We start from the raw sequence: 56,574 nt of genomic DNA on the forward strand, positions 1-56,574 counted from the left end.
TCGAACCCGTGATCGGCCATCTCAAAGCCGAGCATCGAATGGGCCGAAACTATCTCTGGTACCGCCAAGGCGACGCTGCCAACGCCATCCTCGCAGCTGCCGGCTACAACTTCCGCCGCCTGATCCGCTGGCTCAGGCTTTTGTTGTGCCAGATACTCCTCGCCCTTATGGCAACGATTCAACCCGCTCCGGCTTAAAACCGGCGTTCTTCACGGACGACTAGGCGGCGCGGCTGCCGTACATGCTGGAGATGAGCTTCCAGCAGGTCGAGTTGAAGCTGAGCAAGGCGCGGCTGGCGGTGAACGGTGCCGCTGCGAGCTCGGCGAGCTCGGCTTCAGGCGTCTTGGCTAAATCGATCGTGCCGGTCGATTCACCGTGCCGGAACTGCAAATGCGCCCCGAACTTCCTAGCCAGCGCGCGCATGGCGTGATTTTCCGCGCCGGTGGTGATGCGCAGGCGCTTGTGGCCCTTCCAGCGCGCTTCCGCGATCAGCCGGCCGAACAGTACGGTGCCGACGTTCTGGCGGCGCGCCAAGGCTTCCACGCTGAAGGCAACCTCGGGCAGCGAATCGTGCTCCGGCGGATGCAGCTCGGCCGCACCGCGGACCACGCCGTCGACGATATAGGCGACGATCACGGTACCGTCCTCGGCGCAGCGGGCGGCGTATCGCTCGATAAAACTGTCGTCGAGAAAGCCGTTGAAACGGTCGTGCCGGCTCTCGGCATCGAGCCTTAGCAGGTGATCGCGCAAAAGCGGCAATTCTTCCTGCTGGCTCAGGGTCCGCACATAGCCCGGAACGGGAGGCGTGCGGACGGTGTCTTCAAGTGCCAAATCTGCTTTGAGTGACAAGTCAAAACTCCTCTTGGTGTCCCTCGAGGAGGCGTTCGAATCCCTAGGCCTCCTATATTGTGCATCGCAGCAAATTTTTCAAGACGGGAACCTGATGAAGTTTCGGGCACCGGAAGCGACCAATTCGTTAACGAAATCAAGGTCCCGTATTCATACGAGGACGAGCTGCGTCTGGGTCACCACGGCGACCAGCTTGCCGTCCTCGGTCTCCAACCGGGTGGTCCAGACTTGGGTCCGCCGTCCCCGATGGACCGGTGTCGCGGTGGCGATGACCGTAGTTCCCTCCTTCGCCCCGCCGATGAAGTTGGTCTTGCTCTCCAGCGTCGTGGTGCCCTTGGCGTCCTCCGGCAGGTTGATCACGGTCGCCGCCGCGCCAACGGAATCCGCGAGCGCCATCACCGCGCCGCCGTGGATGGTGTGGTGGAGCGTGCAGAGATCGGGCCTGACCGTCATCCGCGCCACCACGCGGTCCTTCCCGGCCTCGACGAACTCGACACCCTTGAGTTCGGCAAACGGCATCTTCATCGCTTTGAGTTTCTCCAGCGGCGTCATCGGATCTCCTCTCAATTCATTGTTGTCTCAGCGTGAATTGCTTCGCGCGGCAAAGCAATGACGTCCGAGGTAATGGCCTGCTGACATCGGTCATCCGGCCGTACGCGATGGCCGCATCGTCGAGATCAAGTCGCCGGTGTTTCGTCGCAAGGGCTCCTCGCAATGACGCCTGGAGAGACGCCCCTCCTCACGTCACCGCATTCACGACTTGGTACTCCGGCCGTCGCCACACCTCCCCTACGATCACCTCCTCGATGATCCCGGCCGCCTTCAGCACTTCGCTCTCCCCAATATACAGCGGCGTAATCCCGAACCTCATGATGTCGGGTGCGCGGAAATCGCCGATGACGCCTCCAGCAATCAGCGCCTGCATGGCGGCGTAGCCGCCGTCGAAGGCGAAGGAGACTTGTGAACCGCGACGCTCGTGCGCGCGCGGGGTGACGAGCTTGAGCTCCGGGCAGCGGCGTTCGACCTCGGCGATCAGGAGATCGCCGATCGCCAGCGAGCGCGCGCGGACCTCCGCGATGTCGACCCTGTCCCAGATGTCGAGCGAGGCCTCCAGCGCCGCCATTGCCAGCACCGGCGGGGTGCCGACGCGCATGCGCTCGACGCCGCCTGCAGCCGCATAGGCGAGTTCGAACGCAAACGGTTTTGCGTGGCCCATCCAGCCGGACAGAGCAGCGCGCGCGCTGTCGGCATGGCGCGGCGCGACATAGAGGAAGGCCGGCGCGCCGGGGCCGGCGTTGAGGTATTTGTAGGTGCAGCCGGCGGCGAAATCGGCACCGCAGCCAGCCAGATCGACCGGCAGCGCGCCGGCCGAATGCGCGAGGTCCCAGACAGTGACGATGCCGAGCGCATGCGCCTTCGCCGTCAGCTTCGCCATGTCGTGGCGCCGTCCGGTGCGGTAGTCGACCTCGGTGATGTAGAGGACAGCGACCTCCTCCGACAGCGCGGCCTCGATCGCCTCCGGCGCTACCAGGCGCAATTGATGGCCGCGGCCGAGCGTCGCGATCAGGCCCTCGGCCATGTAGAGATCGGTCGGAAAGTTTCCGGTGTCGGACAGAACGACCTTGCGCGACGCGTTCATGTCGAGCGCGGCGGCAAGTGCCTGATAGACTTTGAGCGACAGCGTATCTCCGACCATCACGGAGCCGGCTTCCGCGCCGATCAGGCGCGCGATGCGATCGCCGACACGGCGCGGCTGGACATACCAGTCCGCACTGTTCCAGGCGCGGATCAGCTCGTTGCCCCATTCGGCGGTGATGACGCGGTTGACGCGCTCGACAACGCCAAGCGGCAGCGCGCCGAGCGAATTGCCGTCAAGATAGATCACGCCATCGGGCAAATGAAACAAGGCCCTGGTGTCGTCATAGACACGAAGCTTGGTCATAGGCATCTCTACAGAACCGTGCGCACGCGCCAGAGTTCGGGGAACAGCTCGACCTCCAGCATGCGCTTGAGATAGCTGACGCCGCCGGTGCCGCCGGTGCCACGCTTGAAGCCGATGACGCGCTCGACCGTCGTGACATGGTTGAAGCGCCAGCGGCGGAAGTAGTCCTCGAAATCGACCAGCTTCTCGGCAAGCTCGTAGAGCATCCAGTGCGTCGCCGGCGCCTCGTAGACAATACGCCAGGCCTGCAGCACGCCCTCGTTGAAGCTGTGGGTCTCGCGAACGTCGCGCGCCAGCACGGCCGCAGGCATCTTGAGCCCGCTGCGGTCGGCCAGCCGCAGCACCTCGTCGTACAGGCTTGGCGTCGCAAGCTCGGCTTCGAGCAGCGTGGTCGTTTCCACATCGTGCGCGTGCGGCTTGAGCATGGCATGGTTGCGGTTGCCGAGCAGAAATTCGATCAGCCTGTACTGACGCGACTGGAAGCCCGAGGACTGGCCAAGCTGCGAGCGGAAGCGCGTGTACTCGCTGGGCGTCATCGTGCGCAGCACATCCCAGGCGCCGTTGAGCTGCTCGAAAATGCGCGACATCCGCGCCAGCATCTTCATCGCAGGCTGCACCTCGTCCCGCGAGATTGCGCGGCGCGCGGCGCTGAGCTCGTGGATGGCAAGCCGCATCCACAACTCGGTGGTCTGATGCTGGATGATGAACAGCATCTCGTCATGCGCTTTCGACAGCGGATGCTGCGCGCCGAGGATCGCATCCAGCGCCAGATAGTTGCCGTAGGACATGCGCCGGGCGAAATCGGTCTCGGCGCCTTCGCTTGCAGGATCGTAATCGCTGGACGTCATGACAGGCCCTCTCGATCGATCATCCTTTTGGCCACGGTTCAGTCGAGACCGACCAGGCGCGCCGTGATCGGCGACGACGGATCCTTCAGCCCGTCGATCACGGTGAAATGGTTCAGCCCGGGATCGACGACGAGGCGCGTCGGCACGTCGAAACCGGTCCAGACATTGGCCATCAGGTCGGACTGGCGGATGAATTCCGGCCGCTCGCCGCCGCCCACCCATGCGGTCAGAGGCGAATACCCGCGCGGCAGATGCAGCGCCGCGCTTTCGAGCGTCGCCTCCTCCATGGTCATGCGCAGCGTCTCATTCATCTTTGTCTTCAAGAGCGGGCGCAGATCGTGGAGGCCGCTGATCGAGAGCGTTCCGGCGATGCGATTGTAGACGGCGGGCTCGAGCCCGCTGTCGTCACAGAGCATGCGCATGACGAGATGGCCGCCGGCGGAGTGGCCGGCGAGCCGGATCGGGCCTGTGACGAGCGAGGCCGCCTTGGCGATGGCGGCAGTGATCTCAGCGGTGATGTCCGAAATGCGCGCCGCGGGCGTCAGCGTGTAGCTCGGCAGCGCCACGGTCCAGCCGTGATGCCGCGCGCCTTCGGCAAGATCAGTCCATATCGACTTGTCGAAGCGCATCCAGTAGCCGCCGTGCACGAAGACGACGAGGCCCTTGCTGTCGCCATCGGGCAGGATGAGATCGAGGCGCTGGCGCCCACCCGAGCCATAAGCGATGTCTGGACGGAAATCCTTCAGCCCGGCGCGGTAAGCCGCCGCCCGCTCCGCCCATTGCGCCGGCATCTTGTCCGAGCCCGGGATATGGGCCGAATTGGCATAAGCATCATCCCAATCGCGCATCGCAACTCCCAAGGACTCAGCCCCCACGAACCGGCCGCCAGTCTGCCACCGGCGCGGCCGGCATCCTAGTCTTTATTTTAAGCTTAAAGTATTTGGATGCGCCTGTTTCGGGGCACCGAGTTGCCCTGACCGAAACGCCGTAGGGTAGGCAAAGCAAAGCATGCCCACCATGCAGAGCGCGAACTGCGAAAGATGGTGGGCATGGCGCAATAGCGCCTTTGCCCACCCTACGGATTGCGGCCTACGCCTTCTCCACCCCGCACCAATCCGCGATGAACAGCGCCATCGCCTTGGTCGACTTCTTCAGCGAGTCCAGATCGACATATTCGTTGAAGCCGTGCATCTCGCCGCCGCTCGCGCCGAAGCAGAGGCTCGGGATACCGTGGTTGAGGCCGTAGAAGCGGGTGTCGGTGAGCGCAGTGAAGACGAGGTCTTCGACTGCGCCCCCATAGACCTTATCGAACGCCTTGCCGAACGCGGCCTCCGGCGCGGCGGCATCCGTCAGTTCATAGCCTTCCGACAAAAAGCCCGACCATTCGATCTCTGGTGGATTGTTGGCGAGAAAGCGGTGGTTGCGCGCGGCAGCCGCAACGCAGGCCATGATTTCCTTCTGGTGGTCGGCGATCGACCAGCCCGGCAACACTGCGATCCGGCAATCGACGTCGCACCAGGCCGGCACGCTCGAGGCCCAGTCGCCGCCCTTGATAATGCCGGGGTTGAAGTTGATGGGATGGTTCAGCGTCTTGAAGTGCCGATCAGTTTTCGCGCGCTCGTTCCACTCGATCTCGAGTTTTTGCAGCGCCTGGATCAGATGATAGGCCGCCATGATTGCGTTCGCGCCGGAGCCGGCGAAGGCAACGTGGGTAGGATGGCCCTTCACGCGCAGGCGAAACCAGATCACGCCGACCTGCGAGCGCACCATCTTGCCGCCGGTCGGCTCCGGGATGAAGCAGGCGTCCGCACGATAGCCGCGCTGCAATGTCGAGAGCGCGCCGACGCCGGTGCTCTCCTCCTCGATCACCGACTGGACGTGGATCCGCGCCGTCGGCTTGAGGCCCGCGGCCTTGATCGCATCGAGCGCATAGAGCGCGCCGATCGTGCCGGACTTCATGTCGCAGGCCCCGCGGCCGAACATCTTGCCGTCCTTGATGACGGGCGAAAATGGCGGGGTGTCCCACAGTTCCAGCGGCCCCGCGGGCACGACGTCGCAGTGTCCCTGAAGGATCAGCGATTTGCCGCCGTTCGTCTGCGGACGGTAGGTACCCACCACCGAGCGCGCCTTCGAAAAGTCGTGCTCGATCGGGCCGAAGCCGCGCAGATCCTTGAGATCGTCGACGTTGATGTGCCAGTCGTCGACCTCATAGCCGCGCGCGCGCAGGAGGTCGCCGATCATGTCCTGGCACGGCCCTTCCGCCCCGCGGGTCGAAGGGATCGCGACGAAATCGCGTGTGGTCGCAAGCTGGGCCTCGAAGCCGGCGTCGACGGCGTCAAGAATCCTCTGCTGTGTTTCGGTATTCATCAGGCAACTCCAGGCATTCGAATAGTCCAGGGAGCGCGCAAGCTAGCCGATTTCAGCCGTTCGGGTACTCCACAAAATAAGCATCCCGCAATGCATCTTCGAGCAGCCGGCCTTCCGAATAGCCGTCCAGCGTCGCAGGCCGGCTCACGCCGTCGAGCAGGCGCGGGCAAGGCTCGGGCGCGCCGAGCACGGTACGGACCGGAATGCGCTCGGCATAGATCGGCAACGCGTAGTCTTCGTCGTCATCGGCGACACCCTTGGCGCGGACTTTGGCCGAGGCCTCCTCGATCTCCATCGCGATGAAGGAGGTCGCCTTGATCTCCTGCGTGTTGCTCTGACGCAGGCTCGCGGTGCGGTCCGGGAAGAAGCGATCGACCATCGCGATCACTGCCCGCTCCTTCTCCTCGGGATCGGTGACGAGATAGGCGGAACCGAACGCCATCACGGCGCGGTAATCGGCGGAATGGTTGAAGCCGCAGCGCGCCAGCACCAGGCTGTCGAGATGGGCGACCGTCAGACAGACGCGCTCGCCCTTGGTCTGGTTGCGCAGCATGCGACTGGCGCTGCTCCCATGCCAATACAGCTTTGTCCCCTCGCGCCAGAAAAAGGTCGGCGTGCAATAGGGCTGGCCATCGATGACGTAGGACACGTGGCAGAGCATCGAGGAATCCAGGATGCGATGAACGGTGTCGTGATCGTAGAAGCCGCGGTCGTGACGGCGCTTGACCTGGTTGCGCGTTGACGTCGGATAGGAATGTTGGCTCTCAGTCTGGCTCACGACCGCTCCTGTCGGGATTGGAACAATTCCAGAGCAGTTGTAGCGGCCGATTTGGTCTGCGATAGTGCCAATTCCATGCAAAAAATTCCAACCAATTCTCCCTCGCCCGCCAAGGCCGAGCTGGCGCTCGACCTCACCGGTCCGCACATCACGGCCGGCGCCTCCGTTGCGCACCGATTGTATCAGGCGCTATGCGAGATGATCGTCTCCGGTCTCGTCAAGCCCGGCGAGCCGCTGCCGCCATCGCGGACCCTCGCGAAGCAAGCGGGCTTCCGCCGCAACGCCGTCGTCACCGCCTATGAACGGCTGATCGCCGACGGTTTTGCCGACGCGACCGTTGGCTCCGGAACGTTCGTTGCCGCGCGCATCCCCGCGCGCGCCGCCGAGCCGAAGAAGCCGAAGGCCGTCGTCGAAGCACCGCGGCAGGGCGCGTTCTCGCTCGGCTGCACCCATATCGACGAGCGCGCGGTGCAGCGCTTCCGCGCCTTTGTCGGGCGGCGCATGCGCGCGTTCGGGCCTGAGCATCTGCACTATGGCGATCCGCGCGGCAGCCGCGAGTTGCGTGCCGCAATCGCCGATCATCTGTTGTCGGCGCGCGGCCTGCGCTGCGATCCCGATCAGATCATGCTGACATCGGGCACGCTGCATGCGCTACGCATCGTGCTGAGTGCGATCCTGAGGCCCAACGACCAGGTCTGGTGCGAGGACCCGGGTTACCCCGCCGCACGCAAGACCATCGCGCATTGCGGCTATCGCGCCGTGCCCGTTCCAGTCGACGCGCATGGGATGCGTATCGCCAAAGGCCGCACTGCGGCACCCACTGCGCGCGCGGCCTATGTGACGCCGTCGCATCAGTTTCCGCTGGGCGTGCAGATGTCGATGCCGCGGCGGCTCGAGTTGCTCGACTGGGCCAGGCAGGCCGGCGCCTTCGTGCTGGAGGACGATTACGACAGCGAATTCCGCTATGACGGCGCGCCGCTGATGTCGCTTGCCGGCATCGATCATCTCCAGCGCGTGATCTATATGGGCACCTTCGCCAAGACGCTGTTTCCGGGCCTGCGCATCGGCTATTGCGCCCTGCCCGAGCGCCTGATTGCGGACGTGACGGCCGCGCGCGCTGCGCTCGACCGGTTTCCCGGCACGCTGATGGAAGGCGCGGTGGCCGACATGCTCAATTCCGGCGCGTTCGCCGCGAACCTGAAGCGCGTGCGAAAACGCTATCGCGAGGCGCGGGATGCGCTGGCCGAGACGCTGGAAGCAGCATCCGACGGCGCGCTGTCGGTGCCGGTGCCGTCGCAAGGGCTGCACCTCGTCGCCCGGTTCGATCCGTCGGTCGATCTTGCGGTCGCAGCACAGGCGAAGCAGGCCGCCGGCGCGGAAGGCTGGCTGCTCGCGGACACCTATTCGCGCGCAAGCCCCCTGCCTGGTTTCGTGCTGGGATTTTCGGGGCACCCGGTTCCCGGGCTTATCGCGTCCGCCAAACAGCTCGCCCGGGAATCGCGTGCCGCCATGCGCGCCGCGAGCAAATCGGCCCGGCGGGCGTGACGAAGTTCACTATCAGAATCGCCAGGTGATCCCTACATTGCGGCATCGATCCCGGGACCTTTCGCCATGCGTCTACGCCGTGCTGCCCGCCTCTCGCTCCTGATCTCCATCGCGCTCACCACGACGGCGCACGCCGTCACTATCGGCCGTGAACAGGACATCGTCGATCTCAAGCTCGGCCAGCGCGTGCAAGTAGATGACGGAACCTGCCCCGCCGGACAGGTCAAGGAAGTGCGCGGTGCGAAAATGACCGAAAAGGGCGTGGCGCGGACCAGTGCCTGCGTGCCGCGCTACGGTCCGAAATCGAAGTGATGGTTACGACTTCGCCGGGTCGAACATACACTGCAAGGTCGGCTTGGCAATCTTGGTGAAGGTGGGGCCGATCTCGCCGTGCTTGGACGCCGGCACCCAATCAGTCTCGATCGTTGGCACACCGGTCTCGCTGATGCCCCGCAACAGCGCCTCGCGCAGATCGCGGTCGTCGACGGCCGCGGCGGCGTGATCATGCAGGCAGCCGCAGACCTCCTCGGGATGCTCCCAGCGCCCGTGCATCCGCGGCGCACACTGACGCACGAACTCGCTGCGGGGATCCGGTAGTCTGGAGGGAGCGCGCACCTGCGCCTGAGCGGCACTGATCGTCAGAAGGGATACGAGCGCTGCGGCGCAGAACCGAACAATCATGATGGCCTTTATCGGCTGATTTTTCTTGGCAGCGATCAGAAGCGCGCGGCAACCACGATCGGCTGCGGCGCCGTGATGGTCACCGATGAGCCGCTGTACAGGAAGGTGCCGACACCCGGCAGATTGCCGTCCGGCGCCCCCGCGAACGACGAGCCGGCGAGCACAAAACCGAAGCCAAGGACGAAGCTGAGCGCGCGCATGGTCTTGTCTCCGAATTCCGTGGCCGGCGGTGCGCCGTCGTCGTTGTGAAGCTGATAACCATGGGCGGTTTCGCGCGTGATGCGCCAAGAGCGGAAAATGGTTTCGTCTACGCGAGAATTGTTTCGTCGCGCCCTGGGCAACGAAACATTCGGCAAAAAATCCCAATCATTTCAGAAGGGGCGCCCGTGGCTCAAAGCGTTTGGCAAGCTTCGTTCAGGGACGAAAACGGGCTGGGCAAGGGCGCGGCCATATCAGCGCCTTCCAGGCTTCACATGCATTTTACGTTTTTCTGCTGAAGAGAACCCAAATGAAGGCAGACCCCGTCGAACCGGGGGCGCGTCGGCTGCGACCCACGCCATCGAAACCAGAAGCCCGGACCAGTACCGGGCGCGTTCATTTGAGGGATGGCCATCATGATGGCGCAAGATCGCGCAACGGCGCGCGGCGCGGACCAAGGGACGGACCAAGGGACGGACCGCGGGGATCAACGATCTGTTCGCAGCAGCGCCACGTCGCCTGGCGAAATGGCGCTGCAATCGAGCCGCTGCTTCGAGGCCGCGCCGCAGACATTCGTGCGGCTGACCGGCTCGCATCTTGCCAAACCGCGCGTCAGCCGCGCCATCGTCACTGAGTGAAGAACTCGCCGCACTTCTGGACGTTTGCGTCAGCCGGTCCCCACGGCATGATCGGCACAGTTGAAGTCGAGTTCTTCGGCGAGCCCTCGATCAGCTTGTCCGAATAGACCATGTAGACCAGCACATTGCGCTTGGCGTCACAGCCGCGCACGATTTGCATCTTTTTGAAGAACAGCGAGCGGCGTTGGCGGAACATGTCGTCGCCCTGCTCCATTTTGTTCTTGAACTTGATCGGACCAACCTGCCGGCAGGCGAGCGAAACATCGGAGACCTCCTCGGCAAGCCCGAGCCAGCCCTTGAAGCCGCCCTTCTCGGGCACCGTGAAATGACAGGCCACGCCCTCGACCTCGGGATCGTCGACGCCATAGGTCGCGAGCTTGTCATTCGGGCTGACCCACTTGAACACGGTCGAGCGGCGGAAAATCAGATCCGGCTCGTCGGCAGCCAGGGCGGACGCCACCGGCACGGTCAAGGCCAGGAGGAATAAAGCGAGGCCTTTCAAGCGGATGCCGGAAAGACCGGGGAAACGAGATGACATGAAGTTCTCCGGTAATAAGTCCCAGCAATGTAGGCATGCAACAGCCGGTCAGGAAGACGACGGGCAAGCCGACACGGCCGCCGTTTACCGCTCCGTGAGGCTTTTTTGCTACGTCTTGGACAAAAGCAGCTGACGGCAGAACCGCCGTGCTGGTGAACGCGTATTCCCTTTGAGAGACTAACATCTGATTTGGATTGTGGATTCGAGGAATGAACAGCGTGAACTGGTCCCGTTTTACCGCCACGCCGGCCCGGCTGTGGCAGGTCGCCATTTTGACGGCGGCGGGTGCGATAGGCTCGACCAGCCCGGCAGACGCGGCGTTCTACTACTGGAGCGATTACTCGGACGGGTCCTACGCCTCGCGGCAGGAGCGGCATCCCGACATTCCCCGACAGAAGCCACAGAAGCGCAGTGCGGCCGGCAAGAACGCCGCTGAGAAGGAAGCCGGCACCAAGCCGCAAGGTCCGCTCGTGATCGTCGTGTCAATCGGCCGGCAGAAGGTGACGGTCTACGATACCAGCGGCGTGTTTGCGGAATCCCCGGTGTCGACAGGCATGAAGGGCCATTCGACGCCGATGGGCGTGTTCAGCGTGATCCAGAAGCACAAATTCCATCACTCCAACATCTATAGCGGCGCGCCGATGCCGTACATGCAGCGGATCACCTGGTCCGGCATCGCCATGCATGCGGGCGTGCTGCCGGGTTATCCGGCCTCGCACGGCTGCATCCGCATGCCAATGGCGTTCGCGGTGAAGATGTGGAACTGGACCAGGATGGGCGCGCGCGTGATTGTCTCGCCCGGCCAGATGACGCCGCAAAATTTCTCGCATCCCCTGCTCGCCTCGGTGCGCGTGCCGCCGCAGCCCGCCGCCAGCCTGGCGCCGCAGACCAATGTCGGCGACAAGGCCGACAAGGGCGCCCCGCAAACCAAAATCAGCGAAGCAATACCTGACGAGACGAAGACCGCCAGCGCCGGCGGCGTGCTCCAGCTCCGCGCGTCGGTCGGCCACATCGTGATGTCGGATGTGACCACCGGCAATGCGTCGGACCGCGAGCAAACAGCCGCACCATCGGACAAGGAAGCGACGCCTGTTGAGACCGCGGAGGCGTCCAAGGCGTCGATCGCCGCCGACGACAAGCCTGCCGGCAAGGTCGAGGCCGCCAAGTCCGAACCGGCGGATGCGCCGAAGCCCGAAACCGCAAAGTCCGAGCCGGCAGCAGCAGAGCCGGCCAAGATTGAAGCAGCCGAGATCGCGAAGAAGCCGGACGCGGCCGTAACGGCTACAGCGCCTGCGCCTGATGCCAAGAAAGACGAGATCCGCGTTGCCGATCCCGCGCCAGCGGCAAAGCCGGAGGCGCCCAGGCGGGCGGGCCAGATTGCCGTCTTCATCAGCCGCAAGGATTCCAAGCTCTACGTGCGGCAGAACTTTGCGCCGTTGTTCGAGGTGCCCATCACGATCGCCGCGAGCGACCGGCCACTCGGCACGCACGTCTTCACCGCCGAGGTCGACAAGACCGACACCAATGCGCTGCATTGGTCGGTGGTGTCGATGCCGGTCTCCGCCCGCGCCGCCGCGCGCGAGGATGACAGCCGGGTGACACGCCGCGAGCGTGGTGCCGCCGTGATCCCCGTCGCCGCCAAGCCCGTGGCTACGCCGGACAGCCCGGCCGAGGCACTCGACCGCGTTTCGATCCCCGCCGACACCATGGCGAAGATCAACGAGATGCTGACATCGGGCGCCTCGATCATCATCTCCGACCAAGGCATTAACCAGGGCGAGACCGGCGAAGGCACCGACTTCATCGTCCGCCTGTACTGACGCGCCTCGCCGCGTCCGATAACGCGGTGTTGAGCAGGCCCGTCGCGCCGACGGAGTAAGGTGCATCACGTCGGGGTACGTTGCCATGCTGAACCGCAGGACCATGCTCGCCGCTCTTGTGGCGACGACCGCGTCTGCTACACGCGCGCTCGCCGATGGCGGCATGAGCCGGATCTCGGCCTACGCCTTCTCCTTCCCTGCATTGTCCGGCGACGACCTCCGCCTTGCGGCTTTCACGGGCAAGCCGCTGCTGGTCGTCAACACCGCTTCGCTCTGCGGCTACACTCCGCAATATGCCGGCCTGCAAGAGCTCTGGAATGAGTTTCGCGCGCGCGGGCTCACCGTGATCGGGGTGCCCTCCAACGATTTCGGTGCCCAGGAGCCAGGCGGCACGAGCGAAACCATGCAGACCGCGCACCACCAATATGGCGTTACCTTCCCGATCACCGCCAAGTCTGTCGTGGTCGGCGCGAAGGCGCATCCGTTCTACAAATGGGCTGCAGAGGTGCGCCCGCGCGAGGTTCCGCGCTGGAACTTCCACAAATACCTGATCGGCCGGGACGGCTATATCACCGAGGTCTTTTCGTCGGCGATCGAACCGGCTGACACGCGGATCAAGACGGCCATCGCAAGGGCGCTGGCCGATAGCTGACGATCCTCGCTCCAATCCGGCTGGGCACAATTGTGGCGGAGCGTGAAACAGCCGTTGCAATGGCGAGGGCCCACCATCTAGGCTAGGGTCATGAGGGACAGGATGGTTTTGCCGGAGGCGAAAAGCCACGGCGGAACAACGGGATCAATCTCGAGGACATCACCATGCGTGTGGCGGCAGGACTGATTTTAGCAAGCGCGATGTCGGTTGCGTTGACGAGCGCGGCGTGGTCGCAGACCCCGGCAGCAAAGCCCGCAGCCGCCACGCAAGCAGCCCCCGCGGCGACACCGGCCGCTTCCGCGCCCGCGGCGGCTCCGGCAGCCGCTCCCGCAGTGGCCGCCGCCCCGGCGGGCTTCGTCAATCCGCCCCCGCCGCGACAGGCGCCGCAGCCGGCGCGCGCAGCCTGCAACACGCCGGGCGCACTCGGGGTCGCCCGCACGGTCGAGATCGACACGACCGGCGGTCCCGGCTTCGGCTTCGAGCATTTCAAGGAGCTCGACTTCCTGCGCGAGCATGAGGTGGTGCTGACCTTCGACGATGGTCCCTGGCCGAAGAACACGCCCGCGGTGCTGAAGGCGCTGGCCGACGAATGCACCACTGGCATTTTCTTCTCCATCGGCAAGCATGCGACCTATGAGCCGGAGATCCTGAAGCAGGTCTACGCAGCTGGCCACACGGTGGGCGCACACACCTGGTCGCACGCCAACCTCAACAACAAGAAGCTTACCGAGCAGCAGCGCAAGGAAGAGATCGAGAAGGGATTCTCGGCAGTGAAGTGGGCACTCGGCGGCATCTCGCCCTCGCCGTTCTTCCGCTTCCCGGCGCTCCAGCATCCGCCGGAGATGGTCACTTATCTCGGCAACCGCAACGTCGCGATCTTCTCGTGCGACATCGACTCCTTCGATTTCAAGGCGTCCAAGCCCGAGAAGGTCGTCGAAACCGTGATGAAGAAGCTCGACACCAGGGGCAAGGGCATCATCCTGATGCACGACTTCCAGAAGCATACCGCGGAAGCCCTGCCGGAGCTGCTCAAGCGCCTGAAGGCCGGCGGCTACAAGGTGGTGGCGATGCGCGCCAAGTTCCCGGCGTCGACGCTGCCGGAATACGACCAGGAGCTGCTCAAGGACGTCAAGCTGCCGACGGTGAGTCAGCGCCCGGTCAATTCCGTGGTGACGACCGTTTCCGAATAGCCGGCCATTGTCTTTCCGGTTCGAAGGCTACGTCATCGTCTCAGCGGAGGGCATGCTTGCCGACGCGAGCCATGTCATGCCCGACAGCCTGAAGTTCGAAGGCGACAAGCTGTTCTTCGAGCAGGCGCTCGATCGCGCCGCGCTGATCGTGCACGGCCGGCACTCGCACGAGCAGCAGCCGAATTCGCCGAAGCGCAAGCGGCTGATCCTGACCCGCAAGATCAAGGCGCTGACCGTCGATCCCGAGATGCCGAAGGCGACATTGTGGAACCCGGATCACGCGAGCTTCGAGGAAGCATGCGCTTTTGCTGATATGGCTGGCGGCACCGTGGCGATCATCGGCGGCCCTGTCGTGTTCGACATGTTCATGGACCGCTACGACACCTTCTGGCTCTCGGAAGCCCCGCATGTGCGGCTGCCCGAGGGCGAAGGCTGCTTTGTCGGTGTGCCGGAGCAGACGCCGCACGAGGTGCTGACGTCACACGGGATGAAGCCTGGCGCGCCGTTCATCCTGGATGCGGCGCATGACGTCGCGGTAACGCCGTGGCGCAGGACCGGTTAGCGCTCGGCGGCCTACCCGCCCCACAAAACATCGAAAACAACCCCATGCACAGTAGAATGGCCCTGCCGGCCAGGATGCTTTGAGCGCGTCTACGGAACTCTAGACGTCGCCATAGGCCGCCTCGGCCGGCCGCGTGGCGCGGCCGTAGCCCATGATCATGAACAGCGCGCCGATGATCGACAGGTTCTTGAGCGCGTCGACCAGCATCTTGGCGTTGTCGGGCGGCGCCTGATTCCAGAAGTCGTTGAACAGCACGGTCGCGACCGCGAGATAGATGATCAGCAGCATCGCGAAGAATCTTGCGCCGAAGTTCAGCGCGATCATCAGCCCTGCGATGATCTCGAGCACCCCGACCGCGATCGCCAAAAGCTGCGGCGTGGTCATGGCGGTCGCGGTCTCGATCTGCTTGGCGTAAGGCGCGATGATGTCGGGCACCACGACCTTGGTGGCGATGAAATCAGCCGTCGCCTGAATGGCAAAGAGCTTGGTCGCGCCCGTGTAGATGAACAGCACGGCGAACAGGATCCGCCCGAAAGTCACGAAGGCTGGCATGATCGGCCTCTTTGCTCAGGCTTTCTGAAACTGGAATTTTGACGAGAGCACCGAGCGATTATGAAGTGTCATTCGTCGGTTTACAAACGGGGAAATCGGGACACCGTTTTGAAAAGATCGAACCGCTGACGCGCCGGAAGTGCGCTCCCTCTCCCCGTTGTTACGGCAGGGCTATCGCATATGAAAAAAACGGGCGGGAAGCTCGCCTGCGGCCATCCTTTGAGACGCCCGCCTACGGCGGGCCCTCAGGATGAGGTCGCGTTTCGCGGCCAGATATCAGACCCTCGTGGTGAGGAGCCCGCCAAAGCGGGCGTCTCGAACCATGCAGGCCGAGCACGTCCGGCAAGCTCACAGCTGCCAAATGCGATTGCCTTGCCTGCGGAGCGAGGTGAAGACCGCCGCCTCAGCTAAACAACGTCGGCTGCTGCCGGGCCGCGCGCTCCTGCGCTTCGACCACGGCCACCGCGGTCATGTTGAGGATACCGCGCGCCGTCACCGACGGGGTGAGGATGTGGGCGGGGCGCGCCGGGCCGATCAGGATCGGGCCGACGGGGAGCGCATCCGCCAGCGACTTGATCATTTGATAGGCGACGTTGGCGGTGTCGAGGCTCGGCATGATCATGATGTTGGCCTCGCCCTCGAGCTTGGAGTGCGGCAGCACCATTTTCCGCGCGGCGGCGGAGAGCGAGGTGTCGCCCTGCATCTCGCCGTCGGCCTCGATCTCCGGATGCTTCTCCTTCAACAGCTGGGTCGCCCGGCGCATCTTGCGCGAGGATTCCGTGTCGTAGCTGCCGAAATCCGAATGCGAGACGAAGGCGATCTTCGGCTTGATGTTGAAGCGCTGGACGTGGACTGCCGCTAGCGAAGCGATCTCGGCGAGCTCCTCGGCGCTCGGATTGGGCCGCACCTGGGTATCGGCGATGAAGAAGGCGCCCTTGCTCGTGATCAGCAGCGCCAGCGCCGCATAGTCGCTGATCCCCGGGCAGAACCCGACGATCTCGCGGACATGGCGCAGATGGCTCATGTAGCGGCCCTCGACGCCGCAGAGCATGGCGTCCGCCTCTCCGCGCACCACCGCGAGTGCGGCGATGACCGTGTTGTTGGTGCGCACCACCGTGCGCGCCGCATCCGGCGTGACGCCGCAGCGGCCGGCGACCTCGACATAGGACTGCACGTAGGAGCGGTAGCGCGGATCGTCCTCGGGATTGACGAGGTCGAAATCCTTGCCTGCCTTGATCGACAGGCCGAAGCGCTTGATGCGCGCCTCGACGACCGACGGACGCCCGACCAGGATCGGCGTCGCCAGCTTCTCCTCCAGCACGACTTGCGTGGCGCGCAGCACGCGCTCGTCCTCGCCTTCGGCGTAGATCACGCGCACCGGCTGGGTCTTGGCCTTGGCGAACATCGGCTTCATGACGAGGCCGGAGCGGAAGGCGAAGCGCTCGAGCAGCGCGGTGTATTCGTCGAAATTGGTGATGGGGCGCGTCGCGACGCCCGACTCCATCGCCGCCTTGGCGACGGCGGGGGCGATGCGTAAAATCAACCGTGGATCAAAGGGACTCGGGATCAGCGAGCCCGGACCAAAGCCCTGCGCTTCGCCGGTGTCAAAGCCTTGCGCCACCGCATCCGACGGCGCCTCGCGCGCGAGCTGCGCGATGGCCTCGACGGCGGCGTGCTTCATCTCCTCGTTGATCGCGGTGGCGCCGACGTCGAGCGCGCCGCGGAAGATGAAGGGAAAACAGAGGACGTTGTTGACCTGGTTCGGATAATCGGAACGCCCGGTGCAGATCATGGCGTCGGGACGGGCCTTGCGCGCCTCCTCCGGCATGATCTCCGGCGTTGGGTTGGCGAGCGCCATGATCAAGGGCTTGTCGCTCATTGTCTTGGCCATTTCGGGTTTGAGCACGCCCGGCGCAGAGAGCCCGATGAAGATGTCGGCGCCGCCGATCACGTCGGCGAGCGTGCGCTTGTCGGTCTTCTGCGCGTAGACCGCCTTCCAGCGATCCATCGTGGTGTTGCGGCCCTCATGCACGAGACCGTCGATGTCGCAGACCCAGATATTCTTGCGCTGCGCGCCCATCGACACCAGCAGGTTCAGCGTCGCGATCGCTGCGGCCCCCGCCCCCGACGCCACGATCTTGACGTCGGACAGTTTCTTGCCGTTCAGCCGGAGGCCATTGGTGATGGCGGCGGCGACGATGATCGCGGTACCGTGCTGGTCGTCATGGAAGACCGGGATCTTCATGCGCGCCTTCAGCTGCGCCTCGATCTCGAAGCACTCCGGTCCGCGGATATCCTCGAGATTGATGCCGCCGAAGGTCGGCTCGAGCGCCGCCACGGTCTCGACCACGCGGTCGATGGTGTCGGCGGCGATCTCGATGTCGAACACGTCGATGCCGGCGAACTTCTTGAACAGAACCGCCTTGCCCTCCATCACCGGCTTCGAAGCCAGAGGCCCGATGTTGCCGAGGCCGAGCACCGCGGTGCCGTTCGAGACCACGGCGACCAGATTGGCGCGAGTGGTCAGGGTCGCAGCTTCCGCCGGGTTCTTGGCGATCTCGGTGCAGGCGGCAGCCACGCCCGGAGAATAGGCAAGCGCGAGGTCGCGCTGGTTGGCAAGCGGCTTGCTCGCCTGGATCTCGAGCTTTCCGGGGCGCGGCAGACGGTGATAGGCCAGCGCCGCCTGGTGGAGATCATCGGAATAGGACGACATGCGGTCTCTCGCCTCGCGTTACCGGCCTCAAACTACGTTGTCCCGACCGGCCTGTCGCGGATCGCGGTATTCCGGGTCATGGAAACGGGATGAAGCACGCCCGGCGCCCCGGTGGCAACATCCGATTGCAACGCCATCAACAGGCCGCGCAGTCAAACATTTGAAAACCATAGCTTTCCTGGACCGCACACGACTTTGCGAATATGGCAGGTTGCGCGGCGTACAACCGGCAACTGGGGCTGAGGAATGAAACGAATCCTGATCGGCCCGGTCGCGGTGATCGCACTCGCCGCGGGCGGATGGTTCGGCTTCAATCTCTGCATCCAGCATCGCGCCACTGCAGAGGTCGAGGCGGCCTTCGAGCAGATTCGCAGCAGTGGCGGCAAGGCCAGCCACGGCAAGATCGGGTTCGATCTGTCGACACGCACTCTCACGATCGAGGAGGTCAATGTCGAGCCGGGACGGGCCCCTCTGGCCGGCATCAAGGCTGCGAGCTTCAAGGCTGTCGGCGTTCGTCAAGTCGACGAGGCGCACATTGCGGCCGACAATGTCGAGATCGATGGCGTGGAGTTGGCGATCGACGGCCCCGCAGGTGCGGTGAGCACGAAGGTGACTTACAAGCGCGAGATAGCAGTTGGGCTGGTGAAAATCCCTCCCCGTCATTGCGAGCACAGCGAAGCATCCAGAGTCCCTCCGCGGGAAGATTCTGGATTGCTTCGCTGCGCTCGCAAGGACGATGTGGAGACACTGCCCCCGCGTCCGCCCTTCGCTGAAGCTTCGGCGGGACGAGGGCGGGGAGAGGCGAAGAGCTCAGCTCTTCTGCGGCAGGTTGACCCGCACATGCAGCTCGCGGAGCTGCTTGGTGCTGGCTTCCGATGGTGCGCCCATGAGCAAGTCCATGGCCTGCTGGTTCATCGGGAACAGCGAGATCTCGCGCAAATTGTTGGTGCCGCACAAAAGCATCACGATGCGGTCTACGCCTGCAGCCATGCCGCCATGCGGCGGGGCGCCGTATTGGAAGGCGCGGTACATGCCGCCGAAACGCTCGACGACTTCCTGTTCGCCATAGCCTGCGATCTCGAACGCCTTCACCATCGCTTCCGGCACGTGGTTGCGGATACCGCCCGAGGCGATCTCGTAGCCGTTGCAGGTGATGTCGTACTGGAACGCCTTGATGGTCAGCGGGTCCTGACCCTTCAGCGCATCGAGGCCGCCTTGCGGCATCGAGAACGGGTTGTGCGAGAAGTCGACCTTCTTGTCGTCCTCGTTGTACTCGTACATCGGGAAGTCGACGATCCAGGCGAGCTCGAACCGCTCCTTGTCGGTGAGGTTCAATTCCTCGCCGACCTTGTTGCGGGCGAGGCCTGAAAACTTCCAGAACTTGTCGGGATCGCCGGCGACGAAGAAGGCGGCATCGCCTTCCTTGACGCCGATCTGCGCGCGGATCGCGGCGGTGCGCTCCGGCCCGATGTTGTTCGCAAGCGGACCCGCGCCCTCGCCGCCCTCACGCCACATGATGTAGCCGAGGCCGGGCTGCCCCTCTCCTTGCGCCCAGGAGTTCATGCGGTCGCAGAAGGCGCGGCTGCCGCCGCCCGGTGCCGGGATCGCCCAGACCTGGTTCTTGGGGTCCTCGAGCATACGCGCGAACACCTTGAAGCCGGAGCCGCGGAAATGCTCGGAGACGTCCTGCATCTCGATGGGGTTGCGCAGGTCCGGCTTGTCGCTGCCGTATTTGCGCAGAGCTTCGGCAAAGGGGATCCGCCGCCAGCCTTTCGTCACCGGCTTGCCCTTGGCGAACTCCTCGAACACGCCGGTGATGACGGGCTCCATCGCCGCAAAGACGTCCTCCTGCGTGACAAAACTCATCTCGACGTCGAGCTGGTAAAACTCGCCCGGCAGACGGTCGGCGCGCGGGTCCTCGTCGCGGAAACACGGCGCGATCTGGAAGTAGCGGTCGAAGCCCGACATCATCAGGAGCTGCTTGTATTGCTGCGGCGCCTGCGGCAGCGCGTAGAACTTGCCGGGATGGATGCGCGAGGGCACCAGGAAGTCGCGCGCGCCCTCCGGCGAGGACGCGGTCAGGATCGGCGTGTTGAACTCGAAGAAGCCCTGCCCCTTCATGCGGCTGCGCATGGAATCGATGATCGCGACGCGCGTCATGATGTTCTGGTGCAGCTTCTCGCGGCGCAGGTCGAGGAAACGGTATTTGAGCCGGATGTCCTCGGGATATTCCTGGTCGCCGAACACCGGCAGCGGCAGGTCGCCGGCCGGGCCCAGGACCTCGATCTCGCTGACATAGATCTCGATCTTGCCGGTCGGCAGATCGTCATTGTCGGTGCCTTCGGGGCGCCGGCGGGCCTTGCCGTCCATCCGCACCACGAATTCCGAGCGCAGCTTCTCGGCCTGCGAGAATGCCGGCGAGTCCGGGTCGACCACGCACTGGGTCAGGCCGTAATGGTCGCGCAGGTCGATGAACAGCACGCCGCCATGGTCGCGAACTCGATGGACCCAGCCCGAGAGGCGGATCGTCTCGCCAATGTTGCTCTCGCGGAGCGCGCCGCATGTATGTGACCGGTAGCGATGCATGGTCGTCCCAAAATCAATGTCGGAGGAAGCGAATCGGACGGCCTGTCACGGCCGATCCGAGTTGCGGCAGGGTTTACCTCGGGAGGACGGGGGCGGCAACCAAGGGAACGGCCTGTTTTCGACCCGAAATGCCCATTTTTGGCGGCATGGGTCCCAAGCCTTTGCCATCAGGCGTTCCAGCCCTATCTTGAGGTCATGACGGTTCATTTCCCCTTCCAGAACTCCTATTCGGCGCTGCCGGATAGCTTCTTCGCACGCGTCGCGCCGACCCCGGTCGCAGCCCCCCGGCTGATCAAGCTGAACCGGTCGCTGGCGGTCCAGCTCGGGCTCGATCCTGATATGCTGGAGACCCCTGAGGGCGCCGAGATCCTCGCGGGCAAGACGGTTCCCACCGGCGCGGACCCCATCGCCATGGCCTATGCCGGCCACCAGTTCGGGCAATTCGTGCCCCAGCTCGGCGACGGGCGGGCGATCCTGCTCGGCGAGGTCATCGACAAGGACGGCGTCCGCCGCGACATCCAGCTCAAGGGCTCGGGCCCCACCCCGTTCTCCCGCCGCGGCGACGGCCGCGCCGCGCTCGGTCCGGTGCTGCGCGAATATATCGTCAGCGAAGCCATGTTCGCGCTGGGCATTCCGACCACGCGCTCGCTCGCCGCCGTCGTCACCGGCGAGCACGTCATCCGCGAGACCGCGCTGCCCGGCGCCGTGCTGACGCGCGTCGCTTCCAGCCACATCCGCGTCGGCACGTTCCAGTTCTTCGCCGTCCGGCGCGACACCGACGCAATCCGCAGGCTCGCCGATCATGTCATCGCCCGCCATGATCCGGAGCTATCTGGTGCCGAGCGGCCCTATCACGCGCTGCTCGCCGGTGTCGTCGCCCGCCAGGCCGATCTCGTCGCGCGCTGGCTGCTGGTCGGCTTCATCCACGGCGTCATGAATACCGACAACTCTTCGATCTCCGGCGAGACCATCGATTACGGCCCCTGCGCCTTCATGGATGCCTACAATCCCGCGCAGGTCTTCTCGTCGATCGACGAGACGGGCCGCTACGCCTATGCCAACCAGCCCCGCATCGCGCTGTGGAATCTGACACGGCTCGCAGAGTGCCTGCTGCCGCTGTTCGGCGAGGAGCAGGAGAAGACGATCGAGCAGGCGCAGGAAATTCTCGGTGCGTTTCCCGATATCTTCAGCAAGGCGTATCAGGCGGGCCTGCGCAAGAAGGTCGGCCTGTTCACGGAGCGCGACGGTGATGACGCGCTGATCCAGGATTTACTGGATGCGATGGCTAAGAACACCGCCGACTTCACTCTCACCTTCCGCAAGCTGGGCGACGCTGCAGGCGACGAGACTGCCGACGAGGCGCGCGCGCAGTTCATGGATCCCGCAGCCTTCGATGAGTGGGCCAAGCGCTGGCGCGAGCGTCTCGCGGCCGAGCCGCAAACCGCAGCCGAGCGGCAGGCCGTCATGCACGCGGTCAATCCGATGTTCATCCCGCGCAATCACCGCGTCGAGGCCGTGATCCAGGCTGCGGTCAACAACGACGACTACGCACCGTTCGAGGAGCTGCTGAAGGTCTTGGCCAAGCCGTACGAGGATCAGCCGGAGGACGCCGCCTATGCCGATCCGCCGCTACCGGATCAGCGCGTGTTGCAGACGTTCTGCGGGACGTGAGGCGGACTTATCTTCGTAGGGTGGATTAGTCTTACTGCGTCATAAGTTTCTTCGCGTTCGTGACGCGGCAATGGCGCCGCAGCAAGGACATCGCGGCAAGATTTTAGTGAGATCGCGGATCAGCCGCATGCGCATGGTTGCGATCGAGTTCACCGCATGGAGCGACGTCATGGCGCTCGGCGCGCCCCGCAGTCTCAGCTTCATCGGCATCGCAGCCGGTGCAGCCGCGACAATCGTATCTCTACGTCTGTTCGGCGGCGCGCACACCGATGCCTCGATTGCGGCCTACGGCGTTCTCAGCCGCATGATGACATTTGCTTACTTCCCGCTGCTCGGCATGAGCCTCGCCCTCCAGGCAATGGTCAGCAACAATTATGGTGCGGGCCTGTGGTCGCGTTCCAATTCCACGCTGAAACTGGCCCTGGTCTGGAGCCTGGCCTACGCAGGCCTCGCCGAGATTGGTCTGATCCTGTTCCGGCACCAATTGGGGGACTGTTTGTGTCGGATGCGGTCGTGATCCAGCAGGTGGCCGAGATCACGCCAACCTTCGTCACCGTGATGATGATCGCGAATTATTTCCAAAGCATCGGAGATGTCAGTCGTTCGGCGCTGCTGTCGCTCTCGCGCACCTACCTGTTTGCCGTACCGCTCATCTTCCTGCTGCCGCTTGCGGTCGGCGAAATAGGCATCTGGCTGGCGTTACCGGTGGCGGACGCGTCTCTGGTGGCCGTGACGTTGATGGTGTTGAAGGCGAGATCAGCGCAAGCCGAATGGGGATTGTTTCAAGTGGTCAGACAGCATCCACGGCTACTTCCATCGCGGGGCGGCGCGGTGCATTAACGAACCGTCCACCATCCAATCCACCCCGCAGCCGGTAACCACGACAATTAACAGACCCTCAACGCGACCCCGACAAGTCTAGCGGTCTTTCGGGGGACTTTGCCGTGGATCTGTTGGTGTTCGAATTCCTGGGACTGGCGCTGGTCGCCATGTGCGTGCTCGTGGTGGCGCTGCCGTGCGCCCGGAAATCCTCGCAGCGGATCCGTTACGAATAGGAATTTTGGCCGCCTCAAGCGATTTCGGCCCAAATGCAAGGCTCGAATTCGCTCCAACCCCCTTGACATCACAGCGCTTTCGGCAGAACGGCTGATGATCTCGTCATGGGCCGTTCATGGATTTGATTACCACCACCGCTGACCTTGCGGCTGCCTGCAGCCGGTTGGCCAAGCACCCCGTCATTACCGTCGATACCGAGTTCCTGCGCGAAACCACCTATTACCCGCTGCTGTGCGTGGTGCAGATGGCAAGCGCCGAGGAAGCCATCGTCATCGACACCCTGGCCGAGGGCATCGACCTCAAGCCGTTCTTCGAGCTGATGGGCAACGAGGGCGTGCTGAAGGTATTCCACGCCGCCCGCCAGGACATCGAGATCATTTGGCACCAGGCCAACATCATCCCGCACCCGGTGTTCGACACCCAGGTCGCGGCCATGGTGCTCGGCTATGGCGACAGCATCGCCTACGACCAGCTGGTCGAGAAGGTTACCGGCCACCGGCCGGACAAGACCCACCGCTTCACCGACTGGTCGCGCCGGCCGCTGACCAAGGAGCAGATGCACTACGCGGTGTCTGACGTCACTCACTTGCGCGACGTGTTCGCAGCGCTCGACGCCGACCTCAAGAAGCGGCGCCGCAGCGAGTGGGTCTCCATCGAGATGGAGGTCCTGACCTCGCCCAAGACCTACGACTTCCATCCCGAGCGCGCCTGGGAACGGCTGAAGACGCGGGTCCGCAAGCCCAAGGACCTCGCGGTCCTGATGGAGGTCGCCGCCTGGCGCGAGCAGGAAGCGCAGAGCCGCGACGTGCCGCGCGGCCGCGTGCTACGGGATGAAGCCGTCAGCGACATTGCGAGCCACGCGCCGAACACGCTGGAAAAACTCGCCCATCTCCGCTCGGTGCCGAAGGGATTTGAGAAATCCAAATGGGGCGCGGACATCGTCGCCGCAGTCGAGCGCGGGCTGGCGCGGGATTTTTCGACGCTGCCGAAGCTGGAGAAGCCGCGCAACAATAACAACGGCGCGGCAATCGTCGAGCTGTTGAAGGTCTTGCTGCGCATGACCGCCGAGCGCCACGCGGTCGCCAGCAAGGTGATCGCCACCGTCGACGATCTTGAAGAGATCGCGGCCGACGACGAGGCCGACGTGCCGGCCTTGCGCGGCTGGCGCCGCGAGCTGTTCGGCGATGCCGCGCTGAAGCTGAAGCGCGGCGAGCTCGCCCTGGCGATCGAGAAAGGCCGCGTGATCGGGGTTCAGAGGGCGGAATAGGCCCTGCCAATTATCAACGCGCGACAATGATCACCCCGTCATCCTGAGGTGCGAGGCGTGCGGTGCGAAGCATCGCACGAGGAGCCTCGAAGGATGCACGGCCCCGCTGCCGCAGTCGGGCCGTCGCCCTTCGAGGGCCGCCGAAGAGGCGGCCACTTCAGGGTGACGGCGATAGAGTAGGACCCGCTTTACGCCGGCGTCAGCTTCGCCACTTCGTCCTTCATGTCATCCAGCACGCCTGAAATCGCCGCGACCAGCTCGTCGACCTGGGCCTTGGTGACAATCAGCGGCGGGCAGATGGCGATGGCATCCAGCATGTTGCGCGAGATCACGCCGCGCTCCTGGAGCATGCGGCTCGCCATGCCGCCGACGGCGCCGGGTGTCGCCGCCGCCGTCTTGCGTTGCTTGTCGAGCACGAGCTCGATCGCCGCGATCATGCCGACACCGCGGACCTCACCAACCAGCGGATGGCTGGTGAGCTCGCGCAGCTTGCCCTGCATGTAGCCGCCGAGCTCGGCGGCATGTGCGACCAGGCCGCGCTCCTCGATGATCTTGAGGTTCTCCAGCGCGATGGCCGAGCCGACGGGATGGCCGCCCGCGGTAAAACCGTGGCCGAGCACGCCGATCTTGTTGCTCTCGTCCGCGATCGGCTCGAACATGCGATCGTTCATGATGATCGCCGACAGCGGGAAATAGCTCGAGGTGATCTGCTTGGAGACGACGATCGCATCGGGTTTGATGCCATAGGTCTCGCAGCCGAACATCTTGCCGGTGCGGCCGAAGCCGCAGATCACCTCGTCGGCGACCAGCAGGATGTCGTACGTCTTCAGGACGTTCTGGATCTTGTCCCAATAGGTCGCCGGCGGCACGATGACGCCGCCCGCCCCCATCACCGGCTCGCCGAAAAAGGCGGCGATCGTATCAGGCCCTTCCTTCTGGATCAGCGCATCGAGCTCCTCGGCCCGCCGCGTCGCGAACGCTTCCTCGCTCTCGCCGGGCGCGCCGTCCTTGTAGAAATGCGGCGAGCCCGTGTGCAGGATGTTGGGCAGCGGCAGGTCAAACGAACGGTGGTTGTTCGGCAGGCCGGTGAGGCTTGCCGACGCGATCGTGACGCCGTGATAGGCGCGCATGCGGCTGATCACCTTCTTGCGCTGCGACTGGCCCAGCGCATTGGAGCGATAGGCGATCAGCTTCAGGACGGTATCGTTCGCCTCCGAGCCGGAATTGGTGAAGAACACCTTGCTCATCGGCACCGGCGCGAGCGCCACCAGCTTCTCGGCGAGGTCGATCGAGGGCCCGTGCGATTTGGCGGAGAACGTATGGTAGAATGGCAGCGCCTGCATCTGCCTGTGCGCCGCTTCGACCAGCCGCTTCTCGTTGAATCCGAGCCCGACGCTCCACAGGCCAGCCATCGCCTCGAAATAACGCTTGCCCGACGCGTCGAACACGTAAGGGCCCTCGCCGCGCTCGATCACCAGCGGACCGGCCTGCTGATGCGCGCGCGCATTGGTATAGGCATGGAGCTGGTAGGCCACATCCCGGGCCTCTTGCGAATTGGGCAGCATGGACATTTGCGGGGATCCCATAAGTGGTCACGTCGCCGGCGGCGGCCAGCGTCATCACTCGATGATTACGTCACTTGGCTATTGCGACGGGACCAAACTTGCAACGCCAATTCGTCGGCAGCAAGCGCTCAGCAGCGTTGCACAAAGCCGCACACGGCGGGGCTCTCAAGCCGCCCCGTCGTCATCTCCATCGTCAGCGGCGGCAACGGCTTCCCTCACCTCGACCAGCGCCACCGAAAGCAGATAAACGGTCGTGGGCAAGCCGAGGCGTCGCGCCGTCTCGGCGGTACGCGACAAATCGCTCGCCAGCTCTTTGAGCCGCTCTCCCCGTGACAATGTCCCACCCCATCCATCCGCCGATCGCGGCCGCCTACACCGCGGTGGCGCCGCTGGTTCTGACCAGTTCGGCGCTGGCGTGGATCGTAGCAAAATTCCCGAGAACATTCACTATCGCATGCTTGTAGGCGGCGGCATCGCCCGTGCCGGGCTGCCGGCAGGCCACGGCGTCTCCGACCACCTGGTAGCGATGGCAGCGGTGAAACCCGTCGACGGCGGTGGCCAGGATGGTTTCGTCGAGGGAAAAGCCGATCAGAATGCAGCGCACATTGCGGATATTGGACATGTAATCCACGAACCGCGAGGAACTGTAGGCTGACGGCAGCGGGTGCTCGAACGTCAATTCACCGGGCCGCGGCTTCGCCTCCGCGATCCAATCGGTCAGCCTGGATGCCGGATTGAACCAGGCCGCCTGGGCGATGCGCTTCAGATGCATCACCGGCCAGAAATTGGTGCGCCACAGCGTCAGGAGTTCCAGGCAGCGCACGGTGGCGGCCTCGCCGTCGAGGATGACGTGGCGACGCCCGGGGGTCAGATATTCGACCTGGAGATCCGCACAGACCAGGATCGGCGGATCATCGGGGATGGATGCCAGCATGATCTTGCGCGGAGCTGCACCGGTTTCAATGGTTGGCGAGTGCGACGTCCCGCAACGGCGAGGTCACCGCCCGCCCCGCCGATGCGTCGAGCACGCCGGGCCGGTCCCAATCGCCCTCGGGACGGATGATCACATAGGGATCGCTGTCCAGCGTGATGGCGTCCGGCCCCGGCTCGATCTCCAGCAGCATTTCCGTGTAGGAGAAATCCGAAAAAGTGATCTTGCGGTTGTGACCGAGCGGCTTGGCGCCGAAATGAGCCCAGAAATCGACCAGCCGGTCCTGGGCCTGGCCGTAGATCTTGCGGAAGCCCTTGCGCTTCACATAGTCGACGCTCGCCTGCACCAGCTTGAACGAGAGGCGCGAGCGCCGATATTGGTGGCGTACCGCGAGCCGCTCCACCTTGGCGAAATCGCCGAAGAAGCGCACCCGCAGGCAGCCCGCAGGCTCGTTGCCGACATAGCCGATGAAGTGCGCTGCGACCATGTCGTTGCCGTCGAATTCCTCCTCGAACGGACAATCCTGCTCGGCCAGATAGACCGCGGCGCGAATGGCGGTGACCAGCATGAGATCGCCGGGATCGCGCGCGAGGCGGATGGTGATGGCGCGGGAATCGGGCTTCGCCAGAGGAATCTTAGTGCCGTGCATCTGCAAAACTCCTTGCTTGGATGATCGCGCCCGGCATCCGCATCGGCTGCCGATGCCAAGGCCGCTCGTAACACCAGAGATCGGGCTGGAAGCTCGGGACGGGTTCGAACCCCGTCGCCTTCATGATATCGCGTCCGGCCACGGTTGCCGGCTGCGCATAGCAATCCGCGCCGCGAAATCTTATCTGACGCAGATGAGCCGCGGCCTTGCCGAGACCGGCGATGCTGCGGCCCGTCGCCGCGATCGCCCAGATGTAGATGGCAGCAACGTCCTCCTTCGCGGAAGCGAGGTAGTGCGTCTCGGGCGCGGTGAGGCAGATCTCGTCGAGCAGCAGCGCGTCATGCCCACGGTCGTTCAGAAACAGAAAGGCCATGCCGCCGAGCAGATTGCCCTTGCGGCTGAACGTCAGGATGCTCTGCGGATCGAACGTGAAATATCTCGCAAGCTCCGCCGTTCCGATCTGCACGCCTGGCACCAGCCGGTGCGCCATTTCGGAAAGCGCGACAATTTCGGAAGATTGCGCACAACGGACATCGACGTCCGGACTCAGCGGCAAGGCATCGAAATCATGCCTTGCGGCAAACGAGCCCCTTTCCATACTCATGTCACGCCTCTATCGTTCGAGGCTATAGTGCCCCGCTATGACGACGAGCTTAGCGGCTGGGGATCAGGAGTATGCAGCAGTTATTGCACCGGGGTGCTGCGTTGATGCAGCACCGTGAAGAAGCCTCGGATACGTCCTGGGACGATTTGAAACTGTTTTTAGCGTGCGCAAAATATAAAAGTTTCCGCAACGCCGCCGAAGAACTCGGACTCACCTCCACCACGCTGATGCGCAGGATCGACCGGCTCGAAGAGAGCATCGACTGCAAGCTGTTCCTGCGCGACCAGAGCGGACTGACGCTCAGCGATGAAGGCGCCGCGATGATCGCCGACGTCGCGCATATGGAGCGTCATGCCTTCAATGTCTTCCGGCGCGCTTCGCGATCGTCGAACGAAACCGCGGGCACCGTACGTGTCGCGGTGACGGAAGGCCCCGGCAATTTCTGGATCCTGCCGCGGCTGATCGATTTCCAGAAGACCTATCGCAAGATCACCGTCGATCTGCGTTGCGCGATGGAGCAGGCCGACGTCGCACGGCTTGAATCCGACATCGCGATCCAACTCGAGCCGCCGACCAATCCCGACCTGATCGTCGCCAAGCTCGGCCGCCTGCACATCTATCCCTTCGTCTCCAAGGAGTACGAGACCCTCTACGGCGTGCCGGCGACGCTCGCCGAATTGAACAACCACCGCATCATCAAGCAGAGCGCGCCTCAGGTCGACGACAGCGCCTATGCCCGCGTCCTCGGATTGAAGTCGCTCGCGGGCATCGTCGGGATCAAGACCAACTCCTCGGTCGGCATACTCTATGCGGTGGAGCGCGGCGCCGGCATCGGTTTCCTGCCGACGGTCTCGATCGCGCTCGGCGCCCCTCTCGTAGCCGTCGATCTCGGCGTCAGCCACCACGCCGATCTCTGGCTCACCTATCACAAGGAGTTCCGCGCCTCCGAGCGCCACAAGATCGTGGTCGATTGGCTGAAGAAAATCTTCGATCCCAAGACCCATCCCTGTTTCCGCGACGAGTTCATCCACCCGAACGCGCTGGTACCGATGATGACAGCCGCGCGCGAGGGCTTTGGATTGACGGGATATATCGCGGCAACGCCGACTTAGGCGGACGCGGGAGGCTTCGCCTCACCACCGATATTCGAAGCCGACCGTGCCCTGGTGCGACGTCAGCTCGTTACGGAATTTGCCGTCGTAATTGACGTAGAGCCGCGCGGCGTTGGTCAGGCTAAGCGAGGCCGAGGCGCCGGCATCCATGCCGTAGCGGCTCTCGCCGATGCCGGGCACGACGATGCTCTGGGTCCCGAGGCTGACCTGCACCGATCCCAGGTTCTGGTAGAAATTGTCGACGAACTTGCCGTAGGCGGACAGGTCCAGAATCCTCTGGTCGAAGATGAAGTAGCGCCCGATCTCCGCGCCGATCATCACGCGTGCGCGTGAGAGTGCAGCGGAGCCAACGTTCAATGGATCGAGCCCTCCGGCCTCCTGGAACGCAGCGCTGGTGGCGCGGACATATTCGAGCGCCCCCTTGGGCACGATGCGCATCTGATCTTTGGTCCAGTAATAGCTGATCTCGGTCAGCGCGCCGTCGACGGCGGCGCGATAGCCTGCGGTCGCACGACCAACACCGGTGTCCCTGCTGGAATGGACCTTGCCGAAACCGTGCACCACCGCGAACGCCCAGGTCCAGGGCCCCTTGTCGACCGAGCCGTTGAAGCCGATTTGCGTCAGGTCGAGCGTCGCCGACTGGAGCGCCAGCGGCACATCGATGTCGGTACGGCTCTGGTCGATGGAGAAGCCGAGATTGACGCCCGGCGCGAGCCGCGCACCGAATCCGGCGACGCCGCCAAAGGTCTTGCGCTTGTCGCCGACGAAGTCGCCTTGCGCATCGGTCCGGACCGAGATGCCGTAGCCTTCGAACCAGGTGCGGTAGCTCGGATCTTCCGTGCTCGCCGAGGCGCCGCCGCCGCCGGGATTGGTGCGGAATGCGCGGTTGACGCCGCCCGATGCCTGGTTGCCCAGCCGCTCCAGAAAATTCGAGCCGAGATTGAGCGCGCTGTTGCCGGCCGCTTGGTCGTAATTGGTCGACGTCGATGACAGAGTGGGAGGCGGCGGCAGCGGCGGCGCAACCTGCGTGAAGCCGGGAGCAGCCGTCATCAGGCCTAACACCATGGCACTCGCGCCCGTGGTCATTATCCGACGGATCTGGCCCACCCCAATTGCCTGCCGTGTCCCTGAAAGCTGCAACGTGCAGCGCATGACGATTAATCCCGAAGCAAAGTCGCGGCGCGCAAAAATGCAACATGAGGTGCGGCACCTGCGACGATTTGTGCCGAACTGCCACGGAGGGTCAACCAGTTGGCGCATTATGGTCGAGGCTATTGCCTCGATTGTGGTTCTGCTGCCACAGGTCGCAAGTTGCGCTCGGAGACACTTGGTCAGATCTTGAAATCCCGCGCGGCTTGCTAACGCGCGATTTTCATGTTGCAATGTCGGACACAATCGGAATTGGCCGCTCAGCTGTGCGTTTCGCGACTTTGAGACTCGAACAGACTTCCGGAAGCCCGTTTGTGGCGTGGCACGCGAAAAAGCGGCCGCGTCTTTTTTGTATCTAGTGGAGGAGACGAGCGATGCCGCAAAAGGGCACCGTCAAATGGTTCAACCCGACCAAGGGCTATGGGTTCATCAAGCCGAACGGCAGCGATAAGGACGTGTTCGTCCATATCTCGGCCGTCGAGCGTGCCGGACTCTCCACCCTCAACGAAAACCAGGTGGTTGAATACGACCTCGTGGAGAACCGCGGCAAAGCATCCGCGGAAAACCTCAAGGTCTCCTGATTTCTCTCAAGCCTAGGCGCGAGAGATCATGACGTTGCCCCCGGCTCTGCCGGGGGTTTTTGTTTTGGATGGTACAAGCGAAAGGAGCCGTTGCTTTGGAGCAAACCATCACCACCAGGCCACCACCGATGACGACCGATGAGCACCAGCACTCGGCTTCGGCGCGCTACCGCAGGCACTGGATGCGGGGTGAATACTGCTTCCGACGTTTTCGGCTCGGACCTTCCGGATGAGGCGTTCGCAGGTGTGTTCGATCAGCCCCAAGCAATCGTCAAACCGGCCGATTGATCAGTTCGCGGCTCGTAATCCCGCGACAGCTCTCTAGCGTACCACCGGCGAAAGCAGAAAATTCTCCGACGGTCCGCTTCCGTTCGTCCTGCATACATCGCCCTCGATCCGGACCTTGCCGGTCGCGAGCAGCCGCAGCGCTTCGGGATAGATGCGGTGCTCGACTTCGAGGATGCGCTCTGACAGCGTGTCCGCGGTGTCGTGGTCGCTGACGGGAACCGCGCCCTGCATCACAATCGGGCCGGCATCGGTCTCGGGGATGACGAAGTGCACCGTCGCGCCAGACAGTTTAACCCCTGCGCGCAGGGCCTGGCCGTGCGGGTCGAGGCCGGGGAAGGACGGCAACAGCGAGGGATGGATGTTGAGCATCCGCCCGTACCAGCCCTTGGTGAACTCAGCGGTGAACAGGCGCATGAAGCCGCCGAGACAAATCAGCTCGATGCCGTGCTGATCGAGCGCTGCTTGCAGCACTGCCTCGAATCCGGCGCGGTCCTTGCCGAACGGCTTGCTCTCGATCACCAGCGTGTTCACGCCGCCCGCCCTGGCCCGTTCGAGCCCGAGCGCATCGGCCTTGTTCGCGATGACGAGCGAGATCTCCGCCGGGAAATCCGCCGCGGCCGCGGCCTTGATCAGCGCCGCCATATTGGAGCCGCGGCCGGAGATCAGGATGGCGACGCGGCGCTTCATCACAGCGCCAGATCGAGATGGCCGTTGTAGACGACGCGGTGCTCGCCCTCGGCCGGGATCACGGTGCCGAGCTGCGCCACCGTCTCACCGGCATCGCTGAAGACCTGCACGACCTGATCGACCTTGTCAGGCTCGACGATCGCGATCATGCCGATGCCGCAGTTGAAGGTGCGCAGCATTTCGAGCTCGGCGATACCGGCCTGCGCGGCCAGCCATTTGAACACCGGCAGCACCGGCAGGCGCGCCAGATCGATGCCGACGCCGAGGTGCTTTGGCAGCACGCGCGGAATGTTGTCGGTGAAACCGCCGCCGGTGATGTGGGCGAGCCCCTTCACCGCACCGGTCTCGCGGATCGCGCGCAGGCAGGATTTGACGTAGAGCCGCGTCGGCGTCAGCAGCGCGCCTCCGAGCGTCATGACCGGCGCGAACGGCGCCGGCGCCTCGAAGCCGAGGCCGGACTGCTCGACGATCTTGCGCACCAGCGAGAAACCGTTGGAATGCACGCCCGACGAGGCGAGCCCGATCACGGCATCGCCCGCGGCAATGTCCTTGCGTGGCAACAGCGTACCGCGCTCCGCGGCGCCGACGGCAAAGCCGCCGAGATCATAATCGCCGTCCTTGTAGAGGCCGGGCATCTCGGCGGTCTCGCCCCCGATCAGGGCGCAGCCGGATTCGCGGCAGCCTTCGGCAACACCGGCGACGATCGACGCGGTGGCCTCCGGATCGAGCTTGCCGCAGGCGAAATAGTCCAGAAAGAACAGCGGCTCGGCGCCCTGCACCACGAGGTCGTTGACGCTCATGGCGACGAGGTCGATGCCGATGCCGCTGTGGAGGCCGGTCTCGATCGCGATCTTGACCTTGGTTCCGACCCCGTCGGTGGCGGCGACCAGGACGGGATCCTTGAAGCCAGCCGCCTTGAGGTCGAACAGGCCGCCAAAACCGCCGATCTCGGCGTCGGCGCCGGGGCGCGCGGTAGCGCGCACCATCGGCTTGAGCAGGTCGACCAGGCGGTTGCCCGCGTCGATATCGACGCCTGAATCGGCGTAAGTGAGGCCGTTTTTGCGGTCGGTCATGCCCGATTTCCAGTGGGTTGGCGGCTGGTTACGTCGAATTCCGGGGACGCGCAATGGCTCGCATGGCGCAGCTGCGTATACTATGTAGAGATATCAACCGGTTCAGCCTCGAAGGGGGCCGGATTCGAAGTCAGACCGGGTGCCAGGAAGCGCCGTGTGAGTATTCCGAATATCATTACCCTGGGCCGCATCATGCTGGTCCCAATCATCGTCTGGGCCATCGTGTCGAGCCAAATGGAGGTGGCGTTCGCCGTCTTCCTCATTGCCGGCGTCAGCGATGCGGTCGACGGCTTCCTCGCCAAACGCTTCAACATGACGAGCGAGCTCGGCGCCCTGCTCGATCCGCTCGCGGACAAGGCGCTGCTGGTTTCGATCTATCTGGCGCTGGGCATCTGGGGCGACATCCCGCGGTGGATCGTGATCCTGGTGGTGTCGCGCGACATCATGATCGTCGCCGCCGTGATCGTGTCCTGGCTGTTCGACAAGCCGGTCGAGATGAAGCCGTCGAAGGTATCGAAGTTCAACACCGTAGCCCAGGTGTCGTATGCGGCGCTGGTGCTGGCCTCCCTCGCCTTCGGCTTCAAACCGGCGCCCTATGATATAATCCTGATGGGCCTCGTCACGGTCTTCACGCTCTCCTCCGTGTCGCTCTATCTGGTCGAGTGGCTGCGGCACATGAGCACGATCGAGGCCAAATGAGCCGGTATGCGGCCCCGCAAAAGGCCAACTCCCGCTCGATAGGTCGAATCTCTTCAAACGAAGCCGGTGTGCCGGCACGGAGCAAAGCAAGCGTGGCAGGCCGCGTTCATCCCCGACAATTGGCGTTCTCGCTTCCGCACACGGAGAGCCTCAGCCGGGACAATTTCCTCGAAGGCCCCGCCAACGAAGCTGGTCTTGCCCTCATCGATGCGTGGCCGGAATGGCCGAACCGGACGATGTGGCTGGCCGGCCCGGAAGGAAGCGGCAAGAGCCATCTCGCCGCGATCTGGGCCGAGGCTTCAGGCGCCCGCTCGACTGCGGCCAATGGGCTGACCGCCGACGCCGTCCCGGGCGCGCTCGCCACGGGTGCGCTGGTGGTCGAGGATCTCAGGGCCAGGGCGTTCGATGAGCGCGCCCTGTTCCACCTGATGAACCTCGCCCGCGAGGATGGCGCCTACGTGCTCTTCACCGGCCGTGAGATACCGGCATCGATCGAGATCGATCTGCGCGACCTGCACTCGCGGCTGCGCGCCGTGCCGGTCATCTCGCTGATGCCGCCCGACGACCAGCTCTTCCGCGGCCTGATCGTCAAATTCTGCGCCGACCGCCAGCTCGGCGTGGACGAGAGCGTGGTCAGCTACCTCGTAACCCGCCTGGAGCGGTCTTCGGCCGCCGCCCGGCAGGCCGTGGAGCTGCTCGACAGCGAGGCCCTCCGGCTCGGCCGCCCCGTCACCCGGGCGCTGGCCGCCGAGCTGCTTCGGGATGCCTGACCCGTCCACTCCAAGGTCGCTTGACGCGGCGCGGCGGCGGAACGTCAATGTCATCGAAACGTCATCGCTCTAACACATGCTCCCGCCGGTTTTGCGCATAAGTCGCAAATCGGGGCGAACTGGATGGACCGACTTCTGATGGACTCTGCACAAGCTGTTGAAACTAAAGAAAAAGCCCCAGAGACCGAGGGCCTGCCAGCGATCGCCTCAAGCCCCGAGCGATTCATCAATCGCGAGCTCTCCTGGCTGCATTTCAACCGCCGCGTTCTGGAGGAAGCGGTCAATCCCAGCCACCCCATGCTGGAGCGGGTGCGATTTCTGTCCATTTCAGCGAATAACCTCGACGAGTTCTTCATGGTCCGCGTCGCCGGCATCAAGGCCCAGGTGCGCGAGGGCATTGCCGAGCGCAGCCCTGACGGCCTGACGCCATCCGAGCAGCTCGCGCTGATCAACCGCACCGTCTCGCAGCTCGCCTCCGACCAGCAGGCGATCTGGCGCGACCTGCGCGGAACGTTGGCCGACGTCGGCATCGTGCTGGTGGCGGCGGGCAAGGACGTCACCAAGGCGGAACGGACCTGGGTCGAGGACTACTTCCTCAACAACGTGTTCCCGCTGTTGACTCCGCTCGCGATCGACCCGGCTCACCCCTTCCCGTTCATTCCGAGCCTCGGCTTCACCATCGCGCTCCAGCTAACGCGCGCGGCTGACGGCAAGCAGATGAACGCGCTGATCCGCATGCCCGGCAAGATCGACCGCTTCATCCGGTTGCCGGCCGAGGGCAAGGTCGTCCGGCTGATCTCGCTGGAACAGGCCACCGGGCTGTTCATCAATCGCCTGTTCCCCGGCTACAATCTCCACGGCCAGGGCGCCTTCCGCATCATCCGCGACTCCGAGCTCGAAATCGAGGAAGAGGCCGAAGACCTCGTCCGCCTGTTCGAGACCGCGCTGAAGCGCCGCCGCCGCGGGTCGGTGATCCGGCTCGAGATCGACGCCAAGATGCCGGAGGAGCTGCGCAACTTCGTGCAGCACGCGCTGTCGGCCGCCGACGACGAGGTGTTTCTGGTCGACGGCGTGCTCGCCATGAACGAGCTCTCGCAGCTCACCCGCCTCGACCGGCCCGATCTCGAATTCACCCCTTACGTGCCGCGCCATCCCGAGCGCGTGCGCGAGCATGGCGGCGACATCTTTGCCGCGATCAGGCAGAAGGACCTCGTCGTCCATCATCCCTACGAATCCTTCGACGTGGTCGTGCAGTTCCTGCAGCAGGCCGCACGCGATCCCGATGTCGTCGCGATCAAGCAGACGCTCTACCGCACCTCCAACAACTCCCCGATCGTGCGCACGCTGGCCGAAGCCGCCGAAGCCGGCAAGTCCGTCACCGCGCTGATCGAATTGAAGGCGCGCTTCGACGAGGAGGCCAACATCCGCTGGGCGCGCGACCTCGAACGCGCCGGCGTGCAGGTCGTCTACGGCTTTCTCGAACTGAAGACGCACGCGAAGCTCTCGATGGTGGTGCGCCGCGAAGGCGGCAGCCTCACGACTTACGTCCACACCGGCACCGGCAACTATCACCCGGTTACCGCGCGTATTTACACCGATCTCTCCTACTTCACCTCGGATCCGACCATCGGCCGCGACGGTGCGCGCGTCTTCAACTTCATCACCGGTTATGCCGCGCCAAGCGATCTGGAGAAGATGGCGGTGTCGCCGCTGACTTTGCGCAAGCGCATCATCGAGCACATCCAGGGCGAGACCGCGCATGCCCGGCATGGCCGGCCGGGCGCGGTCTGGATGAAGATGAATGCGCTGGTCGATCCCGACATCATCGACGCGCTCTATGAGGCCTCGCAAGCCGGCGTCCAGGTCGAGCTCGTGGTGCGCGGCATCTGCTGCCTCCGGCCCGGCATTCCAGGCCTGTCGGAGAACATCCGCGTCAAGTCGATCATCGGGCGCTTCCTCGAACACGGCCGAATCTACTGCTTCGGCATGGGCCAGGGTCTGCCGAGCGCGAAAGCGGCTGTGTATATCTCCTCGGCCGACATGATGCCACGCAACCTCGATCGTCGCGTCGAGGTGCTGTGTCCGCTGCAAAATCCCACGGTGCATCAGCAGGTTCTCGAACAAATCATGGTCGCGAACCTGAAGGATAATGAGCAGAGCTGGCAATTGTTGCCGGACGGGTCCTCAACGCGTATGAAGGCCGCGAAGGGCGAGGAGCCTTTCAACGTCCACAACTACTTCATGACAAATCCGAGTCTGTCTGGCCGTGGAAAGTCGCTCAAGGAATCCTCGCCGCGCCGTCTCACGCGCCGTAATGAACGTCATCAATCCTGATCCGGGATCCCCGACGTGAAGCGGCCGCGCAAGCGCGGCTCGAGCGTCGCGGTCATCGACATCGGTTCCAACTCGGTCCGTCTCGTCGTCTACGAGGGACTGACGCGGAGCCTCATTCCGATCTTCAACGAGAAGACGCTGTGCGGCCTCGGGCGCGAGGTGCAGAGCACGGGCCTGCTCGCGCCCGATGCCGTCGACAAGGCGCTGACCTCGCTGAAGCGCTTCCGCGCGCTGTGCCGCGTGATGCAGGTCGGACGCGTGTTCGCAATTGCGACCGCCGCCTGCCGTGACGCTTCCAACGGCCCCGACTTCATCGCGAAAGCCGAGCGCATCTGCGCCGTGAAGATCGAGATCCTCTCGGGTCCGCGCGAGGCGCGGCTGTCGGCGCTCGGCGTGATCTCCGGCATCCATCATCCCGACGGCATCGTCGGCGATCTCGGCGGCGGCTCGCTCGAACTGATCGACGTGCGCAGAAATAGCGTGCGCAGCGGCGTCACGCTGCCGCTCGGCGGACTTGCGCTGCAGGACCTCGCGCACAAATCGCTCAAGCGCGCCGACCGTATCGTCCGCGAAGAGCTCGATGAGGTGCCGCAGCTCAAGGCAGGCAGCGGCCGCACCTTCTATGCTGTCGGCGGCACCTGGCGCGCGCTCGCGCGCATCCACATCATCCAGAGCGGCTATCCGCTTCAGGTGATGCACGGCTATTCGATCTCGGCCGCCGAAGCACTCGACTTTTCGCGTCGCCTGCGGCGTCTCGCGGCCGCCGACATGCTTGCCGACATCGAGATCGTCGCGGATGCGAGGCGCCCTCTTCTCACCTATGCGGCGCTGGTGCTCGAGCACATCATCCGGGTGGCAAAGCCCAAGACCATCGTGTTCTCGACCTTCGGCGTGCGCGAGGGCCTCTTGCACGAGAAGCTGTCGGAATCCGAGCGCGACAAGGACGGGCTGATCTGCGCGGCCGAAGAGCTGAACCAGCTCCTGTCGCGTTCGGCCAAGCACGCCCGCGAGCTGATCGCCTGGAGCGACCGCCTCGCGCGCGTGGTGAAGCTGCGCGAGACCGAGGAGGACCGCCGCTTGCGCCACACCGCGTGCCTGCTCTCCGACATCGGCTGGCGCGTGCATCCCGATCATCGCGGCGAGCAGACGCTGAGCCTGGTCGTCAACGGCAATTTCGGCGCCATCACCCACATCGAGCGCGCCTTTGTCGGCCTGTCGGTGTTTTATCGTTATGCGGGCCTGAGCGAGGAAAACCAGCCGCCGGTCACCACGCAGGAGCTGTTGACACCCGCGCAGCTCGAACGCGCCCGTCTCCTGGGTGCGGCGTTCCGCGTCGCGCATCTGATCTCGGCGGCACGTCCGGGCGTGCTACCGGCCACACATTTCCGCAGCCAAGGCCGTAAATTGATGCTGATTTTCGAGCACAGGCTCGGCGATCTCGTGGCTGACCGCGTCGGCAGCCGCTTCCGCGCGCTCGCCCGCCTGATCGGCCGCGCCGGCTCGATCGTGCGGCGCTAGAAATTACTCCGCCGAGACCTTGGCGTGGCGCTCGGATGATTCCAGCGCGGCCGCACCCAGGCTGCGCCGGCGCCAGATGGTGCCGGCGACCAGCACGACGACAACGCCGAGAGCTGCGCAGAGATATTCGCCGCCCCCGCCGCCATGAGTGAACTGTGGCGGGATGCGAAGTGCGCCGAGCGTGTTGTCCAGCGAAGCACCGAGCGGGCCGTCGAACAGCGTGTGCAGCTTCGGCGCGATGCCTGGATCGGTCGCGATCACCTCGCCGGCGATCCAGCCGAGCAACGCCGCGCCCGCCCAGACCAGGACCGGCAGCTTTGCGAGCAGCGCCATGATCAGCGCCGCACCGGCGACGATCAGCGGCACGCTGATGGCGAGGCCGAGGATCAGCAGCGGCACGCTGCCATTGGCGGCGGCAGCGACCGCAATGACGTTGTCGAGACTCATGACGATGTCTGCGACGACGACGATCTGCACCGCCTGCCACAGATGCGAGGCGGACTCGACGCCCTCCTCGTCCTCTTGTTCCGGTACCAGAAGCTTCGCCGCAATCACGATCAGCGCGAGACCGCCGACGAGCTTGAGATACGGCAGCTCCATCAGGCTCGCGACAATGCCGGTGAAGATGATCCGCAGCAGCACCGCGGCGCCCGCACCGAAGATCATGCCCCACAGCCGGTGCCGCGGCTTGAGGCCGCGGCAGGCGAGCGCGATCACCAATGCGTTGTCGCCGGAGAGCAGGATGTTGATCCAGATGATCTTGCCGAGCGCAATCCAGAAGGTCGGTTCGGCCATCTCATTGCGAAACTGGGTGAAGAATGCCCCGATCGTAGCGGGATCGAAGATCTGCCAGATCCAGTTCACAATACGTCCTTTCGCCCCGTCGATTTAAAGCATAATCCGGAAAAGTGTGTAGCGGCTTTCCGAAAAGATCATGCTCGAACAATAGACGAAAGCGCGATGACATTCATCGCGCTTAAGTCCCGGCTGATGGATCAGCCGACGATCTCGTTGCCCGAGAAGAACTGCGCGATTTCGATCGCGGCGGTCTCCGGCGCGTCCGAGCCGTGAGCAGAGTTCTCGCCGATCGACTTTGCATAGAGCTTGCGGATGGTGCCGTCGGCCGCCTTGGACGGATCGGTCGCACCCATCACATCGCGGTACTTCGCGACGGCGCCCTCGCCTTCCAGCACCTGGACCACCACGGGACCCGAGGTCATGAATTCCACGAGCTCGCCGAAGAACGGGCGCGCCTTGTGGACAGCATAGAAGGTCTCGGCCTGTTCCTTGCTCATGCGGATGCGCTTCTGCGCGACGATGCGCAGGCCCGCCTTCTCGATCACGGCGTTAACCGCACCGGTAAGGTTACGCGCGGTCGCATCGGGCTTGATGATCGAGAAAGTGCGTTCGATGGCCATAAATGTTGTCCTTGAGAAGAAAGCGCCGGTTCGGAGTTGCGGGGCTTATATCGGCGCCGACGCCGAACGGCAAGCGACCGCAAAAACGGCCTCACAGGCGCGTCGCCGCAGGGTCGCCCCCCGGGGATTCCAGCGTGGATTACAACTATTTCACCCAAACGAACTAGGTCTAGAAGGTCAACCAGTCGAAATGACACTGCCGATCCTGTTGACACCCTTTGGAAGCTAGGGCGTTGGAGCGGTCCCAGCCCCGTGTTCCGAAAGCCGGGAACGGGTGCCGATGCGCCGCAAAAGGCATAGCCCCCCTCGCTCGGTGACATTTCCTGATGATATCGAACTCTGCACCTCAGATCTATGCTTTCAATTTGTGATATATCCTGCCGCTGCACCACGAGGAATACGATCTATGACTGATTTGACCGTGCCGCCCCCCGAAACGCCAAGCAAAGAAATGACCGCGGCCGCATTTGGCGGTCCCGCGTATGCCATGACTAACTTTATGATCCATCCACTCTCGGCGGAGATTTTGCGGCTCTCGTTTGTAGAAGCCCCGGCAGGGGGCGATCCGCAGTTTCGCACTGCAGTCATTATGGATCGGCAAGGCGCGATAAACTTGGCAGATTTGTTGATGCGCTTTGTTGCCGGAACGGAGGTGGGGACTGGTGCCTAATCCAGCCACTCCGACGGCGGGGACGGCTGTCACGCCTACAGCTTCTCAGGCGGAAGCAAGCACCGCTTTCGCCCCGCCGCGCGCTCAAACTTCCGCAATTGGCTCCGCGGGGCGAACCAAAAGAGCCCCTGCGATCGGCAGCACTCAAGCTCTCAGCCACGGGAGAATGAGTGTGAAAATTTATCCGATTAGCGAAGATCAGTTGTCTATTATTGGCCTAATGCGGGGAATTGCTGCCGCTTGCTTCGCGCTAGGTGGGACCTGTTTCGGCTTCGGGATCAACATCGTAAAAGATTTACAAATCAATTCTGGCACCGCCCAACCGTTGGTCGAGCGCTGGCAGACGATTAGCTATGTCTCGATGGCCGCAGGGATCGTGCTTGGCATCGTAGGCGCTATCTTTTGGTGGAGAGGACAGACCACGATCTCAAAAATTGATGGAAGAACCACCTTTCAATGACGTTTGAGAGTGGTTGGCGCTATCATTTCGACGCAGGGCGAGCGCTAGTTGTCGCCCTCATTTTTCGCCAAAGTCCTTCGGCCTTCAGGATGTGGGGCAAGCAAGTGCTTTTCGTCCTCTCCGATTGGACGCCATTTAAGCTGCCCCTCTTTGTTAAATCCAGTACTCACGTAGCCAAGCACCCTTGACGTTGAATTGTTTGCCGAAAGGAGCCGATCGAAATTCGTTTCGAGAACAGCCGCAGAATTTTGCAAAGTTTCGCGGGGTGCCTGATTGGCTATCTCTTGCTTCAGTTTTTCAAAGTCTGTCTTCGTATCAGCCGCTTCTTTCGCCGCCGCCTCGGCTCTATCCTTGGCGAAGCCGAACCGCTGCTCCAAAACTTCGACCTTGCCCTTCAGTTCAGCAACCACCCCTTCTGAGAGTTTACCTCCCAGCCAATACGCGAACCACACGACCGCAACCGTGATCGTCGCGACAATACCTGCAGCCCAATTGAAGAAGACCGGTGCAGATAGATATAAATCCGCAGCTTTGATGAGGAACGTTTGGAACGAGTTCATGATCGCCTATCGCACCATTATCCGTTCCTACTACCACCATGTGTCTGGAAATACTGAGTAGCGATGCCTGAACGCCCGTCAGGCGGTTTGAAAAACTAAAATTGGCATCTGAAGCACTGTGCCCCTACTCGGCGACAATCCAAGCGCTTCTCTATCACAGGTTTCCGCAACGCATTCTAGATATGTTCCACCGAAAATATCTATAGAACAATGACTTAAGCTACATTGCGTTCTTGCTCGCTTCACCCAGATGAACTCAATCTGAAGCCCTCGTCAGGATTCGGTTCAGCTTCGCCGGCGTAAGGTTGGGCCCATCGAAACGAAAAGCCTGATCACGATGCGGACCGTTTCGGCGGCCTTTCCATCGACGCGATAGCCCCGCGCCGCAGCTTTGAGGAGATCACCATGTTGAGGAAACTTTCGCTTGCCGCTGTGGCCGCGGTCGCGCTGAGTGCCGCGCTGGCGCCGACCTCCGCCTCCGCTCGCTGGCATGGCGGCTGGGGCCATGGCGGCGGCGGTGGCTGGCATCACGGCTGGGGCGGACCGCGCTTCTATGCCGGCGGCCCCGTCTCCTACGGCTATGGCGGCTGCTATGTGCGCCGGCTGGTCCCGACCCCCTGGGGACCCCGCTGGCGGCTGATCAACCGCTGCTACTGAGCCCGACAGCACCTTCCTCAAGGTACCATCCCCAGGGTACTTTCCAAGCGAAGCCACGGCGTTCCCCTGCGCCGGGGCTTTGCATTTTGGTGGATACGACGAATTTGTACAATTTTTACTAGAACGTTGGGCAATCGCCGCGAGTGGCGAAACCATTTGGAGGCCAAGCACTTGGTACCGTGTCCTTACTTTGAGAACACGGAACCTTACGAATGGTTAGCGTTTTTGCTACTGACAGCGAACAGATCGATCGACGCACCAGCCGCTCGATTCGCGATGCGGTGGCCGAACGGCTTCAGCAGAGCCTGCGCCCCGAACCCCGGCTCCCGACGCATCTCGAACAGCTCCTCGACGAGCTGAAGAAGCGCGATTGCGATACGCACTGACTTGAGGCTCACGGAAAAACGGGTTGCGTTTGATCCCGCCTGCGGTGACAAGGCCGCATGCTCTCCATCACCGATCTCTCCATCCGCCTCGCCGGACGCCTTCTGATTGACCAGAGTTCCGTGCAGATCACGCCCGGATCGCGCGTCGGCATGGTCGGGCGCAACGGCACCGGCAAATCGACCTTGTTCAAGGTGATCCGCGGCGAACTCGCGGCCGAGCACGGCTCGGTGACGCTGCCGCCGCGCTGGCGCGTCGGCAGCCTCGCGCAGGAAGCCCCGAACGGCCCCGAAAGCCTGATCTCGGTCGTACTCAAGGCCGACCTCGAACGCGACGCGCTGCTCGCCGAGGCCGAGTGCGCGGCCGACCCGCACCGGATTGCCGAGATCCAGACCCGGCTGGTCGACATCGACGCGCATTCGGCGCCGAGCCGTGCTGCCGCGATCCTCTCCGGCCTTGGCTTTTCCGCCGCCGACCAGCTTCGGCCCTGCGCCGAATTCTCCGGCGGCTGGCGCATGCGCGTCGCGCTCGCCGCCACGCTGTTCGCGGCCCCCGACCTCCTGCTGCTCGACGAGCCCACCAACTATCTCGACCTCGAAGGCACACTGTGGCTGGAGGATCACCTTGCGCATTATCCGCGCACCGTGATCGTGATCAGCCACGACCGCGACCTGCTGGAAAGCTCGGTCGACCAGATCCTGCATCTGGAGCGCGGCAAGCTCACGCTCTACAAAGGTACTTATTCTTCGTTCGAGGAGCAGCGCGCCGCGCGCGAGATGCTCGATGCCAAGCAGGTCAAGCGCCAGGAAGCGGAGCGCGCGCGCCTGCAAGCCTTCGTCGACCGCTTCAAGGCCAAGGCTTCGAAAGCCCGGCAGGCGCAATCACGCGTAAAAATGCTGGAGCGGCTGAAGCCGATCACGGCGCTGGTCACCCAGGACGTGCGCGAGATCAGCTTTCCCGCGCCCGAGAAAATCCTGTCGCCGCCGATCATCGCCGTCGACAACGCCGCGGTCGGCTACGATCCGGCAACGCCGGTGCTGGGCCGCGTCACCTTGCGCATCGACAATGACGACCGCATTGCGCTGCTCGGCTCCAACGGCAACGGCAAGTCGACGCTGGTGAAGCTGCTGGCCGGGCGCCTCGCGCCCTTCTCCGGCAAGGTCACGCGTGCCGACAAGCTATCAATCGCCTATTTCGCACAGCATCAGCTCGACGAATTGAACGAGGACGCCTCCGCCTACGATCACGTCCGCAAGCTGATGGGCGATGCGCCCGAAGCCAAAGTGCGCGCGCGCGCCGGTGCGATCGGCTTTTCCGGCAAGGCGGCCGACACAAGGGTCGGAAAACTGTCGGGCGGCGAGAAGGCGCGCCTGCTGCTGGGACTTGCGACGTTTTTCGGCCCCAACATGATCATCCTGGACGAGCCGACCAACCACCTCGACATCGACAGCCGCGCGGCGCTTGCCGAAGCCATCAACGAATTCCCCGGCGCCGTCATCATGGTCTCGCACGATCGCTATCTGATCGAGGCCTGCGCCGACCGGCTCTGGATCGTCGCCGACCGCACCGTGACCAATTACGACGGCGATCTCGACGAATACCGCCGCCTGGTGCTGTCCGCGCGCAATGGCGACCCCGCGCCGCGCGAGCGCAGCGCCGCCAGCGAGAAGCCGCAGCGACCGAGATCGGACAATCGCGGCTCGCTGAAGAAGCGCATCGCGGAAGCCGAAGCCGAGGTCGCCCGCGTCAGCGAGATCATCACCAAGATCGACACCGCGCTGGCCCTGCCCGACATCTTCACCCGCGATCCCAAGCAGGCCGCGCAACTGTCAAAGGCGCGCGCCAATGCGGCCGATGCGCTGGCGCGCGCCGAGGAGCAGTGGCTCGAGGCGAGCACGCAGTTCGACGAGGCGGCGGGGTAAGGTCTCCGCGACGGGCCCGGCATTATCAAAATTCGAAAAAACAACCCTATGCAAAGTACCGGTATTTTATTACCTGGCAATGAGCCATTGAATGGGATGTTCTTTGCCGTATCGACTTAGCCCGCCCAGGCGGCGATGCCGGCACGAATTGCGCACCAATGGGTCAGTCCGCAAACTGGCCCGCTGCCGTGATGATCGGCGCCCAGCGGTCGATTTCACTCGCCAGCACCGCACCGAGCGCCTCTGGCGTTGCACTGTCCTGCGGGACGGGCTCCGTGTTGATGTCGTTGAACCGAGCGATCAGCGTGGGATCCTTGAGTGCGGACTGGAGCGCCGCCGTCAGCTTCTGAACGACCGCCGGCGGTGTGCCCTTGGGGGCATAGATGCCGTGCCAGACACCAAGTTCGAACCCTTTGAGGCCGGCCTCGTCGGCGGTCGGCAGATCGGGCAGGCTCTTCAGCCGCTCTTTGGTGGTGATCGCATAGGCCTTGACCTGCTTGGCCGTGATCGGGCCGGTGGTGTTCGTCGCCTGGTCGCAGGTGAGATCGATCTGTCTGCCGAGAAGATCGTTCATGATGGGACCGTTGCCCTTGTAGGGCACGGAAGTGAGCTGCTTCTGGATCGCCGTCATGAACAGCATGCCGCAGAGGTGCGATGCCGCTCCGAGCCCGGCATTGGCATAGGTCAACTTGTCGCCCTGCTGTTGAGCATAGGCGACCAATTCCTTCAGCGTGTCGGCCGGAAAATCCGGACGCGCGATGATGGTCATCGGCGCATTGGTCACAAGCCCGATCGGCGCAAAGGCGGTCTTCGTGTCGTAGCTCAGGTTGCGGTACAGCGTGGCGGCGGTCGACAGGCCGACATGATGGATCAGCAGCGTGTATCCGTCGGGCTGGGCTCGCGAGGCGCGGGTCGTGGCGATGGTGCCACCGGCGCCGGGAGCGTTCTCCACGATGACCTGTTGCCCGAGCGATTTCGACATGCCTGCCGCGGTCAGGCGAGCAATGGTGTCCGTAGGTCCGCCGGCGGCGAACGGCACCAGCATGGTGACGGGCCTGACTGGATAGTCCTGGGCGAGCGCCGGGCCGAACGGCAAGAGCAGAGCCGATACGAGGGCAATAAGCCGCATACTTTCTTTCCTCCAAATTTTTGCTTACTCCATATGTAGCATTCTTGGCCGCGCAGCTATCACGAAAACGACTCATCAGGAGTGTCGCGGCCGCGGCATGGTGTGGCTGCCGAGAGCCTGATCGGCCCTCAGCTCGCATCCGGCGCTATCGTCGCAGCGGGCGGACCCGAATGGCCCGATCCCAATCCACGTGTTCCGGCCGAAGCTTCGTCGGCAGTGGGGTCGGAATTAGCGCTCCCGCATGATCTCGTGCCGGTAGCGCTGCAGCGGCGACAGCAGGTAGCTCAGGATGGTGCGCGAACCGGTCCTGATCTCCACCGTCACGGCCATTCCCGGTGACAGGCTGACGAGGCGGTCGTCAACCTGCATCTGGGTGCGATCGAGCGAGATGCGAGCGCTGTAGCTCAGCTCCTGCCCGTTGGGCTCGCTGCTGTCGTGCGGCGCAACGAGCGCGTGGTCGCTTCCGCGCTCCGGCGGACGATCGCGAATGATGGCATCCTGTGAGACGCTCTGCACCCGGCCTTCCAGAAGGCCATAGCGGGTGAAGTTGAAGGTGTCGATCTTGATGGCGGCGCCCTGCCCGGCCTCGACGAAGCCGATATCGCGGTTGGCGATCATCGCCTCGATCTCAAGCCGCGTATCGCTCGGCACGATCACGAGCAGCGATTGTGCGGGCGTGACCACGCCCCCCACGGTGTGGACCGCAAGCTGCTGCACGACGCCGTCGACCGGTGACGTCAGTTGCTGAAGCTTCGTCCGCTGCTGCGCCTTGACCAGATCCCGCGCAATCCCGTTGGCTTTCTGCTCACTCTTGGCCAACTCGTCGGACAGGCTCTTGCGATACTCGGCCAAGGACTGGATGCGGGTCTCCCGGATCGCGGCGACGGCCGCCTCGGCTTCCTTCAAGCGGCTGCTCTGGACGCGAAGCTCCTCCTGCTGCTCGATCTGTAGCTGAAGGATTTCATAATAGGTCAGCTTCGAGCCGATCTCCCTCTCCATGAGGGTCTTGCGGATATCGACACGCTGCTGGGTGACCGGCAGCAACGCATCTAACTTGTGGATCGTCGCCGCGATCGTCTGATGCTCGGCCTCCTTCTGCGCTTCCTGACGTGCCAGCGCAGCGATCTTGGCCCTGTTCTCGCTGACCTGATGGGCGAGCAGCTGCCGCTGCGTCGCGACCAGCAAGGGATCGGCGCCCTCCGGTACGACGAGATCGGCGGATACCTCTTCGCCGCCTGTCAATGCGGCGCGGAGGCGCGCGCTGTTGAGCCGCTCGGCCATGAGATCGTCGTGCAGACGATCGCGCTCTGCGGCGTTTACGGTCGGATCGAGCTCGATCAGCAGGTCGCCCGATTTGACCGACTGCCCGTCCTGCACGTGGATGGCGCGCACCACGCCGGTCTCGAACGGCTGGACCACCTTGCTTCGCCCGCTCGACACGACCTTCCCGGTTGCGGAGGCGACGATGTCGATCGTGCCCCATGCCGACCATGCGAGCGCCGCGCAGGCAACGACCATCAGGGACATGCCGATGGCGCGGCCGATCGGTGACGGTGGTGCCTCGGCAATCTCCAGCGCCGCGGGCAGAAACGCGATCTCTTCAGTGCGCCGGCCCTTTGCATTGCGGAAGGGAACGACGGTCTGCGCCAGCTGAGAAGCCGGGACGGCGCTAGCCGACCTCATGGATCCCTCCCTGGAGACGATGCAAGGCAGCGTAGCGGCCGCCGGTCTTGATCAACGCGTCATGCGTGCCGTCCTCGACCAGACGGCCGCGCTCCAGGGTGAAGATGCGATCGGCGCCGCGGACGGTCGACAGACGGTGCGCAATGATCAGGACCGTGCGGCCTCTGGCGATCTCCTTCATGTTGTCATGGATGATCCGCTCGCTCTCATAGTCGAGCGCGCTGGTCGCTTCGTCGAAGATCAGGATACGGGGGTTGGTCACCAATGCGCGGGCAATCGCGATGCGCTGGCGCTGCCCGCCCGAGAGTGTCGAGCCGCGCTCGCCGACCACCGTATCGTAGCCCTCAGGGAGCTCCAGAATGAAATCATGGGCGCCCGCAAGCTTCGCCGCGTCCATGACGCGCTCCATCGGCAAGGTCGGATCGGCCAGCGCGATGTTGTCGCGAACGGACCGATTGAACAGCATGTTGTCCTGGAGCACCATGCCAATCTGCCGCCGGAGCCAGGCCGGGTCGGTCATCACCAGATCCATTCCGTCGATCAGCACGCGGCCGCCTTGCGGAAGGTAGAGCCGCTGCACCAGCTTGGCGAACGTGCTCTTGCCCGAGCCCGACGATCCGACGATGCCGACGGTTTGCCCGGCCGGAATATCGAACGAGACGTCGTGCAGGATTTCCGGCCCATCGAGCCGGTAGCGGAACGACACGTGCTCGAACCGGATATTGCCCCGGACCGGCGGCAGCCCGGCGCGGGCGGCGGAGTAAGCCGGCTCCACCGCGCTGTTGAGGATGTCGCCGAGCCGCGCGATCGACAGCCGCGCCTGATGAAAATCCTGCCAGACCTGCGCCAGCCGCAGCACCGGGGCCGACACCCGCCCGGCAAAGATGTTGAAGGCCACCAGCTCGCCGACGGTCAATGCGTCCCCGATCACGAGCCGGGCGCCGACATAGAGGATGGCGGCGGTGACGACCTTGCTGACGAACTGCACGAGCTGGCTTGCCGTGTTGCCGAGGCTGGTGACACCGAAGCTCGCGGAGACATAGCCGGCGAGCTGCTCTTCCCAGCGGCGCTGCATCTGCGGCTCGACCGCCATCGCCTTCAGCGTTTCGATGCCGCTGACGCTCTCGACCAGGAACGCCTGGTTCTCGGCGCCACGGCGGAATTTCTCGTCCAGCCTGCGGCGAAACAGCGGCGTCGCCACGGCCGAGATCGCGATGTAGAACGGGAACGACCCGAGCACGATGAAGCTCATCTGCGGCGAATAGGCGAACATCACCGCCAGGAATACCGACGTGAAGAACAGGTCGATGACAACGGTCAGCGACGAGCTGGTGATGAAATTGCGGATGTTCTCGAGCTCGCGGACGCGAGCCACGGAATCGCCGACGCGCCGGGCCTGAAACCATGCCATCGGCAGCGCCAGCAGATGATGGAACAGGCGTGCACCGAGCTCCACGTCGATGCGGTTGGTGGTGTGCGAAAACAGATAGCTGCGCAGGATTCCGAGCGCCGTGTCGAACAGTGAGACCACGACCAGGCCGACGACGAGAACGTCGAGCGTCGACAGCGAGCGGTGAACCAGCACCTTGTCGATCACGACCTGGAAGAACAGTGGCGAGACCAGCGCAAAGAGCTGAAGGAAGAACGAGGCGGCCACCACCTCGCCGAGCAGCCGCCGGTATTTGCCGATCGCACCGATGAACCAGGTGATATCGAAGTGCCGCCCCAGGTCCGATAGCCCGGCGCGCCGGGCCATCAGGATCAATCCGCCGTCCCAGATCGCGCACAGCTCGTCGCGATCCATCAGCGCCGGGCGCGGCGCCGCCGGGAACTGCACCAGCACCTTGTCGGCGGAGGCTTTTGCGATGACCATGAAGCCGCCGTCACGCAGCATTGCGATCGCCGGCAGCGGGCCGTTCGACAGACGGCTCCACTGCGTCCGATACGTTCGCGCTTTCAATCCGAGAGACCTGGCGCAGCGGACGATGTCCGCTGCGCCGAAGATGGCCGCTCCGGTCCGGTGCCTGAGCTGCTCGCGATCGGCCGCAACGCCCTTGAGATGCAGCAACGTCAGCAGCGCGTCGAGCCCCGTATCGGTCGCTCCCGTGTTCGTCGTCATGAGCGGCCTCCAGGCCGGAGCCGCTGCGTCAGGCGTGCTGCGGCGGTGCGAGCACCTGGCTCTGTGTCGTGTGCGGATCGGGCAGCGGCATCTCGCCGTGGCCGTCACCTGCCGGAACGAAGCTGGCTGCCATGGCCTGGTTGAGCAGCATCGCGGCTGCGATCGCGCCGCCCGAGATGACGACGTTGTTTCCGGTGCCGCCATCGAGGACGTCGAGGCCGCCGCCACCGACCAGCACGTCGTCGCCTGCCCCACCTGCCAGCGTGTCGTTGCCGGGGCTGCCGATCAGCACGTCGTCGCCGTTGCCGCCGTTGGCGACGAGCTGGATGCCGCCGTGCAGACCGGAGGCCGTGACGACGTCGTCGCCGTCGAGGCCGTTGATGACGATCCTGTCGCCGGTGCCGGCATCGGCGATGTTGATGTCCTGGCCAAGCCCCGACACCGTGATGACGCCGTCGTGCTCGGTCACCGTGATGACGTCGTTCCCGCCGGTTGCGTTGATGGTCACCGTATCAGCGGCGCCGTCGTTGGCGCCGAGGTCGAGGTCGACCTGGTTCACGCCGGTGCCGGAGAGGTCACCGACCGTGATGTTGTCGGCACCGCCGAGCGCGTTGAAGTCGACATGTTCGATCCCGTTCAGGTCCATCGCAATGGCGGCGACGTCGCGCGTGAACAGCACCCGGCCGCCATTGGCCGAGATGTTGATGTTCTCGTTGATGTTGGCGCCGTTGAATGCCAGCGTGTCGGTACCCTTGCCGCCTTCGACGGTGTCGCTGCCGTCGCCGGGGTTCCAGATGAAGGTGTCGTCGCCGGCTCCGAGATTGGCGACGTCGTTGCCGCGTCCGCCGATCACGGTGTCATTGCCGGCGCTGCCGGTGATGGTATCGTTGCCGTCGCCGCCGTTGAGATTGAGGCTGAACAGCTGCCCCGCCTTGATCGCGGATGCATTGATGACGTCGTTGCCTAATCCGCCGTTGACGCCGAGCACGTCGCCAGCATCCGCGTGCGCAATCGTCACCTGCGCCTCAAGGCCGCTGACCACGATCGATCCGCCGCTGGTCACGACCGAGATGTTGTCGTCACCAGCGCTGCCGTTCACCGTCACGCGATCCGCAGCACCGTCGCCGCTCTGGCTGCCGGAATCAGCGCTCAAGTCTATGGCAACCTGCGCGATTCCTGTCCCGGCCAGATCGTTGACGGTGATGTTGTCGGCGCCACCCGCGGCCGCGATCTGCACGCGCTCGATGCCATCGAGGTCCATGACGATAGCACCGACATCACGGGTGAGAAGTGCATGGCCGCCGTTCGGCCCGATGGACATGGTTTCGGCTACATTGGAGCCGTTGAATACCAGCGTGTCCATTCCCGCGTCGCCGAGGACGGTGTCGCTGCCGTCACCGGGATTCCACACGAACGTATCGTCGCCTGCGCCGAGACGCGCGACGTCGTCGCCGCGGCCGCCGGTGATCTTGTCGTTGCCGTCACCGCCGATCAGGGTGTCGGCCCCCTGGCTGCCGGTGATGGTGTCGTTACCCGCGCTCCCGTCGATGGTCAGTCCGATCACCGCGGCGAGCGTGGATGCATCGATGACATCGTTGCCGCCTAGCGCCTGGATCACCAGCCGGTCGCCAGCTTCCGCATTGGCGATCTCGACGACATCAGGCAGACCGGTCACCGTCACGGTGGTGCCCTCGGCCGCGACCTGGATGTGCTGATTGCCATTACTGCCGTTGACGGTCACCGTATCCGCCGCGCCGTCGCCTTGCGTCGCTCCGGGAACGGCTCCGAGATCGACAAGCACCTGCTTGACGCCGGTCCCGGTGAGATCACCAACGGTGATGTTGTCGGCGCCGCCGCGCGCATCGAATTCGATCTGCTCGACGCTGTTGATGTCCATCGTGATGTTGGCGACATCGCGGGTGAAGCGCACCCGGCCATCATTGGCCGAGATGTTGATGATCTCATTGATGTTGGCGCCGTTGAACAGCAGCTTGTCGCTGCCCGATCCGCCTTCGACCGTGTCGCTGCCGTCACCGGGATTCCAGATGAAGGTGTCGTCGCCACTCCCGAGTTGCGCGACGTCGTTGCCGCGCCCGCCATTGACGATGTCGTTGCCGCTACCGCCAATCAAGAGGTCGCTGCCATCGCCGCCAGTGATCCTGTCGTTGCCGGCGCCGCCATCGAGCGTCAGCGAGATCAGGCTGCCGAGCCCATTGCCCGCGGTGATGACATCGTCGCCGCCGCCGCCGTGCAGCACGAGATTTTCCGTCGTGCCAATGTCGAGCGAAAACGGCGCCGCACCCGTCCCGTCGAGCCGCACGCGCGTGCCGTTCGCCGTGATCGTGAACGTCTCGGCGCCATTGCTTCCGTTGACCTCGGCCGTATCGTTGCCCTCACCGCCCTCGAAGAGATTGGTGCCGCCGCCCGGATTCCAGATCATGAGGTCGTTGCCGGCCTCGCCGAACAGCTGGTTGTCGCCGCTGCCGCCGTCCAGGATGTCGTTGCCCGCCCCGCCGAACAGCAGATCGTTGCCGCCGCCGCCGTTGATCACATCGTCGCCCGCCTGACCAAACAGCAGGTCGGCCCCGGAGCCGCCTGTGATCCTGTCATTGCCGTCGCCGCCGAAGATATGCACCGATGGCATCGCGCCGTTGGTTTCATTGACGGTGATCGTGTCGTTGCCGCCTTGGCCGAAGACGTCGATCTCGCTGGTGTTGACGACAGTGGGGTCGCCGCCGATCGGCTTCACAGAACCGTTATTGATCAGAATGTGGCCGGAATTGTCGCGGCCGATCACGACGCCGTTATTGGCGCTGTCGCCAAAAATAGTGAGCTGCCCCGTAACCGGGGAAAAAACAGAGGTAGTAGACATCCTAATGACCCTTCGATCGCTCTAGCCCCTCGCCTTCATGCGTAGCAGCCGCCCGGATGTCTTTCTTGAAGCGTTGCTTGAGGGGAGCATGATTATTCTGGAGATTTCCTCCAGATTTCCTGCGGGCCGATTTTGCGAACGCAATGACTCTCACACAGCTGATCGCGTTAGCAGTCGCGCGACTGTCAAACGCGCGCGCGAAATGCAGCCGACGCACTGATGGCGCGGAGAAGCAGCAGTTCGAAGCGAGCGCGCAGTTGATGTGATGGCAATTGGATCGTTGCTCTCGTGCCCCGGACGCAGCGCATCACGATCGTGATGGGCTGCTGAGCCGGGGCTCATAATCGAGGAGGCTCGATCGCGAGAGGCTGGGTCCCAGCTCTGCGCAGCAGCGCAAGAGCGCTGCAGCGCGTCCGGGACACGAGAGTTCGCCTACGCCGATTTCTTTTTCGGCTTCGGCTTGGCGGCCTTGGGCATGGCCGGCGCTTCCGGAGTGCCCTCGATCGAGGACAGGCGGCCGGACGTGAATGTGTAGATGCCGGCACGCGGGCCGGTGGTCCAGGTGACCACGGCAACGCGCCGGCCGGCGGCATCGTTGGAGAGATTGACGGTCGAGGGCGCGCCGATGCCACGCACCACGTCGCATTCGGTGTGGCCGAGCGCGACCGTGCCGCCCATGGGCGTCGGCGCCGTCGTCGATGCATTGGCGTCAGCCGGCCCGGGGGGCGCCATGCCAGGACAGGCGCCGTCGGCGCTGACCATATCCTCGGCCGTCACGGGCTTGTCGGGGGTCAACGGCGGCGATTCGATTGAGATGCTCTTGATGAACAGGCGGCTCGGCGTGTTGAACCACTGGGCATCCTTGGACAGGAGATCGGTCCCCGAGCAGCCCGCGATCAGCGGTGCTACGGCAACCAACGCAATGATGAGCGAGCTGGGAAGCTTTTGATGTCGCACGATAAACTATATTCCCCGCGTGAAGGACCAGCCCTAAGCGATTGTCCCAACATCACTTTGCGGCACGAAGGTGACAAAAGCCAGCATCGCCCGAAAAGTGCAAATTATCATTAATTGCAAACCACCGCTAATTCCGACGCTGCCAGCGGCCCCGCTCATCGGCCTGCCAATAGGTGACATCAAATCCCCGCGCCTTGCAATCCGTCCAGGCGCTCCGGGCGAACGCCAGCGCGTCCGGATCGTCGCCGTTGAACAGCAGCACCATGCGCTCATAGTCCTGCGCGTCCTGCGGCAGCGCGGCGTTGTCGAGCAGGAAGCGGACATTGGCGCCGTTGGGATTGTCCTCCTCGATGGCCAGCACGATCGGCTGATCGGCGGCATCGTTCACGCGCCATGTCGCATGCGGCAGGAAGGAATCGTCGCGATAGGTCCACAGATGCGCGTCGAGCGCGTCGGCACGCTCCGGCGAGGTCGACTGCACCACGACGCGCCAGCCGCGCTCGAGCGATTTCTCGAGAAGCGGCGGCAACACGTTCTCCACCGTCATGTTTTGCAGATGGTAGAATAGCACTTCAGTCATTTTGGGTCATTTGCGCTCGTAGTGGTCGGCGACCAGACGATCGAGCAGGCGGACGCCATAGCCGGAGCCCCAGCTCTGATTGATGTCGGTCTTCGGCGCCCCCATCGCGGTGCCGGCGATGTCGAGATGCACCCAGGGCGTGCCGTCGACGAAACGCTGCAGGAACTGCGCCGCGGTGATCGAGCCGCCATGGCGGCCGCCAGTGTTCTTCATGTCGGCGAACTGGGAATCGATCAGCTTGTCGTATTCGGGCCCGAGCGGCATGCGCCACACCTTCTCTCCGCTCTCGATGCCGGCCGCCAGCAGCCGTTCGGCAAGCTCGTCGTTGTTGGAGAACATGCCGGCGTGCTCGGTGCCGAGCGCGACCATGATCGCGCCGGTCAGCGTCGCCAGATCCACCATGAATTTCGGCTTGGTCTTTTTCGCGACGTACCAGAGCACGTCGGCCAGCACGAGGCGGCCCTCCGCGTCGGTGTTGATGATCTCGATGGTCTGGCCCGACATCGAGGTAACGATGTCGCCCGGCCGCTGCGCATTGCCGTCGGGCATGTTCTCGACGAGGCCAATGGCGCCGACCACGTTGGCCTTGGCCTTGCGCGCCGCCAGCGCGTGCATCAGGCCGACGACGCAGGCCGCTCCCCCCATGTCGCCCTTCATGTCCTCCATGCTGCCGGCCGCCTTGATCGAAATGCCGCCGGTGTCGAAGCAGACGCCCTTGCCGACGAAGGCGACCGGTGCCTCGCCTTTCTTGCCGCCGTCCCAGCGCATGATCACGGTGCGGCTCGGCCGCGAGGAGCCCTGGCCGACGCCGAGCAGCGCGCCCATGCCGAGCTTGTCCATCGCCTTGACATCGAGCACCTCGACTTTGACACCGAGCTTGCGGAGCTGGCTGGCGCGGCGCGCGAATTCCTCGGGGAAAAGCACGTTCGGCGGCTCGTTGACGAGATCGCGCGCGATGATCACGCCGTCGACGACATGGCCGGCCGAAGCAAAGGCCTTCTTCGCGGAAGCCGCATCGCCGACCGCAAGGGAGATGTCGGCACGCAAGCCGCCCTCCTCATCGTCCTTCTTCCTGGTCTTGTAGCGGTCGAACTTGTAGGCGCGCAGCCGCAGGCCCGAGGCGATCGCGACCGCCTGCTCGCTCGTCATGGCGCCATTGGGCAGTTCCGCCATGACGGTCATGGCCGCGGCCTCGGCCGAGAGCTTGCTCGCCGCCACGCCGCCGAATTTGAGGAGGTCGTTCGCCTTCAGGCTTGCCGCCTTGCCGGCGCCGATCACGACCAGACGGGTGGCTTTCACCCCCTCCGGCGCCAGGATGTCCAGCGCGGCGCCGCTTTTGCCCTTGAAGCCGGCGGCGGAGGCTGCCCGCTTCACCAGCTCGGTGGCGCCGCCCAGCGCCTTGGCCGTCGCCGGTCCAAGCTTCAGAGTGTCGTCGCAGAACACGACCAGGATGCCACGGGCGACGGCAGACAACGGGACAAAGCCGACCTTGATGGCATCGGACATGGGTAACTCCTTCAAAACATCGGGCTTTTGGCCGCTCGGCGGTCCCGGCCACGGGCCGGAGCTGAACGGCGATTCACTGGACTTTCCCGCACTATGGGCCACCGGCCCGGCAGATGCCAAGCACCCCCGTGGCTGCTAGGCCACAACGAGGGAAATATTAACCATATGTTGAGGGTGCCACGGGGCAGCCATTTTGTTGACGGATCAAAGGGATGGTAGTGAGAGAGTAAGCCGGTGGACGAGATGGCTGCGCGACCCTGGGGATCCCTTTTGGGATGGGTCGGACAGCAGGGAATTCCCGGGACTGTAGTGGGCTTTGGTGGGGATTCGTGCGGTAGCGCATGGGGTCGATCGATAGGTATATCTTCCGCACGACGCTGGCGTCGTTTGCGCTCGTCCTGGTCAGCCTCACCGGCGTGATCTGGATTACGCAGGCATTGCGCGGCATCGACCTGATGACGAGCCAGGGTCAGACCATCCTGACCTTTCTCGGCATCACCAGCCTCGTCGTGCCCGCGCTGGTCCTGATCATCTCGCCGATCGCGCTGATGATCGCGATCTCGCACACGCTGAACAAGCTCGCGACCGATTCCGAGATCATCGTGATGAATGCCGCCGGCTTCTCGCCGCTCCGGCTGTTCTATCCGTTCTTCTACGCCACCTGTGTCGTGGCGCTGCTGGTCGCCTTCATCGCGGCCTATCTCGCCCCCGACGGCATGCGGCGGATCAAGCAGTGGGACGCCGAGATCACCGCCGACGTGCTCACCAACATCCTCCAGCCCGGCCGCTTCGCCCAGCTCGACAAGAACCTCACGATCCGGATCCGCGAACGCCAGCCCGGCGGCATCCTCGCCGGCATCTTCATCGACGACCGCCGCGATCCCAACGAGCGCGTCTCGATCGTCGCCGAGCATGGCGAGGTCGTGAAGAACGAGAACGGCTCATTCCTGGTGCTCAAGGACGGCAATCTCCAGCGCTTCGAGGCCGGCAAGCGCGATCCCGCGCTGGTGGCGTTCGGCCGCTACGGCTTCGACATGTCGAAGTTCTCGGGCCAGGGTCACGACGTCACCCTCGGCATCCGCGAGCGCTATCTCTGGGAATTGTTCGCGCCGTCCGAGGACGATCCCGTCTACAAGGCCGTCCCCGGCCAGTTCCGCTCCGAACTGCATGACCGCATCATGGCGCCGCTCTATCCGTTCGCGTTTGCGGCGCTGACCTTCGCCTTCCTCGGCGCGCCGCGCACC

General features: G+C 64.0%; 55 protein-coding genes and 1 pseudogene (1 of these 56 only partly in view). 23 read left to right on the forward strand and 33 right to left on the reverse strand.

What is annotated here, in order from left to right; all coding sequences use genetic code 11:
* Nucleotides 1–197: pseudogene (locus IVA80_RS16930) on the forward strand (IS5/IS1182 family transposase); the annotation flags it as partial.
* A 22-nt stretch (nt 198–219) separates the two neighbouring features.
* On the opposite strand, the gene IVA80_RS16935 reads toward IVA80_RS16930, so the two are convergent.
* From IVA80_RS16935 to IVA80_RS16965, 7 genes are all read right to left on the reverse strand, one after another.
* Nucleotides 220–831 carry a GNAT family N-acetyltransferase gene (locus IVA80_RS16935; RefSeq protein ID WP_247432840.1) on the reverse strand — a complete coding sequence of 204 codons (612 nt, stop codon included), beginning with the start codon at nt 829–831 and terminating at the stop codon, nt 220–222.
* A gap of 168 nt (nt 832–999) precedes the next feature.
* Nucleotides 1,000–1,401 carry a PaaI family thioesterase gene (locus IVA80_RS16940; protein ID WP_027569725.1) on the reverse strand — a complete coding sequence of 134 codons (402 nt, stop codon included), beginning with the start codon at nt 1,399–1,401 and terminating at the stop codon, nt 1,000–1,002.
* A gap of 187 nt (nt 1,402–1,588) precedes the next feature.
* Nucleotides 1,589–2,791 (reverse strand): kynureninase, encoded by a 1,203-nt coding sequence (gene kynU / locus IVA80_RS16945; RefSeq protein ID WP_247432277.1) that lies wholly within the window; start codon nt 2,789–2,791, stop codon nt 1,589–1,591.
* 8 nt (nt 2,792–2,799) lie between these two features.
* On the reverse strand, nt 2,800–3,639 hold the full coding sequence (kynA, locus tag IVA80_RS16950) for a tryptophan 2,3-dioxygenase (RefSeq protein ID WP_247432280.1): 840 nt from the start codon (nt 3,637–3,639) through the stop codon (nt 2,800–2,802).
* A 38-nt stretch (nt 3,640–3,677) separates the two neighbouring features.
* Nucleotides 3,678–4,487: an alpha/beta hydrolase gene (locus IVA80_RS16955; RefSeq protein WP_247432283.1), complete on the reverse strand. Its 810-nt coding sequence runs from the start codon at nt 4,485–4,487 to the stop codon at nt 3,678–3,680.
* Between the two features lie 241 nt (nt 4,488–4,728).
* Nucleotides 4,729–6,006, reverse strand: coding sequence for an ArgE/DapE family deacylase (locus IVA80_RS16960; RefSeq protein WP_247432285.1), 1,278 nt, complete (start codon nt 6,004–6,006; stop codon nt 4,729–4,731).
* Nucleotides 6,007–6,058: 52 nt separating this feature from the next.
* Entirely contained in the window at nt 6,059–6,784 is a 726-nt protein-coding gene (locus IVA80_RS16965; RefSeq protein WP_247432288.1) for a pyridoxamine 5'-phosphate oxidase family protein, read from the reverse strand.
* Between the two features lie 75 nt (nt 6,785–6,859).
* On the opposite strand from IVA80_RS16965, the gene IVA80_RS16970 reads away from it, so the two are divergent.
* Together IVA80_RS16970 and IVA80_RS16975 are read left to right on the forward strand one after the other, a co-directional pair.
* Nucleotides 6,860–8,329 carry a PLP-dependent aminotransferase family protein gene (locus IVA80_RS16970; protein WP_247432291.1) on the forward strand — a complete coding sequence of 490 codons (1,470 nt, stop codon included), beginning with the start codon at nt 6,860–6,862 and terminating at the stop codon, nt 8,327–8,329.
* Between the two features lie 66 nt (nt 8,330–8,395).
* Nucleotides 8,396–8,641: a DUF6719 family protein gene (locus IVA80_RS16975; protein WP_247432294.1), complete on the forward strand. Its 246-nt coding sequence runs from the start codon at nt 8,396–8,398 to the stop codon at nt 8,639–8,641.
* A 3-nt stretch (nt 8,642–8,644) separates the two neighbouring features.
* On the opposite strand, the gene IVA80_RS16980 is transcribed toward IVA80_RS16975, so the two are convergent.
* Together IVA80_RS16980 and IVA80_RS16985 are read right to left on the reverse strand one after the other, a co-directional pair.
* Entirely contained in the window at nt 8,645–9,010 is a 366-nt protein-coding gene (locus tag IVA80_RS16980) for a hypothetical protein (protein WP_247432297.1), read from the reverse strand.
* A 35-nt stretch (nt 9,011–9,045) separates the two neighbouring features.
* A complete protein-coding gene (locus tag IVA80_RS16985; protein ID WP_247432300.1) occupies nt 9,046–9,210 on the reverse strand; it encodes a hypothetical protein in 165 nt (54 codons plus the stop codon).
* Between the two features lie 414 nt (nt 9,211–9,624).
* Between IVA80_RS16985 and IVA80_RS16990 the strand changes: the two genes are divergently transcribed.
* Nucleotides 9,625–9,846, forward strand: coding sequence for a hypothetical protein (locus IVA80_RS16990; RefSeq protein WP_247432844.1), 222 nt, complete (start codon nt 9,625–9,627; stop codon nt 9,844–9,846).
* Here the strand turns inward: IVA80_RS16990 and IVA80_RS16995 are convergent.
* The gene (locus IVA80_RS16995) at nt 9,836–10,384 is read right to left on the reverse strand and encodes a CreA family protein (RefSeq protein WP_247432303.1); all 549 of its coding nucleotides are present in this window, start codon (nt 10,382–10,384) and stop codon (nt 9,836–9,838) included. The genes IVA80_RS16990 and IVA80_RS16995 overlap by 11 nt on opposite strands.
* Before the next feature lie 209 nt (nt 10,385–10,593).
* Here IVA80_RS16995 and IVA80_RS17000 point away from each other — a divergent pair, with 209 nt between their 5' ends.
* From IVA80_RS17000 to IVA80_RS17015, 4 genes are all read left to right on the forward strand, one after another.
* The gene (locus IVA80_RS17000; protein WP_247432306.1) at nt 10,594–12,204 is read left to right on the forward strand and encodes a L,D-transpeptidase; all 1,611 of its coding nucleotides are present in this window, start codon (nt 10,594–10,596) and stop codon (nt 12,202–12,204) included.
* An 85-nt stretch (nt 12,205–12,289) separates the two neighbouring features.
* Complete coding sequence (locus tag IVA80_RS17005) at nt 12,290–12,856, forward strand: glutathione peroxidase (RefSeq protein WP_247432309.1); 567 nt, start codon at nt 12,290–12,292, stop codon at nt 12,854–12,856.
* A 164-nt stretch (nt 12,857–13,020) separates the two neighbouring features.
* Nucleotides 13,021–14,046, forward strand: a complete 1,026-nt coding sequence (locus IVA80_RS17010) for a polysaccharide deacetylase family protein (RefSeq protein ID WP_247432312.1) — start codon at nt 13,021–13,023, stop codon at nt 14,044–14,046.
* A gap of 7 nt (nt 14,047–14,053) precedes the next feature.
* Nucleotides 14,054–14,608 carry a dihydrofolate reductase gene (locus IVA80_RS17015; RefSeq protein ID WP_247432315.1) on the forward strand — a complete coding sequence of 185 codons (555 nt, stop codon included), beginning with the start codon at nt 14,054–14,056 and terminating at the stop codon, nt 14,606–14,608.
* 99 nt (nt 14,609–14,707) lie between these two features.
* Here IVA80_RS17015 and IVA80_RS17020 read toward each other — a convergent pair whose 3' ends face one another.
* The 4 genes from IVA80_RS17020 to aspS form a co-directional block, all read right to left on the reverse strand.
* Nucleotides 14,708–15,160 carry a DoxX family membrane protein gene (locus IVA80_RS17020; protein ID WP_247432319.1) on the reverse strand — a complete coding sequence of 151 codons (453 nt, stop codon included), beginning with the start codon at nt 15,158–15,160 and terminating at the stop codon, nt 14,708–14,710.
* A gap of 403 nt (nt 15,161–15,563) precedes the next feature.
* Entirely contained in the window at nt 15,564–17,873 is a 2,310-nt protein-coding gene (locus IVA80_RS17025) for an NADP-dependent malic enzyme (protein ID WP_247432322.1), read from the reverse strand.
* 27 nt (nt 17,874–17,900) lie between these two features.
* Nucleotides 17,901–18,545, reverse strand: coding sequence for a hypothetical protein (locus tag IVA80_RS17030; RefSeq protein WP_247432325.1), 645 nt, complete (start codon nt 18,543–18,545; stop codon nt 17,901–17,903).
* A 138-nt stretch (nt 18,546–18,683) separates the two neighbouring features.
* Entirely contained in the window at nt 18,684–20,459 is a 1,776-nt protein-coding gene (aspS, locus tag IVA80_RS17035) for an aspartate--tRNA ligase (RefSeq protein ID WP_247432328.1), read from the reverse strand.
* 195 nt (nt 20,460–20,654) lie between these two features.
* On the opposite strand from aspS, the gene IVA80_RS17040 reads away from it, so the two are divergent.
* The 4 genes from IVA80_RS17040 to rnd all read left to right on the forward strand — a co-directional run bounded on the left by IVA80_RS17040 (nt 20,655) and on the right by rnd (nt 24,453).
* A complete protein-coding gene (locus tag IVA80_RS17040; RefSeq protein WP_247432330.1) occupies nt 20,655–22,130 on the forward strand; it encodes a protein adenylyltransferase SelO in 1,476 nt (491 codons plus the stop codon).
* 70 nt (nt 22,131–22,200) lie between these two features.
* Entirely contained in the window at nt 22,201–22,647 is a 447-nt protein-coding gene (locus IVA80_RS17045; protein WP_247432333.1) for an MATE family efflux transporter, read from the forward strand.
* On the forward strand, nt 22,644–22,970 hold the full coding sequence (locus tag IVA80_RS17050; RefSeq protein ID WP_247432336.1) for a hypothetical protein: 327 nt from the start codon (nt 22,644–22,646) through the stop codon (nt 22,968–22,970). Before IVA80_RS17045 ends, IVA80_RS17050 begins: the two co-directional genes overlap by 4 nt.
* A 331-nt stretch (nt 22,971–23,301) precedes the next feature.
* A complete protein-coding gene (gene rnd, locus IVA80_RS17055; RefSeq protein ID WP_247432340.1) occupies nt 23,302–24,453 on the forward strand; it encodes a ribonuclease D in 1,152 nt (383 codons plus the stop codon).
* A 188-nt stretch (nt 24,454–24,641) separates the two neighbouring features.
* On the opposite strand, the gene IVA80_RS17060 is transcribed toward rnd, so the two are convergent.
* The 5 genes from IVA80_RS17060 to IVA80_RS17075 form a co-directional block, all read right to left on the reverse strand.
* Entirely contained in the window at nt 24,642–26,024 is a 1,383-nt protein-coding gene (locus IVA80_RS17060; protein WP_247432343.1) for an aspartate aminotransferase family protein, read from the reverse strand.
* A 159-nt stretch (nt 26,025–26,183) separates the two neighbouring features.
* Nucleotides 26,184–26,315, reverse strand: a complete 132-nt coding sequence (locus IVA80_RS38365; RefSeq protein ID WP_256467436.1) for a hypothetical protein — start codon at nt 26,313–26,315, stop codon at nt 26,184–26,186.
* Between the two features lie 73 nt (nt 26,316–26,388).
* Nucleotides 26,389–26,952, reverse strand: coding sequence for an isochorismatase family protein (locus IVA80_RS17065; RefSeq protein ID WP_247432346.1), 564 nt, complete (start codon nt 26,950–26,952; stop codon nt 26,389–26,391).
* A 25-nt stretch (nt 26,953–26,977) separates the two neighbouring features.
* Nucleotides 26,978–27,598 (reverse strand): GNAT family N-acetyltransferase, encoded by a 621-nt coding sequence (locus tag IVA80_RS17070; RefSeq protein ID WP_247432351.1) that lies wholly within the window; start codon nt 27,596–27,598, stop codon nt 26,978–26,980.
* Entirely contained in the window at nt 27,585–28,202 is a 618-nt protein-coding gene (locus IVA80_RS17075; RefSeq protein ID WP_247432354.1) for a hypothetical protein, read from the reverse strand. The genes IVA80_RS17070 and IVA80_RS17075 overlap by 14 nt, the downstream gene beginning before the upstream one ends.
* A gap of 71 nt (nt 28,203–28,273) precedes the next feature.
* On the opposite strand from IVA80_RS17075, the gene IVA80_RS17080 reads away from it, so the two are divergent.
* Nucleotides 28,274–29,314, forward strand: a complete 1,041-nt coding sequence (locus IVA80_RS17080; protein ID WP_247432357.1) for a LysR family transcriptional regulator — start codon at nt 28,274–28,276, stop codon at nt 29,312–29,314.
* Nucleotides 29,315–29,335: 21 nt separating this feature from the next.
* Here the strand turns inward: IVA80_RS17080 and IVA80_RS17085 are convergent, their stop codons facing one another.
* Nucleotides 29,336–30,466, reverse strand: coding sequence for an autotransporter outer membrane beta-barrel domain-containing protein (locus IVA80_RS17085; RefSeq protein ID WP_247432360.1), 1,131 nt, complete (start codon nt 30,464–30,466; stop codon nt 29,336–29,338).
* A 371-nt stretch (nt 30,467–30,837) separates the two neighbouring features.
* On the opposite strand from IVA80_RS17085, the gene IVA80_RS17090 reads away from it, so the two are divergent.
* Nucleotides 30,838–31,044, forward strand: coding sequence for a cold-shock protein (locus IVA80_RS17090; RefSeq protein WP_007591938.1), 207 nt, complete (start codon nt 30,838–30,840; stop codon nt 31,042–31,044).
* Between the two features lie 321 nt (nt 31,045–31,365).
* Here IVA80_RS17090 and purN read toward each other — a convergent pair whose 3' ends face one another.
* Both purN and purM read right to left on the reverse strand, forming a co-directional pair.
* Nucleotides 31,366–32,019, reverse strand: coding sequence for a phosphoribosylglycinamide formyltransferase (gene purN, locus IVA80_RS17095; RefSeq protein WP_247432363.1), 654 nt, complete (start codon nt 32,017–32,019; stop codon nt 31,366–31,368).
* Nucleotides 32,019–33,092, reverse strand: a complete 1,074-nt coding sequence (purM, locus tag IVA80_RS17100; RefSeq protein ID WP_247432365.1) for a phosphoribosylformylglycinamidine cyclo-ligase — start codon at nt 33,090–33,092, stop codon at nt 32,019–32,021. Before purM ends, purN begins: the two co-directional genes overlap by 1 nt.
* A 156-nt stretch (nt 33,093–33,248) precedes the next feature.
* Here purM and IVA80_RS17105 point away from each other — a divergent pair, with 156 nt between their 5' ends.
* The 4 genes from IVA80_RS17105 (at nt 33,249) to ppx (ending at nt 38,413) form a co-directional block, all read left to right on the forward strand.
* The gene (locus IVA80_RS17105) at nt 33,249–33,791 is read left to right on the forward strand and encodes a CDP-alcohol phosphatidyltransferase family protein (protein WP_247432368.1); all 543 of its coding nucleotides are present in this window, start codon (nt 33,249–33,251) and stop codon (nt 33,789–33,791) included.
* Nucleotides 33,792–33,883: 92 nt separating this feature from the next.
* On the forward strand, nt 33,884–34,561 hold the full coding sequence (locus IVA80_RS17110) for a chromosomal replication initiator DnaA (RefSeq protein ID WP_247432371.1): 678 nt from the start codon (nt 33,884–33,886) through the stop codon (nt 34,559–34,561).
* 138 nt (nt 34,562–34,699) lie between these two features.
* Nucleotides 34,700–36,895 (forward strand): RNA degradosome polyphosphate kinase, encoded by a 2,196-nt coding sequence (locus IVA80_RS17115; protein ID WP_247432847.1) that lies wholly within the window; start codon nt 34,700–34,702, stop codon nt 36,893–36,895.
* A gap of 15 nt (nt 36,896–36,910) precedes the next feature.
* Nucleotides 36,911–38,413 carry an exopolyphosphatase gene (gene ppx, locus IVA80_RS17120; RefSeq protein WP_247432373.1) on the forward strand — a complete coding sequence of 501 codons (1,503 nt, stop codon included), beginning with the start codon at nt 36,911–36,913 and terminating at the stop codon, nt 38,411–38,413.
* 3 nt (nt 38,414–38,416) lie between these two features.
* Here the strand turns inward: ppx and IVA80_RS17125 are convergent, their stop codons facing one another.
* A complete protein-coding gene (locus IVA80_RS17125; RefSeq protein ID WP_247432376.1) occupies nt 38,417–39,277 on the reverse strand; it encodes a TerC family protein in 861 nt (286 codons plus the stop codon).
* 131 nt (nt 39,278–39,408) lie between these two features.
* Complete coding sequence (gene ndk / locus IVA80_RS17130) at nt 39,409–39,831, reverse strand: nucleoside-diphosphate kinase (protein WP_247432379.1); 423 nt, start codon at nt 39,829–39,831, stop codon at nt 39,409–39,411.
* 406 nt (nt 39,832–40,237) lie between these two features.
* On the opposite strand from ndk, the gene IVA80_RS17135 reads away from it, so the two are divergent.
* Together IVA80_RS17135 and IVA80_RS17140 are read left to right on the forward strand one after the other, a co-directional pair.
* Complete coding sequence (locus IVA80_RS17135) at nt 40,238–40,501, forward strand: hypothetical protein (RefSeq protein ID WP_247432383.1); 264 nt, start codon at nt 40,238–40,240, stop codon at nt 40,499–40,501.
* Nucleotides 40,502–40,673: 172 nt separating this feature from the next.
* Nucleotides 40,674–40,961 (forward strand): hypothetical protein, encoded by a 288-nt coding sequence (locus tag IVA80_RS17140; protein WP_247432386.1) that lies wholly within the window; start codon nt 40,674–40,676, stop codon nt 40,959–40,961.
* 44 nt (nt 40,962–41,005) lie between these two features.
* On the opposite strand, the gene IVA80_RS17145 is transcribed toward IVA80_RS17140, so the two are convergent.
* The gene (locus IVA80_RS17145; RefSeq protein ID WP_247432389.1) at nt 41,006–41,521 is read right to left on the reverse strand and encodes a hypothetical protein; all 516 of its coding nucleotides are present in this window, start codon (nt 41,519–41,521) and stop codon (nt 41,006–41,008) included.
* Between the two features lie 405 nt (nt 41,522–41,926).
* Here IVA80_RS17145 and IVA80_RS17150 point away from each other — a divergent pair, with 405 nt between their 5' ends.
* The gene (locus tag IVA80_RS17150; protein WP_247432392.1) at nt 41,927–42,178 is read left to right on the forward strand and encodes a sulfur globule protein precursor; all 252 of its coding nucleotides are present in this window, start codon (nt 41,927–41,929) and stop codon (nt 42,176–42,178) included.
* A 206-nt stretch (nt 42,179–42,384) separates the two neighbouring features.
* Here IVA80_RS17150 and IVA80_RS17155 read toward each other — a convergent pair whose 3' ends face one another.
* Nucleotides 42,385–42,615, reverse strand: coding sequence for a hypothetical protein (locus IVA80_RS17155; RefSeq protein ID WP_247432870.1), 231 nt, complete (start codon nt 42,613–42,615; stop codon nt 42,385–42,387).
* Between the two features lie 6 nt (nt 42,616–42,621).
* On the opposite strand from IVA80_RS17155, the gene IVA80_RS17160 reads away from it, so the two are divergent.
* Nucleotides 42,622–44,484: an ABC-F family ATP-binding cassette domain-containing protein gene (locus IVA80_RS17160; protein WP_247432395.1), complete on the forward strand. Its 1,863-nt coding sequence runs from the start codon at nt 42,622–42,624 to the stop codon at nt 44,482–44,484.
* A gap of 163 nt (nt 44,485–44,647) precedes the next feature.
* Here the strand turns inward: IVA80_RS17160 and IVA80_RS17165 are convergent, their stop codons facing one another.
* The 7 genes from IVA80_RS17165 to IVA80_RS17195 all read right to left on the reverse strand — a co-directional run bounded on the left by IVA80_RS17165 (nt 44,648) and on the right by IVA80_RS17195 (nt 55,330).
* Nucleotides 44,648–45,613 (reverse strand): tripartite tricarboxylate transporter substrate-binding protein, encoded by a 966-nt coding sequence (locus IVA80_RS17165; protein ID WP_247432398.1) that lies wholly within the window; start codon nt 45,611–45,613, stop codon nt 44,648–44,650.
* A 228-nt stretch (nt 45,614–45,841) separates the two neighbouring features.
* A complete protein-coding gene (locus IVA80_RS17170; RefSeq protein WP_247432401.1) occupies nt 45,842–47,296 on the reverse strand; it encodes an HlyD family type I secretion periplasmic adaptor subunit in 1,455 nt (484 codons plus the stop codon).
* Nucleotides 47,283–49,415: a type I secretion system permease/ATPase gene (locus tag IVA80_RS17175; RefSeq protein ID WP_247432404.1), complete on the reverse strand. Its 2,133-nt coding sequence runs from the start codon at nt 49,413–49,415 to the stop codon at nt 47,283–47,285. The genes IVA80_RS17170 and IVA80_RS17175 overlap by 14 nt, the downstream gene beginning before the upstream one ends.
* Nucleotides 49,416–49,443: 28 nt before the next feature.
* Nucleotides 49,444–52,287: a calcium-binding protein gene (locus IVA80_RS17180; RefSeq protein ID WP_247432407.1), complete on the reverse strand. Its 2,844-nt coding sequence runs from the start codon at nt 52,285–52,287 to the stop codon at nt 49,444–49,446.
* Between the two features lie 432 nt (nt 52,288–52,719).
* Nucleotides 52,720–53,205 carry a hypothetical protein gene (locus tag IVA80_RS17185; protein WP_247432850.1) on the reverse strand — a complete coding sequence of 162 codons (486 nt, stop codon included), beginning with the start codon at nt 53,203–53,205 and terminating at the stop codon, nt 52,720–52,722.
* 166 nt (nt 53,206–53,371) lie between these two features.
* On the reverse strand, nt 53,372–53,824 hold the full coding sequence (locus IVA80_RS17190) for a DNA polymerase III subunit chi (RefSeq protein ID WP_247432410.1): 453 nt from the start codon (nt 53,822–53,824) through the stop codon (nt 53,372–53,374).
* Between the two features lie 6 nt (nt 53,825–53,830).
* The gene (locus tag IVA80_RS17195; protein ID WP_247432413.1) at nt 53,831–55,330 is read right to left on the reverse strand and encodes a leucyl aminopeptidase; all 1,500 of its coding nucleotides are present in this window, start codon (nt 55,328–55,330) and stop codon (nt 53,831–53,833) included.
* A gap of 341 nt (nt 55,331–55,671) precedes the next feature.
* On the opposite strand from IVA80_RS17195, the gene lptF reads away from it, so the two are divergent.
* Nucleotides 55,672–56,574 carry the 5' portion of an LPS export ABC transporter permease LptF gene (gene lptF / locus IVA80_RS17200; protein WP_247432416.1) on the forward strand. Its footprint extends 267 nt past the window's final position, so the window shows 903 of its 1,170 coding nt (coding positions 1–903); it begins with the start codon at nt 55,672–55,674; its stop codon lies beyond the right edge, outside the window.

The sequence above is a fragment of the Bradyrhizobium sp. 139 genome, assembly GCF_023074175.1.
Lineage (GTDB): Bacteria > Pseudomonadota > Alphaproteobacteria > Rhizobiales > Xanthobacteraceae > Bradyrhizobium.

Bases quoted from the DNA above. Each gene is read 5' to 3' on its own strand.
- IVA80_RS16940 (WP_027569725.1), bottom strand. From the start codon at position 1,401: ATGACGCCGCTGGAGAAACTCAAAGCGATGAAGATGCCGTTTGCCGAA.
- kynU (WP_247432277.1), bottom strand. From the start codon at position 2,791: ATGACCAAGCTTCGTGTCTATGACGACACCAGGGCCTTGTTTCATTTG.
- kynA (WP_247432280.1), bottom strand. From the start codon at position 3,639: ATGACGTCCAGCGATTACGATCCTGCAAGCGAAGGCGCCGAGACCGAT.
- IVA80_RS16955 (WP_247432283.1), bottom strand. From the start codon at position 4,487: ATGCGCGATTGGGATGATGCTTATGCCAATTCGGCCCATATCCCGGGC.
- IVA80_RS16960 (WP_247432285.1), bottom strand. From the start codon at position 6,006: ATGAATACCGAAACACAGCAGAGGATTCTTGACGCCGTCGACGCCGGC.
- IVA80_RS16970 (WP_247432291.1), top strand. From the start codon at position 6,860: ATGCAAAAAATTCCAACCAATTCTCCCTCGCCCGCCAAGGCCGAGCTG.
- IVA80_RS16975 (WP_247432294.1), top strand. From the start codon at position 8,396: ATGCGTCTACGCCGTGCTGCCCGCCTCTCGCTCCTGATCTCCATCGCG.
- IVA80_RS16980 (WP_247432297.1), bottom strand. From the start codon at position 9,010: ATGATTGTTCGGTTCTGCGCCGCAGCGCTCGTATCCCTTCTGACGATC.
- IVA80_RS16985 (WP_247432300.1), bottom strand. From the start codon at position 9,210: ATGCGCGCGCTCAGCTTCGTCCTTGGCTTCGGTTTTGTGCTCGCCGGC.
- IVA80_RS16990 (WP_247432844.1), top strand. From the start codon at position 9,625: ATGATGGCGCAAGATCGCGCAACGGCGCGCGGCGCGGACCAAGGGACG.
- IVA80_RS16995 (WP_247432303.1), bottom strand. From the start codon at position 10,384: ATGTCATCTCGTTTCCCCGGTCTTTCCGGCATCCGCTTGAAAGGCCTC.
- IVA80_RS17000 (WP_247432306.1), top strand. From the start codon at position 10,594: ATGAACAGCGTGAACTGGTCCCGTTTTACCGCCACGCCGGCCCGGCTG.
- IVA80_RS17005 (WP_247432309.1), top strand. From the start codon at position 12,290: ATGCTGAACCGCAGGACCATGCTCGCCGCTCTTGTGGCGACGACCGCG.
- IVA80_RS17010 (WP_247432312.1), top strand. From the start codon at position 13,021: ATGCGTGTGGCGGCAGGACTGATTTTAGCAAGCGCGATGTCGGTTGCG.
- IVA80_RS17020 (WP_247432319.1), bottom strand. From the start codon at position 15,160: ATGCCAGCCTTCGTGACTTTCGGGCGGATCCTGTTCGCCGTGCTGTTC.
- IVA80_RS17025 (WP_247432322.1), bottom strand. From the start codon at position 17,873: ATGTCGTCCTATTCCGATGATCTCCACCAGGCGGCGCTGGCCTATCAC.
- aspS (WP_247432328.1), bottom strand. From the start codon at position 20,459: ATGCATCGCTACCGGTCACATACATGCGGCGCGCTCCGCGAGAGCAAC.
- IVA80_RS17040 (WP_247432330.1), top strand. From the start codon at position 20,655: ATGACGGTTCATTTCCCCTTCCAGAACTCCTATTCGGCGCTGCCGGAT.
- IVA80_RS17045 (WP_247432333.1), top strand. From the start codon at position 22,201: ATGGCGCCGCAGCAAGGACATCGCGGCAAGATTTTAGTGAGATCGCGG.
- rnd (WP_247432340.1), top strand. From the start codon at position 23,302: ATGGATTTGATTACCACCACCGCTGACCTTGCGGCTGCCTGCAGCCGG.
- IVA80_RS17060 (WP_247432343.1), bottom strand. From the start codon at position 26,024: ATGTCCATGCTGCCCAATTCGCAAGAGGCCCGGGATGTGGCCTACCAG.
- IVA80_RS17065 (WP_247432346.1), bottom strand. From the start codon at position 26,952: ATGCTGGCATCCATCCCCGATGATCCGCCGATCCTGGTCTGTGCGGAT.
- IVA80_RS17070 (WP_247432351.1), bottom strand. From the start codon at position 27,598: ATGCACGGCACTAAGATTCCTCTGGCGAAGCCCGATTCCCGCGCCATC.
- IVA80_RS17075 (WP_247432354.1), bottom strand. From the start codon at position 28,202: ATGAGTATGGAAAGGGGCTCGTTTGCCGCAAGGCATGATTTCGATGCC.
- IVA80_RS17080 (WP_247432357.1), top strand. From the start codon at position 28,274: ATGCAGCAGTTATTGCACCGGGGTGCTGCGTTGATGCAGCACCGTGAA.
- IVA80_RS17085 (WP_247432360.1), bottom strand. From the start codon at position 30,466: ATGCGCTGCACGTTGCAGCTTTCAGGGACACGGCAGGCAATTGGGGTG.
- IVA80_RS17090 (WP_007591938.1), top strand. From the start codon at position 30,838: ATGCCGCAAAAGGGCACCGTCAAATGGTTCAACCCGACCAAGGGCTAT.
- purN (WP_247432363.1), bottom strand. From the start codon at position 32,019: ATGAAGCGCCGCGTCGCCATCCTGATCTCCGGCCGCGGCTCCAATATG.
- purM (WP_247432365.1), bottom strand. From the start codon at position 33,092: ATGACCGACCGCAAAAACGGCCTCACTTACGCCGATTCAGGCGTCGAT.
- IVA80_RS17115 (WP_247432847.1), top strand. From the start codon at position 34,700: ATGGACTCTGCACAAGCTGTTGAAACTAAAGAAAAAGCCCCAGAGACC.
- ndk (WP_247432379.1), bottom strand. From the start codon at position 39,831: ATGGCCATCGAACGCACTTTCTCGATCATCAAGCCCGATGCGACCGCG.
- IVA80_RS17135 (WP_247432383.1), top strand. From the start codon at position 40,238: ATGACTGATTTGACCGTGCCGCCCCCCGAAACGCCAAGCAAAGAAATG.
- IVA80_RS17145 (WP_247432389.1), bottom strand. From the start codon at position 41,521: ATGAACTCGTTCCAAACGTTCCTCATCAAAGCTGCGGATTTATATCTA.
- IVA80_RS17150 (WP_247432392.1), top strand. From the start codon at position 41,927: ATGTTGAGGAAACTTTCGCTTGCCGCTGTGGCCGCGGTCGCGCTGAGT.
- IVA80_RS17160 (WP_247432395.1), top strand. From the start codon at position 42,622: ATGCTCTCCATCACCGATCTCTCCATCCGCCTCGCCGGACGCCTTCTG.
- IVA80_RS17165 (WP_247432398.1), bottom strand. From the start codon at position 45,613: ATGCGGCTTATTGCCCTCGTATCGGCTCTGCTCTTGCCGTTCGGCCCG.
- IVA80_RS17170 (WP_247432401.1), bottom strand. From the start codon at position 47,296: ATGAGGTCGGCTAGCGCCGTCCCGGCTTCTCAGCTGGCGCAGACCGTC.
- IVA80_RS17175 (WP_247432404.1), bottom strand. From the start codon at position 49,415: ATGACGACGAACACGGGAGCGACCGATACGGGGCTCGACGCGCTGCTG.
- IVA80_RS17180 (WP_247432407.1), bottom strand. From the start codon at position 52,287: ATGTCTACTACCTCTGTTTTTTCCCCGGTTACGGGGCAGCTCACTATT.
- IVA80_RS17190 (WP_247432410.1), bottom strand. From the start codon at position 53,824: ATGACTGAAGTGCTATTCTACCATCTGCAAAACATGACGGTGGAGAAC.
- IVA80_RS17195 (WP_247432413.1), bottom strand. From the start codon at position 55,330: ATGTCCGATGCCATCAAGGTCGGCTTTGTCCCGTTGTCTGCCGTCGCC.